Genomic DNA, 57138 nt, shown 5'->3' on the forward strand with positions numbered 1-57138 from the left:
GAGCAGGATCTCTGCGCGGTGGGCGTCGATGCCCGGGCCGGTGTGGGCCTTGAGCCAGGCCTGCACGCCTTCCTCGTCGGTGGGGAAGCCGCGGCCGCCGCCGATCGGCAGCTCCCCGGTGCCCACCGACCGGCCGTGTCCGAGCAGGGCCAGGACCTCGTCGGCCAGATGCTCGGACAGGGCCCGGAAGGTCGTCCACTTCCCGCCCACCAGGCTCAGCATCCCCTGGCCCGCCCCGCCCGGCAGCGCGGCCTTCTCGATCCGGTAGTCCCGCGAGACGAACCCCGGGGCGGTGTCGTCATGCCGCGGCAGCGGGCGCACCCCGGAGAAGGTGTAGACGATGCTCTCCCGGCCCACCCGGACCGACGGGAAGACGTGGCGGATGAGGTCGAAGAAGTACTCGATCTCCGCATCCGTGCACACCGGCTCGAGGTCCTCCCCGGCGTCGATGTCCGTCGTGCCCACCAGCACCCGGTCCCCGATCGGGTAGATCAGCACGATCCGCCCGTCGCTGTGCTCGAAGAAGATCTCCCGGCCCGCGCACGCCGCGAGGAGCTCCGGATGGTCCAGCACGATGTGCGAGCCCTTCGTCCCGCCCATGAACCGCGTCGGTGCCCCGAAGGCGCCGTTGGTGGCATCGACCCACGCCCCGGTGGTGTTCACCACCACGTCCGCGGCGAAGTCGAACTCCTCCCCGGTCAGCCCATCGCGCAGCCGCACCGCCGCGCCCTCGCCCGCCCCGGTGATGCCCACGGCCGAGACGTAGTTGCTCGCCCGGGCATGGGGACCCGCTTCGAGCCCGTCGCGCAGCACGTCCAGGGTCAGCCGCTCCGGATCGTGCACCGAGGCATCGAAGTACGTCGCGGTGTACTTCACATCCGGGCGCAGGGCCGGCAGCTCCGCCAGGGCCTTCCGCCGGCCCAGGAACCGGTGCCGGGGCACCGACCCGCCCTGACGGGAGAACAGGTCGTACAGGCTCAGGCCGATCTTGATCAGCACCGCCCCGCGCTCGCCCGGCCTGCCCGAGCGGTGGGTCAGGAACCGCAGCGGCGCGTTCAGGATGCCCGAGAACGTGGAGAACACCGGGATCGTGGTCTGCAGCGGCTTGACATAGTGCGGGGCGATCCGCAGCAGCCTGTTCCGCTCGACCACCGACTCGTGCACGAGCCGGAACTCCCCGTTCTCCAGATACCGGATCCCGCCATGGATCATGTGCGAGGACGCCCCCGAAGCACCCTGGCAGTAGTCACCGCGCTCCACGAGCACCACATCCACACCCTGCAGCGCCAGCTCCCGGAACGTCCCCACCCCATTGATCCCCCCACCGACCACCAGCACCTGCGCACGCGGAGCGGACTTGAGGGACGCGGCCTGCTCGCGGGGACCGGGGGCGGGGCGGGCGCCGCCGGGGCGCTGGATGTCAGGGTGGGCGGGCTTCGGTGCCACGGGGACCTCCTGTGGTTTCGGGTCTGCTGGGAAGCGCTGGGGTTTATTCTTCGAAGAAGTGCAAAAGAAGTTCAAGCCGTTTGCACGAACGTGCAGGAAGGACCGCCATGACCGCTGCCGCCGAAGGCCACAGGCGCTCTCCGGAGCCCCGGAGCGCACAGAATCCCGCGCCGCGGAAGCATCAGGACGCCCTCTTCGCGGCGCGCATGTACTACCTGCAGGACATGACGATGGACGGGATCGCCCGTCAGCTGGGGACCTCGCGGTCCACGGTGTCCCGCCTCCTCGCGTTCGCCCGGGACGAGGGGCTCGTGCAGATCCAGATCCACAGCCCCATGGACAGCGCCGCGGAGCTCGAGGGAGAGGCGGCCAGGCGCTTCGGCATCGCCGCGCCGTCCGTGCATGTGGTCCCCCAGGTCGAGAGCCTGAATGAGGCCGAGACGCTCGAGCGCGTCGCCATGTACGCCGCCCGGACCCTCACACCCCTGGTCGAGTCCAGGAGCGTCATCGGGATCGCGTGGGGGTCCACCCTGAGTGCGATGAGCCGGCACCTCTCCCGCAGGCCCACGCACGGGAGCACGGTCGTCCAGCTCAACGGCGCCGCGAACACCCAGACGATGGGCCTGGGGTACGCGAGCGAGATCATCCGTCGCTTCGGCCAGGCCTTCGATGCCGACGTCGAGGAGTTCCCCGTCCCGGCGTTCTTCGACCGCCCCGAGACGAAGGCCTGGATGTGGAAGGAGCGCAGCGTCCGCCGTGTGCTCGAGGTCCAGTCCCGCATGGGCCTCGCGGTCTTCGGCGTGGGCTCCGTGGACGCGGACGTGCCGAGCCACGTGTACTCAGGCGGCTACCTCGACGCCTCCGACCTGGCATCCCTCGAGGCGGAGGGCGTGGTGGGAGACGTTGCCACCGTGTTCTTCCGCGCGGACGGGAGCTCGGACGGAATCGAGCTCAACGCGCGCGGGACCGGCCCGGCACTCGCCGCACTCCGCCAGGTCCCGCGCCGGCTGTGCATCGTCTCGGGGGCCTCCAAGGCTCATGCCCTCCGGGGCGCACTGCACGCCGGCCTCGTCACCGACCTCATCCTCGACGAGGCCACGGCACGCGCGCTCCTGGCCGAGCAGGCGTGAGGCGGCAGCCGGTAGATTGAGAGCCATGGTGCCCTCCCCCACACTCACGCTGGCCGGCGGCGTCGCGATGCCACGGCTCGGCTACGGCCTGTACAAGGTTCCCCCCGCGGACGCCGAGCGGCTCGCCGCCGAGGCACTTGCCGCGGGCTATCGCAGCCTCGACACAGCGGCCATGTACGGGAACGAGGAGGGCGTGGGCCGGGCGGTCGCACGCGCCGTCGAAGCCGGGATGCACCGCGAAGAAGTCTTCGTCACCACGAAGGTGTGGAACACCGACCACGGCTACGACGCGGCACTGCGCGCGTTCGAGCGCAGCCGCGCCGCCCTGGGACTCGACGTCGTCGACCTCCTCCTCATCCATTGGCCGTGCCCGGCGCGCGGCCTGTACACCGAGACGTACCGAGCGCTCGAGACCCTCCTCGCCGAGGGCCGCGTGCGGGCGATCGGTGTGAGCAACTTCCAGCCAGAGCATGTCCGCCGCCTCGTCGACGAGTGCACGGTGGTGCCCGCCGTGAACCAGATCGAGCTGCACCCCTACCTCCAGCAGCACGGGCTCAGGGAACTGCACGCCGAACTCGGGATCTCCACCGAGGCCTGGTCCCCGCTCGCCCGGGGGCACGTGCTCGACGACCCGGTCCTCGCGGAGATCGCCCGGGCCCATGGCGTGACCACGGCGCAGGCGGTCATCCGCTGGCACCTCGAGGAGGGCCGTATCGTGATCCCCAAGGCCTCGGACCCGGAGCGCATCCGCTCCAATGCGGACGTCTTCGGCTTCGCGCTCACCGAGGAGGAGCGCTGGCGCATCGCCTCCCTAGACCGCGGCTTCCGGTCCGGCTCGCACCCGGACGCGGTGAACTGATGGAGTCCTCTATCGCCGCTCCCTTCCTCTCCTCGGGCCTCGCCGCACGGGAGCGCCGCAGACGTGTCAGCGTCCTGGGCTCGGAGACGACGGTCTTCACCTACGAGCCCGTCCCCGGCACGGCCGCACCGGCAGGCGGCGGGCGGCCCGACGGAACCGTCACGGTCCTTGCCGTGCACGGCTTCCGCGGGACCCACCACGGCCTCCTGAGGATCGTGGACGCGCTCCCCCAGGTGCGTTTTGTCATGCCGGACCTGCCGGGCTTCGGCGAGTCGACCGAGCTCGCAGGCGTCCCCCACGGCATCGAGGGGTACGGGGCCTGGCTCCGCGGGCTCGCGGAGGCCCTCGGGCTGGGCGGGGATACGGTGCTCCTGGGGCACTCGTTCGGCTCCATCGTGGCGGCGCACTTCGTCGCAGCGGACCCGGAGCGCTTCGCACGCCTCGTCCTGGTCAACCCGATCTCGGCTCCGGCCCTTGAGGGCCCTCAGGCGGTCATGAGCCGTCTGGCCGAGTTCTACTACTGGGCGGCGGCCCGCCTCCCCCACGCCGCCGGCTCGGCTCTCCTGCGCTCGTCCGCGGTCGTGCGGGTCATGAGCGAGACCATGGCCAAGACGCGGGACGCCGGCCTGAGGGAATTCGTGCATGCCCAGCACGCCGCGCACTTCAGCGAGTTCTCGTCACGGACCATGCTGCTCGAGGCGTTCAAGGCCTCCATCTCCCACCACGCCGCCGAGGTGGCAGGGCAGCTTGCCCTGCCGGTACTCCTCATCGCCGGAGACCGCGATGAAGTCGCCCACCTGCCCGACGTGCGACGGTTCCACGACGCCCTGCCGGACTCGCGCCTCACCGTGATCGACGGCGTCGGCCATCTCATCCACTACGAGACGCCGCAGCCGGCCGCCGCGGCAATCAGCGCCTTCCTCCAGGAGGAGACTGCATGAGGATCCTCATCGACGCCCGCTTCACCCGGATCGGCCAGCACGACGGCATCAGCCGCTTCGGCGCGAGCCTCATCGAGGCCGTCTCGCGCAAGGCGGAGGTGGCCATGCTCATCTGCGACGAGCGGCAGCTCGAGCTCCTCCCCGACGTCCCGCACGTCCGCGTCACGAGTCCGCTCTCCCCCGCCGAGCTCTTCATCGCCGCCCAGGTCAACGGCCTTGCGCCGGACGTGGTCTTCTGCCCCATGCAGACCATGGGGACGTGGGGCCGGAGGTACCCGCTCATCCTCACGCTCCACGACCTCATCTACTACGAGCACCCCGCGCCCCCGGGATTCCTCCCCGCGCCCGTCCGGCTCCTGTGGCGCCTGTACCACAGGGCGTACTGGCCGCAGCGGCTGCTGCTGAACAGGGCCGACGTCGTGGCGACGGTGAGCGCGACGACCCGCTCCCTCATGGCCGCCAAGCGGCTCACCACAAGGCCCGTGCGGATCATCGGCAACGCCCCGCAGCCGGGCGGCCTCCCGCGGCAGGCCGAGGTGCCGCCGGAGAAGTCGCTCGTGTACATGGGCTCATTCATGCCGTACAAGAACGTCGAGACAGTGCTGGCCGGGATGGCGCACCTCCCTGAGTACGAGCTGCACCTCCTGAGCCGGATCACGCCGGCCCGGCGCGCCGAGCTCGAGGCCGCGGCACCCCCAGGCACTCGCGTGGTGTTCCACGGCGGCGTCGACGAGGCCGAGTACAGCTCACTCCTGCACAGCGCCACAGCCCTTGTGAGCCTCTCGCGTTCCGAGGGCTACGGCCTGCCGCTCGTGGAGGCCATGAGCGTGGGCACTCCGGTCATCGCGAGCGACATCCCGATCTTCCGCGAGGTGGGTGGGGACGGCGCCTCCCTCGTCGACCCGGACTCCCCGGCCGCGTTCGCTGCCGCCGTGCGCGCGCTCGAAGCCCCCGGCGCATGGGAGGGCGCCTCTCGCGCCGCGCTCGCGCAGGCGGAGCACTTCAGCTGGGACCGCTCCGCGGACGCGCTCATCGCCGCCGCGGAGGAGGCGCGCACCGAGTTCCGCGCACGACGCCGCGCCCTCCTGCGGCTCCCCCGCCCGCCTCGCTGAGGCGGGCCCCGAGCGCGTGGCCACGCACCCGGTCATCACTGCGCCTTTCCGGTCATCACAGCGGGTCGGGCGGGGCATCACAGCACGTCCGGCGCATCCACCTTGATCTGTACGGGTCCCCCGATCCGCCTGGCAGCGAGGGAGGTGCGGACCGAGCGCAGGCCGCGGGTGACGGCGGCGCCCTCGGCGACGGGGAAGAAGACGAGCCACCGCCATCGCGGCTCGGCCTCCTGCCCGGATCCCGCCTCGGTGGCGGGCACGGGGCCGAGGCCGTGGACGCCGGGCCGGGCGAGCACCTCGAGGGCCGCGGACGCGAAGGCCTCGACGTCGGTGCGGGCCCCGCTGACCGACGCGACCCGCACGGCCGGCGGGAGGCCCAGCTCGCGGCGTTGGGCGAGCTCGCGTCCCGCGAAGCCGGCGGGGTCCCACCGCACGAGCGCGGAGACAGCCTCGCTCTCGCCCGCAGTGATGACCACCCGGCCGCCCTCGGCGGCCGGCCGCACGAGGGACGCAGCGTTGAGCCAGCGCCTGAGGGCCTCCTCCCCCGCCCGGAGCGATTCGCGGCGCAGCAGCGAGTCCCCGTCCAGCAGGAGCGCCGCACAGTAGCCCCCGGCGGCCACCGGCTCAGCCCCCACGGTCGCGACGACGAGCGCCGGCCGCTCCCCGACCTCGGCCTTGACGGCCTCGCCCGAGGACGTGACGACCGGGACTCCAGGGAAGGCGCGGCCGAGCTCCTCGGCCGTCCGGAGCGCGCCCACCGCGCTGCGGCGCAGGCCGCGCCCTCCACACGTGGCGCAGGCGAAGTCCAGTTCCGGCCGGCCGCACCACCGGCACGCGACGAGCCGCTCGCGGCCGGATGCCTGCTCCGCGAGGGGGCCGGCGCAGTGGCGGCAGCGCGCGGGCGCGCGGCAGGCCGTGCAGGCGAGGGACGGCGCGTACCCCGCGCGCGCCACCTGGACGAGGACGGGCCCGTGGACGAGCGCCTCGCGGGCGGCCTGCCATGCGGCATGCGGGAGGCGCGCGATCCGGGCCAGCGGGTCCCGCGCCGATTCCACGCTGTCCGCCGTGCTGGTCACGCGTGGGAGTGCCGCGCGCAGGACGGGCCGGTCGGCGGCGATGCGGGCGAGCCATCCCGCCTCGACGAGGCGCTGCGCCTCGGTCGTGACGGCGTGTCCGGCGAGCAGGAGCGCGCTGCCGGCCTGCTCGGCACGCAGGAGGAGGACCTCCCGGGCATGGAAGTACGGGGCACGGGGCTCCGAGTGCAGATCGTCGCCGTCGTCCCAGCAGACCATGAGGCCGAGCCGCTGGACGGGGGCGAACACGGCTGAGCGCGTGCCCACCGCGACGGAGGCCTGTCCGGTGAGGAGCGTGAGGAAGGCCCGCGCGCGGGCGCTCGGACCGTCCTCGGCGGCCAGACGGACCACTCGGTCGTCCGGCAGCGCGGCAGCGAGTGCCTCCTCGACGGCGGCGTGGACGCGGACCAGGTCGCGACGGTCGGGGACGACGACGAGCGCGCCGCGGCCCGAGAGCCGCGCTGCGACGACCGCCCGGGCGATGAGGTGCGGCCATCCCGTGGGCCCGTAGCCCGACGGCGCCTCGAGTGCGGCGCGGGGGCTGCCCCCCGCCGCGAGATGGCGGAGGAAGGCCGGTCCGCTGCGGAGGCGTGCCCAGCCCGCGTCGGCAGCGGGAAGACCAGACTCGGGAGTGCCAGACACGGGAGCGTCGGCCGCGGCTCCAGCAGGGGCAGCAGCGGCAGTGGCAGGGCCAGCAGGGGCAGGGGCAGCCGCCTCGGACGGTCCGGCTGCCGCGAACTCCGCCTCGACCTTGGCGGCCCGCGGCGGGACGGCGAAGCGCAGGACGTCCCCGAGGGCCCCCGACCACCGCTCGGCGACCGCCGCCGCGAGTGCCGCGACCTCGGGGGCGAGGACGGGAAGTGCCGAGAGGACGGCGCCGAGCGGCGCGAGGCGCACGCCCGCATCCGAGGTCTCACGACGTTCGAGGAGGAAGCCGGTGTGCTCCTGCCCGGCCACGCGCACCCTCACGCGCACGCCCGGGACGGCCGCGGAGTCGAGCTCCTCGGTGACGAGGTAGTCGAACAGCCGGTCCAGCTGCGGGAGGGGCGATTCGACGCACACGCGCGCCACCGGCGCCTCCGCCGCCGGCCGCGGGCCGGGCTCAGGCCGGGACGGCGCCGGGAATCCGGTCAGCAGCGAGGGCTGGACGGCATCTGCCCCTGAAGGGTGCGCGGGCACGTCAACTCCTTGGCTCACGAGGACAGTCCACCACGCGCCGCCGACAGTCCTGACAGCCGGCGTCCCTGGCCCCGACGTTCCTGCCTGGCGGCGGCCCTACGCGTCGAAGAAGTCCTTGAGATCCTGGACGCGGTCGGTGAGCTCCCACGTGAAGTCCGGCTCGTCACGGCCGAAGTGGCCGTGGGCTGCGGTCTTGGCGTAGATGGGCCGCTTGAGGTCGAGTGCCTCGATGATGGCCTTCGGCCGCAGGTCGAAGACCTCGTTGATCGCGGCGCTGATCCGCAGCGGGTCCACGCTCTCGGTCCCGAACGTCTCGACGTAGATGCCGACAGGGCGCGCCTGGCCGATCGCGTACGCGACCTGCACCTCGGCGCGGCGTGCGAGGCCGGCGGCGACGACATTCTTGGCAACCCAGCGCATCGCGTAGGCCGCCGAGCGGTCCACCTTCGACGGGTCCTTGCCGGAGAACGCCCCGCCGCCGTGACGCGCGAAGCCGCCGTACGTGTCCACGATGATCTTGCGCCCGGTGAGCCCGGCGTCGCCCACGGGACCGCCGATGATGAAGGCGCCCGCCGGGTTGAGGATGTTGCGCACATGGTCGGTCTCGAGCTCGCTGGCCTCGAGGACGGGGCGGATGACGTGCTCGGCGAGGTCGGCGCGCAGCGTCGCCAGATCCGTCCCCTGAGCGTGCTGGCTCGAGATCACGATCGTCTCGACGCTCACGGGGCGATCGCCGTCGTACCCCACCGTGACCTGGGTCTTGCCGTCCGGGCGCAGGTAGGCGAGCTCGCCGTTCTTGCGGACCTCGGTGAGCCGCTCGGAGAGGCGGTGCGCGAGCCAGATCGGAGTGGGCATGTACGAGGCCGTCTCGTCCGATGCGTACCCGAACATGAGGCCCTGGTCCCCGGCGCCCTGGAGGTCGTAGTCGTCCTCGTCGGTGCCCTCGCGGGCCTCGAGGGAGTTGAAGACGCCGTCGAAGATGTCCGAGGACTGCTGCCCGATCGACACGGACACGCCGCAGCGCGCGCCGTCGAAGCCGTTCGCCGACGAGTCGTAGCCGATCCCGAGGATCGTGTTGCGCACGATCTGGGGGATCTCGACGTACGCGTCCGTGGTGACCTCGCCGGCGACGTGGACGAGGCCGGTCGTCGCCATAGTCTCGACCGCGACCTTCGACTCCGGGTCCGCGGCCAGGAGCGCGTCGAGGATCGCATCGCTGATCTGGTCGCAGATCTTGTCCGGATGCCCTTCCGTCACCGACTCAGAGGTGAAGAGGCGGAGCGCAGACGGGGCATGCGCGGGGCGGGCGGGACGGGAGCCGCCGGGGACTGGGCCGGCGGTGTGCGGAGCGTGGGTCACTGGTCCACCTTACTGTCTGCGCTGGTTCTGTGCCTCGCTCGCGGCAAGCTCGTCCGTCATGCGGCGTACGACGGCGGCGGCGACCTCGTCCTTGCTCCCCGCCGCGTGCTGGGGCTCGCCGCCGGCCAAGGCGAGGATCATCACACTGTTCTCGTCGCGCCCGAACACGCGCTGGGCGCCCGAGGCGTCGGTGCCCACCTCGTTGAGGACGAGGAGGTCGCAGCCCTTGCGCGCCAGCTTCGCCCGGGCGTACTCGAGGGGTGTCCCGTCGTCGTCCCCGGTCTCGGCCGCGAAGCCGACAATGAGCTGGGGCTGCCCGGTGGCGCTGCGCCGCTGGACGAGCTCGGCGAGGATGTCCGGGTTCCGCACGAGCTCGACCACCGGGTCCGCAGCGTCGTCCCTCTTCTTGAGCTTGCTCGCGCGCTCGGTGCGGGGACGGAAGTCAGCCACGGCCGCGGCCATGACGATGGCGTCCGCGCGGGGGGCATGCTCGAGCATGGCCTCGCGCATCTCGAGCGCCGATCCGACCGGGACGGTCTCCGCGCCCTCGGGTGCGGCCACGTCCAGATGTGCGGCCACGAGGGTCACGCGGGCCCCGGCGGCGAGGGCAGCCCGGGCGATGGCGACGCCCTGCTTGCCCGAGGAGCGGTTCCCGAGGAAGCGGACCGGGTCGAGCGGCTCCCGCGTACCCCCGGCGGAGACGAGCACATGGCGTCCGGCGAGCCGGCCCGCGCCCCGGCCGCCAGCGGCGTGTGCGAGCAGCGTCGCGGCGTCGTCCGTGCCCCCCTCCGGCCCGGCACCGCCGGCCAGGGCGAGGGCGGCCGCGAAGATCTCCTCCGGCTCCGGGAGGCGGCCGGGCCCGCTGTCCGAACCGGTGAGGCGGCCCACCGCCGGGTCCAGCACAGCGGCGCCGCGTTCGCGCAGGAGGGCCACGTTCGCCCGGGTGGCTGGGTGGGCCCACATCTCGCTGTGCATGGCGGGCGCGAACAGGACAGGACAGCGGGCCATGAGGAGCGTGTTGGTCAGGAGGTCGTCGGCGTGGCCTCCCGCGGCCCTGGCGAGCAGGTCCGCGGTCGCCGGGGCGACGACCACGAGCTGGGCCTCGTGGCCGAGGCGGACGTGGTTGACCGTGTCGACGGCCTCGAACACGTCCGTGCGCACCGGCTTCCCGGAGAGCGCCTCCCACGTGGCGGCGCCGACGAACTCGAGCGCCGCGCGCGTGGGCACCACCGTCACCTCGTGGCCGGACTCGGTGAACAGGCGCAGGAGCGAGGCGGCCTTGTACGCGGCGATCCCGCCGCCCACTCCGAGGACGATGCGCACGCGCCCAGCGCTCCCGCTACGCCTGGGCGTCCTCGGCCTGGCCCTCGGCGCGCTTGGCGACGAGCAGGCCGTCATTGATCTCGCGCAGGGCGATCGAGAGCGGCTTCTCGTTGAGCTTCGTGTCGACGAGCGGGCCGACGTACTCGAAGAGGCCCTCGTGGAGCTGCGCGTAGTAGGCGTTGATCTGGCGGGCGCGGCGCGCGCCGAAGATCACGAGGCCGTACTTCGAGTCCGACTTCGTCAGGAGGTCGTCGATCGGCGGGTTGATGATGCCTTCGGAATGCGAGGACACGGGTTCTCCAATGCTCTTTGCGGGACAGGGCTCCGGCGCTCTAGTGCGCCGGCTGGCGTCCGTGCGGGGTCAGACCCATGAGGGACACAAGCTCATCGGCTGCGCGACGGACGTCGTCGTTGACGACGGTGAAATCGAACTCCGGCTCGGCAGCGAGTTCCATTTTAGCCGTTTCGAGGCGGCGCTGCTGCTCCTCGGGGCTCTCGGTGCCGCGCCCCACGAGCCGGCGGACCATCTCGTCCCAGCTTGGAGGGGCCAGGAACACGAAGCGTGCCTCGGGCATGACCTCCTTGACCTGGCGGGCGCCCTGGAGGTCGATCTCGAGAAGGACCCGCTTGCCCTCCGCGATGGCGTCCTCGACAGAGCTGCGCAGGGTGCCGTACCGGTTCTGCCCGTGGACCACGGCCCATTCCAGGAAGGCGCCCTCGGCCACGAGCCTGTCGAACTCATCGGCGGACTTGAAGAAGTAGTGCACGCCGTCCTGCTCGCCCGGGCGCGGCGCCCTGGTCGTGGCAGAGACGGAGAGCCAGACCTCCGGGTACGTGTCGCGGATGTAGGTCGAGACGGTTCCCTTGCCTACCGCCGTGGGCCCTGCGAGCACCGTGAGCCAGCTCTCCGCCCCATGGTTGCCGCGCCCCTCGTGCCGGTGTTCGTGCTCCACGCTGTCCTTCCGTGTCTGTCCCGCCGCTGCGGACCGCTCGTGCAGTCCGCTGCCGCGGCGTGTGCTGCCGCTCTACTGCGCTTCGAGAAAATCTACCAGCGCGCGCCGCTGGTGCACGCCCAGTCCGCGCAGCCGCCGGCTCGGCGCGATCCCGAGCGCGGCGAGGATCGACTGTGCCCGCACCGCGCCGATGCCGTGCAGCGACTCGAGCATCTCGGTGACCTTCAGGCGGGCCACCGCCTCGTCCTCCTGCGCCCGTGCGAGCAGCTCGCCCACTGTGACCACGCCTCGGCGGAGGGCGGACTTCGCCTCCGCCCTCGCCGTCCGCGCGGCCTTCGCCTTCTCGAGCGCTGCCGCCCGCTGCTCGTCTGTCAGGGGGACCAGGGCCATTGCGCCACCTCCGCCGCCGTGCCTTCCGGCGGCCCGCCTGGGACCGCTCGGCGCCAGGACTGCCTTCCGGGCAAGGACGAAACTAGCCCTCCCCCGGGCAGAAGGCAACGCCGCGGGTCGGCCAGTCGGGAGGCCCGCCCGGCAGCAGGCCTGCGGCGCCCTGCCGCAGTCGCCTCAGGCCGACAGCTCTGCGAGCGTCCGCTCGGCGCGCGCGCGGACGCCCCCGGCACCGGGTCCGCCCGAGAGGATGTCCCGGCTCGAGGTCCCGAGGACCTGTGCGTAGGCGGCGCCGAACGTCTCACGAAGCACCGCGGCGGTCGCACCCTGGGCGCCGAGGCCCGGGGCGAGCACCGGGCCGCCCATCGCTGCGAGGTCGAGGCCCAGCCGCGCCACGGCGTCGCCCACCGTTGCCCCGACCACGAGGCCGACCGATCCCAGATCGTCCGGGCTGCCGTCACCGCCAGTGCCCCTCGGAGAGCCTGCCCGGCGGGCGTTCTCGGAGGCGGCGGCCTCCGTGATGCGGCGCGCGACCGCACCGCCCTCCTCGCCCTGGCCCACGTGCTGGACGGAGGCACCCTCAGGGTTGGAGGTCAGCGCAAGGACGAACACGCCGCGGCCCGTCTGGGCGGCGAGGTCCAAGGCCGGGCGCAGCGACTCGAAGCCGAGGTACGGGCTCAGCGTCACGGCGTCCGCCGCGAGCGGAGAGCCGTCCCGCAGCCATGCGTCGGCGTAGGCCGCCATGGTCGAGCCGATGTCCCCCCTCTTCGCGTCCGCGATCGTGAGCACCCCGGCGTCGTGCGCGTCAGCGAGCAGCTCCTCGAGGGCGGCCATGCCCGCGGAGCCGTGCCTCTCGTACAGGGCCACCTGCGGCTTGACTGCAGCCGCCACACCGGCGACCGCCTCGAGGACTGTGGCCGAGAAGCGCCGCAGCCCGTCGGCGTCGTCCGCGAGCCCCCACGACGCGAGGAGCGAGGGGTGCGGGTCGATCCCCACGCACAGGGGGCCTCGGCGCGACATCGCCGCGCCGAGGCGCTCCCCGAAGGGCCGGACGGCGTCAGACACCCGCCGGCTCCTGGGCCGGCGCATCGGACGAGGGGCCGCGGACTGCCGCAGCGTGCTCCTGGAGGCTCGTGACGCCCCACTCGAAGCTGCGCATGGCCTCGATCGCGAGGACCGCGAAGTTGAACTCCGCGACGGTCGTGATGCAGGGCTTGCCGTTCGACGTCGCCGCAGCGCGGATCTCGTAGCCGTCGCCGCGCGCAGCCCCGCCGGACGGGGTGTTGAACACCATGTCCACGCGGCCGTCGTTGATGAGGTCGACGATCGTCCCCTCGCCCCCGTCCGCACCGGCCGGGCCGGGGCCCTCGCCGACCTTGCGGACCACGGTGGCGTGGATGCCGTTCCGCTGCAGCACCGCGGCCGTCCCGCCGGTCGAGAGGATCTCGAAGCCCAGGTCCGCGAGCTTCTTCACGCCGAGGATGACCGAGCGCTTGTCGCGGTCGGCCACCGAGACGAAGACCCGCCCGGAGGTCGGCAGCGCGTTGTTCGCCCCTGCCTGGCTCTTGGCGAAGGCCGTGTCGAAGTGCTTGTCGATGCCCATGACCTCGCCCGTGGAGCGCATCTCCGGGCCGAGCAGGCTGTCCACGACAGTGCCCTCGGGCGTGCGGAAGCGGCTGAACGGGAGCACGGCCTCCTTGACGGCCACGGGGGCGTGGGACGGCAGGTGGGCGCCGTCACCCGTCTCGGGCAGCATCCGGTACGCCGTGCGCAGCTGCTTGACCGTCACGCCCGTGCCGATGAGGGCGGCGGCCTTGGCCAGCTGCACGCCCGTGGCCTTCGAGACGAAGGGCACGGTGCGCGAGGCGCGCGGGTTCGCCTCGAGGACGTAGAGGACGTCCGAGGCGAGCGCGAACTGGATGTTGATCAGGCCGCGCACGCCCACCCCCGCGGCGATGGCCTCGGTGGCGGTCCGCACCCGCTCGACCACGTTCTCGCCGAGCGTGACCGGAGGCAGCACACAGGCGGAGTCGCCGGAGTGGATGCCGGCCTCCTCGATGTGCTCCATGATCCCGCCGAGGTAGAGGTCCGTCCCGTCGTAGAGCGCGTCGACGTCGATCTCCACCGCGTCCTCGAGGAAGCGGTCGATCAGGACCGGGTGCTCCGGCGTGATCTCCGTGGCGTTGGCGATGTAGCGGGACAGGTTGGCCTCGTCGTAGACGATCTCCATGCCGCGGCCGCCCAGCACGTAGGACGGGCGCACGAGGACGGGGTACCCGATCTCGTCCGCGATGCGCTTCGCCTCCTCGAAGGACACGGCGGTGCCGTTCTTCGGCGAGATGAGGCCGGCGTCGTCGAGCACCTTCGCGAAGGCGCCGCGGTGCTCGGCGAGGTCGATCGCCTCCGGCGAGGTCCCGAGGATCGGGACGCCCGCGTCCGCGAGCTGCTGGGCGAGCTTGAGCGGGGTCTGGCCTCCGAGCTGGACGAAGACGCCGAGCACGCCCCCCGTGCGCTCCTCGGCCGCGATGACCTCGAGGACGTCCTCGAGGGTCAGCGGCTCGAAGTACAAGCGGGTCGAGATGTCGTAGTCCGTCGAGACCGTCTCCGGGTTGCAGTTGACCATGACGGTCTCATAGCCGGCCTTGCGCAGGGCCATCGTGGCGTGGACGCACGAGTAGTCGAACTCGATGCCCTGGCCGATGCGGTTCGGTCCCGAGCCGAGGATCACGATCGAGGGCTTGGCGTGGAGCGCGACCTCGTCCTCCTCGTCGTAGGACGAGTAGTGGTACGGGGTATAGGCCGCGAACTCGGCCGCGCAAGTGTCCACCGTCTTGAACACGGGCCTCACGCCGAGCGCCTGCCGCACACCGCGGACCACGGCCTCGGACTGGTGGGACAGCGCGCCGATCTGCTCGTCGGAGAAGCCGTGGCGCTTCGCAAGGCGCAGGATCTCCTCCGTCAGCGCCGGCGCGGCCTTGATCTCTCCGGCCACCTCGTTGAGCAGCTGCAGCTGGTCGAGGAACCACGGGTCGATCCCGGTGGCCTCGTGGAGCTCCTGGACCGTCGCGCCGCCGAGGAGGGCGCGCTGGACCTGGGCGAGGCGGTCGGTCGTGGGGCGCTTGGCCTTCTCCACGAGCTCGGCGACCTCGTACTCGGGCACCGACGTGAAGTCGAGCTGCGCACCCTTCTGCTCGAGCGAGCGGAGGGCCTTCTGGAGGGCCTCGGTGAAGTTCCGGCCCAGGGCCATGGCCTCGCCGACGCTCTTCATCGTGGTGGTGAGGGTCGGGTCCGCGGCCGGGAACTTCTCGAAGGCGAAGCGGGGCACCTTGACGACCACGTAGTCCAGGGTCGGCTCGAAGCTGGCCGGCGTCTTCTGGGTGATGTCGTTCGGGATCTCGTCGAGGGTGTAGCCGAGCGAGAGCTTGGTGGCGATCTTGGCGATCGCGAAGCCGGTCGCCTTGGATGCGAGTGCCGAGGAGCGGGACACGCGCGGGTTCATCTCGATGACGACGACGCGGCCCGTCTTCGGGTCGACGGCGAACTGGATGTTGCACCCGCCCGTGTCCACGCCCACCTCGCGGATCACCGCGATCGCCACGTCGCGCAGCTTCTGGTACTCGCGGTCGGTCAGGGTGAGCGCGGGGGCAACGGTGATCGAGTCGCCCGTGTGGACGCCGACGGGATCGAAGTTCTCGATCGAGCACACGACCACGACGTTGTCGTTCTTGTCGCGCATCATCTCGAGCTCGTACTCCTTCCAGCCGAGGATGCTCTCCTCGAGGAGCACCTCGGTGGTCGGGCTGTACTGGAGGCCCTGGCCCACGATCCGGCGCAGGTCGTCCTCGTTGTAGGCGAGGCCGGAGCCCAGGCCGCCCATCGTGAAGGACGGGCGCACGACCATGGGGTAGCCGAGGTCTCCGGCGGCGGCGAGGGCCTCGTCCATGGTGTGGATGATGTGGCTCTTGGCGCTCTCGGCGCCGCAGCGCTCCACCACGCCCTTGAACTTCTCGCGGTCCTCCCCCAGCTCGATCGCGGCGATGTTCGCGCCGATGAGCTCGACGTCGTACTTCGCGAGCACACCGTTCTTGTCGAGCGCGATCGCGGTGTTGAGGGCGGTCTGGCCGCCGAGGGTCGGCAGGACGGCGTCGGGGCGCTCCTTGGCGATGATCTTCTCGACCACCTCAGGGGTGATCGGCTCGACGTAGGTCGCGTCCGCGAACTCCGGGTCGGTCATGATCGTCGCCGGGTTGGAGTTGACGAGGATGACCCGCAGGCCCTCCTCCTTGAGCACCCGCAGCGCCTGGGTGCCCGAGTAGTCGAACTCGGCGGCCTGCCCGATGACGATGGGGCCCGAGCCGATGACGAGGACGCTCTTGAGATCTGTACGCTTCGGCATTACTTGGCTTCCTCGCTGGCAGTGGGGGCGGTGGCGCTCCCGGCGGGCGCTGCCGCACGGGCGGAACGGTTCTCCTCCATGAGGTCGATGAACCGGTCGAAGAGATAGGCGGCGTCGTGCGGACCTGCCGCCGCCTCGGGGTGGTACTGGACCGAGAAGGCCGGGATGTCGAGGCACGCGAGGCCCTCGACGACCTCGTCGTTGAGGCTCACATGGCTCACCTCGACGCGGCCGTAGCGCTCCTCCGGCGCGACGGTGGACCCGTCGAGCGGAGCGTCCACGGCGAAGCCGTGGTTCTGGCTCGTGATCTCGACCTTGCCCGTGCGGCGGTCCATGACGGGCTGGTTGATGCCGCGGTGGCCGTAGCGGAGCTTGTAGGTCCCGAAGCCGAGGGCCCGGCCCAGGATCTGGTTGCCGAAGCAGATGCCGAAGTAGGGCAGCCGGCTGTCCAGGACCTCGCGGAGGAGGCCCACCTGGGCGTCCGCGGTCGCCGGGTCGCCGGGACCGTTGGACATGAAGAAGCCGTCCGGCCGGACCGCCTCGACGTCCGCGAGCGTCGCGGTGGCGGGCAGGACGTGGACGCGCACACCGCGCTCGGCGAAGCGGACCGGCGTCATCGCCTTGATGCCGAGGTCCACGGCGGCGATCGTGAAGCGCGGCTCGCCGTCCCAGCCGTGGTCGGCAGGCTCGACGACGTAGGCCTCGTCGATGCTGACCTCCTCGGCCAGGCGGGAGCCCTCCATGGGCTGGCTCGCACGGACCTGCTCGAGCAGCTCCGCGTCGGTGCGCCGGGCGTCTTCGCCGGAGAAGATCCCCGCGCGCATCGTCTTGTGCTCGCGGAGGTGGCGGGTGATCGCGCGGGTGTCGACGCCCTGGATGCCGACGATCCCCTGCTCGACGAGCTCGTCGTCGAGGCTGCGCTCGCTGCGCCAGTTGGAGGGCACGCGCGCGGGATCGCGGACCACGTAGCCGGCGACCCAGATGCGGCGCGACTCCGCGTCCTCGCCGTTGACACCGGTGTTGCCGATGTGCGGTGCCGTCTGGACCACGATCTGGTGGGCGTACGAGGGGTCGGTGATGGTCTCCTGGTAGCCGGTCATCCCGGTGGCGAAGACGGCCTCGCCGAGGCTCGTGCCGACGGCCCCGTAGCTCTGGCCGCGGAACACGCGCCCGTCCTCGAGGACGAGGACGGCCGGCTGCCGGTTGGTACCCTTCTCAGTCACTGCTCACTCTTTCCTGGCCGGCGCCGGTGCCCGGCGCGGTCTTGATCAAATCCTCGATGGCTGCCACAAGGGCATTCTTCTCTGCCGCGAACCGGGCGCGGAAGCCCGTGTCCACGTCGGTCCCCCCGAGGGACCAGGAGATGACGACGAGGCCGCCCTCCTCCACGAACTTCCCGGCCATGCCGGACTCGAGCCTTACGCCCTCGATGTCCTCGCGCGGGAGGAACAGGTCGCCCGCTCCAGCACGCTCGAACAGCACTCCGGTCCCGTGCACGGATGCCGTGGCCTCCGTGCGGATCCCGAGGCCGTGCACGGCGACGCGGTCGAGCCAGTCGCCCGCGGTCGTCGTGACGACGTACTGGCCCTCGCAGCGCATCCGCTCCTCGCCGAGCGCCGCCGGCGCTGCGGGCGGCGCCGGCACTCCAGACTGCCTCCGCAGCCTCCCGCGCCATCCCACGAGGACGAGCGCGATGAGCCCGGCGGCGAGGGCCAGGACGAGCAGGCCCGGACCGAGCCTCTCCATCAGCGCTCTCCGGCCGCGACGAGCGGCCTGGGGCTGTGGAGGGCGCCGTCGAGCACCGTGGGGTGCCCGCCGAAGAAGGTCGCGACGACGCGGCCGGGCAGCTCTCGGCCGGCGAACGGGGAGTTGCGTCCCTTGGTCGCCTGGGCGCCCGGGTCGACGGTCCAGCGGGCCGCGGGATCGACGAGGACGATGTTCGCCGGCTCGCCCGCCTCGAGCGGGCGCCCCTGGTCTGCCACCCGGCCGATGCGCGCGGGGATCTCGGACATGGCCCGGGCAACGCCGCGCCAGTCCATGAGGCCGGTCTCGACCATGGTCTTCTGGACCACGGAGAGGGCGGTCTCGAGGCCGGTCATGCCCATCGCGGCCTGGGCCCACTCGCATTCCTTGTGCTCGCTGGGATGCGGGGCGTGGTCGGTGCCGACGACGTCGATGGTGCCGTCGGCGAGGGCCGCGCGGAGGGCCGCGACGTCAGACTCGGTCCGCAGCGGCGGGTTGACCTTGTAGACCGGATCGTACGTCCGCACGAGCTCGTCCGTGAGCCACAGGTGGTGCGGTGTCACCTCGGCCGTGACGTCGATCCCCCGGGCCTTGGCCCAGCGGACGATCTCGACGGAGCCGGCCGTGGAGACGTGGCACACATGAAGGCGCGAGCCGACGTGCTGGGCGAGGAGCACGTCGCGGGCGATGATGCTCTCCTCGGCGACGGCGGGCCAGCCGGGCAGTCCGAGCACCGCCGAGACGGCGCCCTCGTTCATCTGTGCCCCGGCGGTGAGGCGAGGCTCCTGCGCGTGCTGGGCCACGACGCCGTCGAACGCCTTGACGTACTCGAGGGCGCGGCGCATGAGCACCGGGTCGTGGACGCATATGCCGTCGTCCGAGAACATGCGCACTTGGGCCGCCGAGTCGGCCATCGCGCCAAGCTCGGCGAGCTGCTCGCCCGCGAGCCCGACCGTGACGGCACCGACCGGCCGGACCTCGGCCCAGCCCGCGCGCCGGCCGAGGGTCTGGACCTGCTCGACGACGCCGGCGGTGTCCGCGACGGGGTTGCTGTTGGCCATCGCGTGCACGGCGGTGTAGCCGCCGAGGGCAGCGGCACGAGTGCCGGTCTCGACCGTCTCGGCATCCTCGCGGCCCGGCTCGCGCAGGTGGGTGTGGACGTCGACGAGCCCCGGGAGGGCAATGAGGCCCTCGGCGTCGACAATGGTCGCGCCGGCGGCATCGAGGCCTGACCCGATGGAGGCGATGCGGCCGTCCTCGATGCGGATGTCTGCCGGCCGCCCTCCGTACAGCGAGGCACCGCGCAGGAGGAATCGTGTCGGCTCGGTCATGATGCGGTCTCCTTGGCGTGTGCGTCGGTGGGGTCCAGGCCCGACAGGCCCGAGGACATGAGCAGGTACATGACGGCCATGCGCACGGACACGCCGTTCGCCACCTGGCGCAGCACCTGCGAGCGGGCCGAGTCTGCTGCCGCGGAGGAGATCTCCAGGCCCCTCACCATCGGCCCGGGGTGGAGGATCACGGTGTCCTTCAGGCCGAGTTCGTCGAGCCGCGCGAACCGCTCATCCCCGAGGCCCCAGCGCCGAGCGTACTCCCCCGTCGAGGGGAAGTAGGAGGCGTTCATGCGCTCTGCCTGGACGCGGAGCATCATGATGGCGTCGGGGCGCTGGGCGATCACGGCGTCGAGGTCGTAGGAGACCGCGCAGGGCCAGTGCTCCACACCGATGGGCAGGAGCGTCGGGGGCGCGACGAGGGTCACGTGGGCCCCGAGCGTCGTGAGGAGCCACACATTCGAGCGTGCGACCCGGGAGTGCAGGACATCGCCCACGATCGCGACCCTGACGCCCGCCAGATCCACCCCGCCCGGCCCCGTGCCGTGGAGGCGGGACCAGTGGCGCCGGAGCGTGAAGGCGTCCAGGAGGGCCTGGGTGGGGTGCTCGTGCGTGCCGTCGCCGGCATTGATGACTGCCGCGCTGATCCAGTCCGTCGTCGCGAGCCGCTGCGCCGCGCCGGAGGCGGGATGGCGCACGACGACCGCATCAGCGCCTATGGCCTCGAGGGTCTGCGCGGTGTCCTTGAGCGATTCGCCCTTCGAGACGGACGACCCCTTGGCCGCGAAGTTGATGACGTCCGCCGAGAGCCGCTTCGCGGCCGCCTCGAAGGAGATGCGGGTGCGGGTCGAGTCCTCGAAGAAGAGGTTCACGACCGTCCGTCCGCGCAGGGCGGGCAGCTTCCTGACCTCCCGCTCGTTGACAGCGCTCATCTCCTCCGCGGTGTCGAGGATGCGGATGGCGTCCGACGACGAGAGGTCCTTCGTCGAGAGCAGGTGCCTCATCGGGTCCCCTCCTCGGCGGTCTCGGCGGTCGAGGACTCGATCGCGACGAGGTCCTCGTCGTAGCCGTCCGCGCCGTCGACCTCGGTCAGGCGGACCCGCACCTTCTCGGAGCGCGAGGTGGGAAGGTTCTTGCCGACATGGTCCGCGCGGATCGGGAGCTCGCGGTGGCCCCTGTCGACGAGGACGGCGAGCCGGACGCTGCACGGGCGGCCGAGGTCGACAATCGCGTCGAGCGCTGCCCGGATGGTGCGGCCGGAGAACAGTACGTCGTCCACGAGGACCACGGTCTTCTCGTCGATCCCGCCCGCGGGCAGGATCGTGCGGGCCGGAGGCCGGGTGGGCTGGCGGGAGAGGTCGTCCCGGAACATGGTGATGTCGAGCTGCCCGACGATGGAGTCGGGATCCACACCGGAGTCCGCGGCGGCGAGCTTCGCTGCGAGGCGGACGGCGAGCGGGTAGCCGCGGCGAGGAATGCCGAGGAGGACGAGACCCTCAGGCCCCTTGTTGGCCTCGAGAATCTCGTGCGCGATGCGCGTCAGGGCCCGGTCGATGTCGCCGGAGCTCAGGACGACCCGGGATGGTCCGGGATCGGTGCCGACGCCCGTGTCAGGGCGGGCGCCGCGGGCAGCGCTGCTGCGCTGTTCTTCTGCAGGGGCAGGTGCCACAGCAGACCCCTTTCCCCGCCTCACAGGACGGAATTAAAAAGGACAGGCTGATGGGCCAACGCTATCACAGCGCGGCGCTTGCGCCCCGACGCCGTGGCGACCCTCACACGCCCTCGCGCGCGTCCGGCATCCCTCTGCGGCCGGCGGCGGGGGACTCCCCGGGGACGCGCGGCGGAGACGACGGCACTAGCCTTGGAGCATGAGCAGCCATGAGCCGTGGCCTCCGCGGCAGTCCCCCCGCATCGCGCCCCCGGGGACGCAGCCTGCGCCGGGCCGGGCCGGGATGTCCGCCGGCCTGGTGGCACTCCTGGCCGGCGGAGCCGTCCTTTTGGTGGCGAGCCTCGTGCTCGTGGTGCCGTTCCTCGTCGGGGCGACCGGAAGCGCTGGATTCGCCGTCGGGTTCGTGCTCTCGCTCTTCCCGCTCGGCCTCGTGCTGTTGGCAGTCTTCGCCGTCGACCGGTGGGAGCCCGAGCCGCGCCGACTCCTCGCCTTCGCCCTGGTCTGGGGCGCAACCATCGCGGTCGCGGCGACCACGCTCGTCCAGCCCGTCTTCATGGCGGCCTTCGCCCCGCCTGGCGTCGGCGCGGCACGCACCATGGAATTCCTCGCGACCGTCCAGGCGCCCATCGTCGAAGAGGTGGCCAAGGGAATCGGCCTCCTCATCCTCATGTTCGCCGCCCGCAGACACTTCGACGGCCCAGTCGACGGGATCGTGTACGGGATGACGGTCGCCGCCGGCTTCGCCTTCACCGAGAACATCCTCTACTTCGGGAGGCTCTTCACGGACACCTCCGGCTCTCCCGCCCCGCTCGCAGTGGTCTTCATCCTCCGCGGGGTCCTCTCGCCGTTCGCGCACGCCATGTTCACCGCCGCGACCGGACTCGTGCTGGGCCTGGCCGCCCGCCGCTGGAGCCCAGGGCTCGCGGTCGCCGCCTTCGGCGTGGGGCTCGTGCCGGCGATGCTGCTGCACAACGTGTGGAACAGTGCGGGCGAGGACTTCTTCATGCTCTACGCGGTCGTGCAGATCCCGCTCTTCGGCGCGGCCGTGGCCGGGGTCTACCTCTTGCGCCGCGCGGACGCGAGGCTCACGCACGCGCGCCTCGTGGACTACGCCCGTGCCGGCTGGTTCACGCCCCTCGAGGTGGACATGCTCGCCACCCCGCGCGGACGCTCCGCAGGTCTGCGATGGGCCGCATCCCTCGGCCGGCGTCCTGCCATGGCCTCGTTCATCCGCACGGCCACGGACCTCGCCTCAGCCCGCCAGCGCGCACTGAGCGGCCGCGATGTGGCCGGGTACGCCTCCACGGAGCGGGAGCTCTTGGCGCGCATCGTGGCCCTCCGGGCCACAGTGACAGGAATCCCCGCGGACCGCCCGATGCTCTGATCAGACGGTCCGCGGGGATCCACTGTGCGTTCTCGCGTCGCCCGCCATACACACCGGGCGACACACGCCGGCGAGCGGCCCCGCAGGAGGAGGCCGCGCCGCTCAGGCCAGCAGGGTCGGCTTGAGCTGCTGGAGCCGGCCGAGGAGGCCGTTGACGAAGGCGGGCGAGTCGTCCGTCGAGAGCGTGCGCGCCAGGGCCACCGCCTCGCTCACGGCCACACCGTCCGGGACCTCGTCGTTGAACAGGAGTTCCCAGGCGCCGATCCGCAGGATGACCCGGTCCACAGAAGGCATGCGCTCGAGCGTCCAGCCCTGCGCGTAGGTGCGCAGGAACTCGTCGATCTGCTCCTGCTTGGCCGTGACGCCGTCGATGATCTGCACCGTGTACGGGTTGATCACCTGCTCGGTGTTCTCGCGCCGCCGGCGGAGCACGTCGGAAGCGCTGACGGAGCGCTGCTCCGCCTCGAAGAGGATCTCAAGGGCCCTCGAGCGGGCCTTGCCACGGGCGCTCACTAGTCGTTGACACGTCCCAGGTAGCTGCCGTCGCGGGTGTCGACCTTGACCTTCGTGCCGGTCTCGAGGAAGAGCGGCACCTGGATCTCGTAGCCGGTCTCGACCGTTGCGGGCTTGGTGCCGGCGGAGGAGCGGTCGCCCTGGAGGCCCGGCTCGGTGTAGGTGATCTCGAGGACCACGCTCGGGGGGAGCTCGACGTAGAGCGGGTTGCCGTCGTGCAGCGCGATGAGGATCGTCTGGTTCTCGAGCATGAAGTTGGCGGCGTTGCCCACAGTCTCAGCCGAGACGTGGATCTGGTCGTACGTGTCGGTGTCCATGAACACGTAGTCGGCGCCGTCCTTGTACAGGTACTGGTAGTCGCGGCGGTCGACCGTGGCCGTGTCGATCTTCGTGCCGGCGTTGAACGTCTTGTCGACGACCTTGCCCGAGAGGACGTTGCGCAGCTTGGTGCGCACGAACGCGCCGCCCTTGCCCGGCTTGACGTGCTGGAACTCGATGACGTTCCACAGCTGGCCGTCCAGGTTCAGGACGGTGCCGTTCTTGATGTCGTTGGTCGTTGCCACGTCAGCCTCTCTGGTCTGCGGTCTGGAGGAAATCCGCAGACCATTCTACAAGCGAAATGTGCCCGCCCCGGTCAGGCCTCGGTGCCGAGCAGCTCCCGGACCCGTCCGAGTGCCACGGTCGAGGAGTAGATGAGGCTCGCGTCCGCCGCCTGGGCCACCCGCAGGTCGAGCGCCCTGGCGAATGCCGACTCCGCGGCGGCGTACTGACGGCGGGAGAACTGGATCTTGCCGAGGTACTGGTAGACCACCGCCTCGCGAGGGGTTCCCTTCACCTCGACGAGCAGCTGCTGGGCGCGCTCGACGGCGCGGTCGTTGCGGTTCCCGGCCCGCAGGACGTCGAGCTCGAGGACCTTGAGCGCAAACGACTCGGGGTCCTCGTACCGGGCCTCGACGATGATCTCCGCAGCGTGGTTGACGCGGCCGCGCGCGAGCTCCACCAGGGCGAGGTCCGCTGGGTCCTTCGTTCCGACCAGGGCCGCTTCGCAGCGCTCCTCGTCGATGATCTCGGTGCTGAGCGTCTCGGGGTTGACGGCGACCCCGGGGAATCCCGCGTCCGGCCACTCTCGGCGCTCGAGGATCATGCGGAGGCCTCCTCGGCGATCTCGCGGTAGGCCGCGAAGAGCAGGGAGGGATCGGGCACCTCGAGGATGCCTGGCTTGGCGATGCCGTCGAGCACCACGAAGCGGAGGAGGTCTCCCCGTGACTTCTTGTCGCGGCGCATCCCGTCGAGGAGGGCCTGCCAGCGGTCGCCCCGGTAGGAGACCGGCAGGCCGAGCGAGGTCAGGATGGCGCGGTGGCGGTCCGCGGCCGCGTCGTCGAGGCGCCCCACGCTGCGCGCGAGCTCGGCGGCGAAGACCATGCCGACGCTCACGGCCGCGCCGTGCCGCCACGAGTACCGCTCCGCGAGCTCGATCGCGTGGCCGAGCGTGTGGCCGTAGTTGAGGATCTCGCGCAGTCCGGCCTCCTTGAGGTCGGAGGACACGACCTGGGCCTTCACCCGGATGGCGCGTTCGATCAGCTCCCGCACGGTGGCCGACCCAGGATCGGAGACAGCTTGGGGATCCTCCTCGATGAGCTCGAGGATCTCCGGGTCGGCGATGAAGCCGCACTTGACCACCTCGGCCATGCCCGAGATGAGCTCGTTGCGCGGCAGGGTCGCGAGGGCGTCCAGATCGGCGAGGACGGCCGCGGGCGGGTGGAAGGCACCCACGAGGTTCTTGCCCTCGGCCGTGTTGATGCCGGTCTTCCCGCCCACCGCTGCGTCCACCATGCCCAGGAGGCTCGTGGGCATGTGGACCACCCGCACGCCGCGCAGCCACGTCGCCGCGACGAATCCCGCGAGGTCCGTCACCGCCCCGCCGCCCACGGAGACGATGGCGTCCGAACGGGTGAAGTCGTTCTGCCCCAGGACCTGCCAGCAGAAGGCGGCGACCTGGATGTGCTTGCCCTCTTCGGCGTCGGGGATCTCCGCCGTGAGGGCGGTGAACCCGTCCGCGGCGAGGGACTCGCGCACCGCATCGCCCGTGGCACGGAGGGCGCGCGGGTGGATCACGAGGACGCGCCGCACACGCTCCCCGAGGATGGGGCCGAGGCGGCCGAGCAGGCCGTGCCCCACGACGACCTCGTAGTTCTCCGAGGGAGCGCTGCCGGTGACGTCGATGACTGCAGCCTCGCTGCTCATGCCTGGACTCCCTGGTCGATGCGGCACGGGGCCGCGATGGCTTCGGCGATGCTCGCGGCGACCGCCGCCGCCGTGGGCCCCCCGGTGGGGACCCTGAGGGTCGCCAGCGACTCGAACACCGGCCCGCGCGTCTCCATGAGCGCCTTCCAGCGGGCCTCGGCGTCGCCTTGGAGGAGAGGACGGTCCGAACAGCCCGCGAGGCGCGGCGCGACATCCTCCCACGACGCCGTGAGGTACACCCGGTGCGCCCCGCTGAGCCGGACGCGGGTCTCCTCCCTCAGGACTGCTCCGCCGCCGAGGGCGAGCACGAGGCCTGCAGGTCCTGCGTCCTCGAGTGCCCGGGCGACTGCAGCTGCCTCGAAGTCGCGGAACGCCTGCTCGCCGAGGGATGCGAAGATCTCCGGGATGGGCCCGTGCTCGGCCACGACCAGTGCGTCCGTGTCGAGGAACGGCGCGCCCGTGATCTCGGAGAGGGCGCGCCCGACCGAGGTCTTGCCGGCGGCCATCGGGCCGAACAGCACGACGGGGCGGTCGAGGCGGCAGTGGGCCGACGTCATCCCGCCACCGAATCGAGGCTCGCCGGGATCGCGGCCAGGTAGGACTCGAGGTTGCGGCGGGTCTCGGCCAGCGAGTCCCCGCCGAACTTCTCGAGCACGGCCTGGGCGAGCACGAGGGCGACCATGGCCTCGGCGACGACGCCCGCGGCCGGAACGGCGCACACATCGGAACGCTGGTGGTGCGCCTTGGCCGGCTCGCCGGTGGCGACATCGATCGTGCGCAGTGCGCGCGGGACGGTCGCGATCGGCTTCATGGCCGCGCGGACGCGCAGGACGTCGCCGATGCTCATGCCGCCCTCGATCCCGCCCGCGCGGTTGGTCGAGCGGATGATCTTGCCCGCCCCGTCGCGCACGATCTCGTCGTGCGCGGCCGATCCGCGGCGCGCCGCGGTGCGGAAGCCGTCCCCGACCTCGACGCCCTTGATGGCCTGTATGCCCATGAGCGCGCCCGCGAGGCGGGCGTCGAGGCGGCGGTCCCAGTGGACGTAGCTGCCCAGTCCCGGCGGGAGGCCGTAGGCGAGGACCTCGACCACGCCGCCGAGGGTCTCGCCCTCCTTGTGCGCGGCATCCACCTCGGCGACCATCGCCTCCGAGGTGGCGGCGTGGAAGCACCGGAGCGGGTCGGCGTCGAGCGCCTCGACGTCCGACGGCAGGGGAAGCGGCGCGTCCTCGGGGACCGCCACGGCGGCGATCTGGGTCGTGTGGCTCACGAGCTCGATCCCGAGTCCGCGCAGGAAGGCGGCGGCAGCCGTGCCGAGGGCCACGCGCGCGGCGGTCTCGCGGGCGGAGGCGCGCTCGAGCACGGGGCGGGCCTCGTCGAAGCCGTACTTCTGCATGCCCGTGAAGTCCGCGTGGCCGGGCCGCGGGCGTGTGAGCGGCGCATTGCGGGCCTGCCCCTCGAGCACCTCGGCGTCGACCGGGTCCGCTGACATGATCTGCTCCCACTTGGGCCACTCGGTGTTGCCCACCTGGATCGCCACGGGGCCGCCCTGGGTCAGCCCGTGCCGCACGCCGCCGACGATGGTGACCTCGTCCTGCTCGAACTTCATGCGCGCACCGCGCCCATAGCCGAGCCGGCGACGGGCCAGCGCCTGGCGGACGTCCTCAGCGGTGAGGCCGACGCCGGACGGGAGCCCTTCGACGATTCCAACGAGTGCCGGGCCATGGGATTCCCCGGCGGTCAACCAACGCAACATGTCTTCCATCCTGCCACGCGGCCCCGCTACGCCACGCGCCGCGGGACTCCGACTGAGTCGCACATCACATCTGTGACGTGCTGGGAACGGGCCTCGGTGCGGCCCGTGAAGAGGACGACCTGCTCGACCGCCTGATGGACGAGCATCTCGAGGCCGTGCAGCACGACCCCGCCGCGCCCCTTCCACGCCTCCGCAAGGCGGCTGGGCCACGGGTCGTAGGCGACGTCGAGCAGGACCCGCGCGCCACCGTCGTGCTCCATCTGCGCGCCCACCGGCAGGGCGGCGACGGCGTCCGCGAAGCCGTCCGCCGCGCGGGGCGGCAGCGTGCTCACGACGACGTCGGCCCCAACCGCTGCCGGTGCCGCCTCGGCGAGGGCTTCCACGGTGACACGGAGGCCGACCCGCTGCGCGAGGCCCACCGCCTCCCCTGTGCGCGATGGATCGCGGACGAGGAACGCGACCTGGCGGGCGCCGAGCTCGGCCACCGCCGCCACCGCAGCGAGTGCTGTGTTCCCCGCACCGAGGATGGCCGCAGACTCGGCCCGCGCGCACCCGGCGTGCCGGAAGGCCTCGACGATCCCCGTGACGTCGGTGTTGTACCCCACGAGCACGGGCCCGGCGGGCCCGTGCTCGACGACGACTGTGTTGAGGACGCCCAGCTCCGCTGCCCGGCCCTCGAGCCTGTCGACGAGCGGGACGATGGCGGACTTGAGCGGCATCGTGACCGAGAGGCCCCTCCAGCCGGGCTCCGAGCGCACCCGCCCGATGAACGCCGGGAGCTGCTCCTCGGTCAGGTCCACGCGCCCGTACTCGAGCTCGATCCCGAGCGCTGCGTAGGCCGCGCCGTGGAGGGCCGGTGACTTCGAGTGGCCGATGGGGTGGCCGAGGACCGCAGCACGTGCAGGCGCGTGCCCGCGCTCGCCCGCCGCGGTCCCGCCGGAGGGGCCTCCGCTCACGGGCCCCTGCTCCCCCGGCAGCCGGCCTGCCGGCAGCCCGCTCAGTGGCACTTGCCCTCGTTCGCGAGGCACCACTGCTCGTACTCGTGGGCGTAGCCCTGGTGCTCGGCGTAGGTGCGGGAGAACTTCGTCTCCCCGGTGTCCAGGTTCACGGTCACCCAGTACAGGTAGTCATTCTTGGTCGGGTTGGCCGCAGCCTTGACCGCGGTGGCACCCGGCGAACCGATCGGCCCTGCAGGCAGGCCTGTGTGGGCGTACGTGTTGTACGGGTTGGAGGCGTCCTGCTTCTCCTCCTCCGTGATGTGGTAGCTCTTGCGGCCCAGGCCGTAGGTGACGGTTGCGTCGGACTGGATGAGCCCGTTCGTCTCCGGGTTGGGCTTGAGGCGGTTGTACACGGCGCCGGCGACGTTGCCGTAGTCGGCGCGGCCGCCCTCGGCCTGGACGATGCTCGCCACCGTGAGCACGTCGTACTGCTTGACGGGGTCCGTGACGCCGGCCGACTTGAGGGTCTCGAGCGTGGTCCCGACGAGCTTGGCGACGATCTCCTTCGCACTCGTGCCGATCGGGAACCGGTACTCCCCCGGCGCAAGGTAGCCCTCGAGGCTCTTGGCCTTGGAGGGCAGCCCGAACTGGGCTGGGGACGCATTGAGCTTGTCCAGGTCCTTGCGCTCGATCCCGGCAGCCTTGGAGATCGCGTCGAGGGACTCGCCCACCCGGAGCCCGGCGTTGAGCGCCAGGTAGATGACCTTCTCTCCCGCACTGCCCGCGAGCACCTGCGCGGCGTCCTCGGCCCGCATCTCGCGGCGGAACGTGAAGTCCCCCGGCTGGAGGGCGGCACCCGTGGACGAGAAGGCCTGGAGGAACGTGCTCGCGTCCGCGACCACGCCCTCCTGCTCGAGCGTGCTCGCGACGGCCGCGGGACCGGAGCCGGGCTGGACCGTCACCACGACCTCGCCCGTGCCCGGGCCGGGATAGTCGCTGACCTTGTCGAGCCCGAGGATCGGCGTCAGGAACTGGACGCCCACCATGACGGCGCCGACGAAGAGCGCGATGGCCAGTGTGAGGCCGATCAGCACCCTGAACCCCCGTCCGCGTCGCCGCGGCGCCGGGGCCGCGACGTCCTCGAAGACCGGGTGGTAGGACTCGCCATGGTCGTCATGGAACTCGTCCGGCTCATGCACCCCGAGCGGGCCGTGGGGGTCGTGCGGATGGGAGTCCATCCCATCGTGGCCATGCGCGCCGAGCTGGTCGTGTGCGTCGTGCTGGTCGTGTGCGTCGTGCTGGTCCTGCGGACCGTGCCCGTCATGCGCGTGCGGGTCCGGTGCACTGTGCAGGTCGTGCGCGGCTGCCTGCGTGGTCCGGCCTCCGCTCGCGAAGGCGTGCGCCGCTGCGGGGAAGACGTTCCTGGCGGTGCGGGGACGGGCGGAGTCGCCCTCAGCGACGGGGAACACCGAGGTGGCCGGCTGCGCCGCAGGGGCGGGAGCGTGGCCCTCGCCGGTGGCCGGGGCATCAGCATCCCCGGGGAGGTCCGCAGCGGGGACCGGTGCGGGGAAGGCCGAGGTCGCCGCAGGCTCGTACGACGGCGTCTCCCGCACGGTCGCGGCGGGCGGCGCCGCGGGTGTCTGGGGCTCGTACGACGGCGTCTCCCGCACGGTCGCGGCGGGCGGCGCCACGGACGCCGCCGGCTCGTACGACGGCGTCTCCCGGACAGTCGTCGCCGGGGTCGGCGCTGGCACGGGAGTCGGCGCCGGCGGTGGGGTCCACTCAGGCGGTGTCTCCGCCGGGCGGTTGAGGGCGGAGGGCCTCGGGACCGCCGGGCGCCTCTGGGGGGCGAGCATGCGCTGCTGCGCCTCCTGCTGGGCGCGCTCTCGCTCGCGCACCTCGCGGCGCGTCAAGGGACGTTCGGGCACGGCAGGTGTCGTGTTCTCCTTCGGGTCCATCCTCGCTAGCCTCTCGTGTCTGGATCGTCGGCACGGACGCCACCCGTCGTCGGACGGGGCACAGCGACCGCTACCCCCGCCGTGCCGCGGCCCCTGAGCAGGTCCAGGGCATGCTGGAGGATGCCGACCGCGGCTGCTTGGTCCACCACCTTACGGTGTTCGCGCGAGGAGAGGCCAGCCGAGTGCAGGCTCCGGTGCGCCTCGACGGTCGTGAAACGCTCGTCGACGAGCCTAACGGTGCAGTCCGTGCCCGCGGCCGCGAGGGCGGCCGCAAGGCGCTCGGCGAAGGCCCTCGCCATCTCGGCCGAGGGGCCCTCCTTGCCCGAGAGCAGGCGCGGGAGCCCCACATAGACCTCCACCGCCGAGCGCTCGAGGGCCTCGCGGGCCACGACCGTGACGTCGCTGTCGCGCTTGGTGTCCCGCGAGAGCGTCCTGAGCGGGGTCGGGAGGATGCCGTCCGCATCGCAGACGGCCATGCCCACCCGTACCATGCCCACGTCCACGGCGAGCCTCACGCCGCGGGGGAAGGCACTGTCCGCCCGGCGTTCCGAGGTGTCAGCAGCATCCATGGGCAGCTCAGCGGCGGGCGATGGCATCGGCGATCGCGCCGAGTGCCTCGACGATCCGGGACGGGTCGGTTCCGCCGCCCTGTGCGACATCGTCCTTGCCGCCTCCTCCGCCGCCGAGGATGCCCGCAGCGGTGCGCACGAGGGCACCCGCCTTGGCCCCCGCCGTCCGGGCTGCCTCGTTCGTCGCGACGAGGACCGCGGGGCGGCCCTTGGCGACACCGGCCACCGCGACCACGGCCGCGGGATCGCCTGCACCGGCACCGAGCCGCGCGCGCAGGTCGAGCGCGAGGGCGCGCAGTTCGTCAGCGGAACCCAGCTCGCCGGCGTCGTGCGTGATGAGCGCGATCCCCGAGACCTTCCGCGCCGAGCCGATGAGGGCCGCAGCCGAGGCCGCGAGCTTCTCCTTGCGCAGGCGCTCGAGCTCCCTCTCCGCGCTCTTGAGCTTCTCGAGCGTCGAGCCGATCCGCTCGACCAGCTGGCCGGAGGGAACCTTGAAGATCTCCGTCAGCTCCGACACGAGCGCACGCTCGGCGGCCTGGTGCCGGAACGCGTCGAGGCCCACGAAAGCCTCGACACGGCGGTTGCCTGAGCCCACCGACTGCTCGCCGAGCAGCGTGAGGGACCCGATGAGGGCAGTCGTGTCCACGTGGGTGCCGCCGCACAGCTCCATGGACCAGGGGCCGTTGATCTCCACGACCCGCACGCGGTTGCCGTAGTTCTCGCCGAACAGCGCCATGGCGCCCGCGGCCTTGGCCTCGGCGAGCGGCATCTCGGCGGTGTTGACGGCGAAGTTGTCGCGGATCGCGAGGTTCGCAACCTCCTCGATCTCGCCCCTGGACGCGCCGGAGAGCTGCTCGCCCCACGCGAAGTCGAAGCGGAGGTAGCCGGCCTTGTTGTACGAGCCGCGCTGCACAGCCTCGGGCCCGAGGATCTGGCGCAGGGCCGCGTGCACGAGGTGGGTCGCGGTGTGCGCCTGCTCGGCGCCGTGGCGGCGTTCGCGGTCGACGGCGGTGCTCACGAGTGCTGTCGAGTCGAGTTCGCCCTCGCGCACCACGGCCTTGTGCACGCTGAGTCCCTTGACCGGCCGCTGCACGTCGAGGACCTCGACCACGAAGCCGTCGCCGGTCATGAGGCCCGTGTCCGCCGCCTGTCCGCCGGCCTCGGCGTAGAAGGGGGTCTCCTCGAGGATGATTTCGACCTCCTCGCCCGCGCGGGCCCGGTCCACGAGCCTCCCGCCCGCGACGAGGCCGCGGACGCGGGACTCGCCGACGAGCTCGCGGTACCCCGTGAAGACGGTCTCGCCATGGGTCAGGAGCTCCTGGAAGAGCGTCACGTCGACGTGCCCGCTCTTCTTCTCCTTGGCGTCCTTGCGGGCGCGCTGGCGCTGGTCCTCCATGAGGGCGCGGAACCCGGCCTCGTCCACCTTCACCCCGGCTTCCTCGGCCATCTCGAGGGTGAGGTCGATCGGGAAGCCGTAGGTGTCATGCAGCGTGAACGCCTCCTCGCCCGACAGCGGCGAGCCGGCCGCCTTCGAGACGGAGACCGCCTCGTCGAGGCGCGCGGTGCCCGCGGCGATCGTGCGCAGGAACGCCTTCTCCTCGCCGTAGGCGATGCGGCTGATGCGGTCGAAGTCCTTCTCGACCTGCGGGTAGACGCCCTTCATCGCGTCCCGCGACGCAGGGAGCAGCTCGGGCAGGACGGGCCGGTCCACCCCGAGCAGCCGCATGGCGCGCACGGCGCGGCGGATGAGGCGGCGCAGCACGTAGCCGCGGCCCTCGTTCGAGGGCGTGACGCCGTCGGCGATGAGCATGAGGGCGCTGCGGACGTGGTCGGCCACGACCCGCATCCGCACGTCGTCCGCGTGGTGCGGGTCGTCGTCCGACTCGGCCGAGGTGTACTCCTTGCCGGAGAGCTCCGCGGCCCTGTCGATGACCGGGCGGACCTGATCGGTCTCGTACATGTTCTCGACGCCCTGGAGGATCATCGCGAGGCGCTCCATGCCGAGGCCCGTGTCGATGTTCTTCTTGGGCAGCTCGCCAAGGATGTCGAACTCCGTCTTCGAGCGCACGTTGTCGATCTGGTACTGCATGAAGACGAGGTTCCAGATCTCGATGTACCGCGTGTCGTCCACGGCCGGGCCGCCCTCGGGGCCGTAGGCCACGCCGCGGTCGTAGTAGATCTCCGAGCAGGGGCCGGCAGGGCCGGGCTGGCCCGTGGACCAGTAGTTGTCGCTCTTGCCCATGCGCTGGATGCGCTCCGCGGGGATCGCGGTGTTCGCGAGCCAGAGCGCGGCCGCCTCATCGTCGTCCTCGTAGACCGTGACCCACAGCTTCTCGGCCGGGAGGCCGTAGCCGCCGTCGTCCACGCCCTTGGTCAGGAGATCGAACGCGAACCGGATCGCGTCCTCCTTGAAGTAGTCGCCGAAGGAGAAGTTGCCGCACATCTGGAAGAAGGTGCCGTGGCGCGCGGTCTTGCCGACCTCTTCGATGTCCCCGGTGCGGATGCACTTCTGCACGCTCGTGGCGCGGTTGTAGGGAGGCTCCTCGCGGGCCGTGAGGTACGGGATGAACGGGACCATGCCCGCAACAGTGAAGAGCAGGGAGGGGTCGCTCGAGACGAGCGACGCCGAGGGCACCGCCGTGTGCCCCTTGCTGACGAAGTAGTCGATCCAGCGTCGAGTGATCTCGTGCGACTTCATGTGCGTGTGCTTCAACCTTCCGCGATTCCTGCGCGCCGGTGCGCGCGGAGCCGTGCCCGGGCCAGCCGGCCCGGTCACGAGAGTCAATTCTAAGTGCCGGGCCTAGGAATCGAGTCCGAGCCCGCGGCGGAGCTCGGCCTCGCGCTCCCCCATGCCTTCGCGGACCTGGTCCGCGAAGTGGGAGATGCTGTCGGCGAGCTGCCCGATGGCGCGGTTGACCCCGCCGGGCGAGGCCATCGAGCGTGCCTCGGTGATCTTCTGGTAGGCGATCACGCCGATCGCCACGCCGACGCCGAGCCAGACAATGCGCTTCATGCCAGTGCTCCTCCTCCGGACGGTGTTCAGCGGCTCCGCCGGCCCGAGCGGCGGTTCCGGGGCTTGGACAGCGCCGAGCGGACGCCGTAGGAGAACGCTGCGACCTTGACGAGCGGCGAGCCGACCGTGGCCGCGACGAGGGACGAGAGGGCGGAGACGTTCGCCGTCGTGTCCGAGACGTTCGCGGCGATGCCGTCCACCTTCTTCAGCTGGCCGTGCGTCGTGGAGACGGTGGCCGTCACCTCGTCCATGAGCGGCGTGGCGCCGTCCGCGAGCGTGCGGATCGAATCGCGCAGCTCGTCGAAGACCTTCCCGAGCTTGAGGATCGGCACCGCCAGCAGCGCCACCAGGACGGCGAACACGCCTGCCGCGATGAGCCCTGCGATATCTCCTCCGGACACGGTTCCTCCTGCTCTCATGGGGGCGGCGCCGGTGCCGTGGTGGCAAAGGTCGACCAACCTCACGCTACCTTACACACGCGAGGAGCCCGCGGCGTGCGCCGCGGGCTCCTCGGTGCTGGCCCGTCCGCCCGTTCGGGCGGGTGGGGATCAGCGGGCGTAGTACTCGACCACGAGCTGCTCTTCGCAGGTCACGGGGACCTCGGAGCGCTTCGGGCGGCGCACGAGGCGGGCCTGGAGGGCCTCGAGCTTGACGTCCAGGTAGCCCGGGACGGCCGGCAGCACGTCGCGGTGCGCGCCGGCGGCAGCGACCTGGAACGGCGCCATGGTCTCGGAGCGCTCGTGGACGCTGATGAGCTGGCCCTCGGCGACGCGGAACGACGGGCGGTCGACGCGCTTGCCGTCCACAGTGATGTGGCGGTGCACGACGAGCTGGCGGGCCTGGGCGATCGTGCGGGCAAAGCCGGCACGGAGCACGAGGGCGTCGAGGCGCATCTCGAGGAGCTCGATGAGGTTCTCACCGGTGAGGCCCTTGGTGCGCTTGGCCTCTTCGAAGGCGCGGGTCATCTGCGCCTCGCGGATGCCGTACTGGGCGCGGAGGCGCTGCTTCTCGCGGAGGCGGACCGCGTAGTCCGAGTCCTGCTTCTTGCGGGCGCGGCCGTGCTCACCGGGGCCGTACGGACGGCGCTCCATGTACTTGGCGGCCTTGGGGGTCAGGGCGAGGCCGAGGGCGCGCGAGAGGCGCGTCTGACGGCGGGCACGAGTGCTAGACACGTGTGTCCTTTCATACTGCCGCGGATTCTCTGATCACTGGCCTCCGGAGGTGGAGAGCATTGGCCCGCGACTGCCTTCTGCTGCCGTCGGGTGCATTCGCGCATGCGTGATGACCCGGACGTGCCAGACGGTTGTCCAGCCTACCACGCACCGGGGCGGGGCTAGGACTGGCGGCTCCCGGCAGCCGCCGGGCTACGTGCCCCTGATGATCCCCCTGAGCTTCGCGACCCTCGCGGCGATCTCGCGCTCAGCCCCGTTCGCGGTGGGCGTGTAGTAGTCCTTGCCCACGAGGTCGTCGGGCGGGTACTGCTGCGGGGCCACCGAGTGCGGGGCGTCGTGGGAGTATGTGTACCCCTTGCCGTGGCCGAGCCGCTCGGCCCCCGCGTAGTGCGCGTCCCGCAGGTGGGGCGGGATCCCGGTCCCGCGCCCCGCACGCACATCCGCGATCGCGGCGTTGATGCCCTTGTAGGCGGCGTTGGACTTTGGCGCGGTGGCCAGGTGGACGACCGCCTCGGCCAGGACGATCCGCCCCTCCGGCATGCCGATGAGCTGGACCGCCTGCGCCGCCGCGACGGCGGTCTGCAGCGCCGTCGGGTCTGCCATGCCGATGTCCTCGGAGGCGGAGATGATAAGCCGGCGCGCAATGAACCTGGGGTCCTCCCCCGCCTCGACCATGCGTGCGAGGTAGTGCAGCGCCGCGTCGACATCGGAGCCCCGGATCGACTTGATGAATGCGCTGATCACGTCGTAGTGCATGTCGCCCGCACGGTCGTACCGCACGGCGTGGGCGTCCACCGCCTTCTCGGTGTGGCGCAGCTCCACGGTGACGGGCCCGCGCTCGGCCGCCGCGCCGTCGTCCGCCGTCGGTGCGCCATCCCCGCCGGGACCCTCTCCCGGCTCGCCGAGCGCCACGGCGGCCGCCGCCTCGAGCGCCGTGAGCGCGCGGCGTGCGTCTCCCCCGGCAAGCCGTACGAGGTGCTCGGCGGCGTCGTCTGCGAGCACGACGGCGCCGCCCAGCCCGCGCGGGTCCGTCACGGCGCGCTCGACCAGGCCGCGGATGTCCCCGTCGGTGAGCGGCTTGAGCGTGAGCAGCAGCGAGCGCGAGAGCAGCGGGGAGACGACCGAGAACGAGGGATTCTCGGTCGTCGCGGCGACGAGGACCACCCAGCGGTTCTCGACGCCGGGCAGGAGCGCGTCCTGCTGGGCCTTGGTGAAGCGGTGGATCTCGTCGAGGAACAGGACCGTGGTGGTGCGGTGCAGGTCGCGGGCCGTGAGCGCCTCGTCCATGACGCGGCGCACGTCCTTGACGCCCGCCGTGATGGCCGAGAGCTCGACGAACTTCCGGCCCTGCCCTCTCGCGATGACGTGCGCGAGCGTCGTCTTGCCCGTGCCCGGCGGCCCCCAGAGGATCACGGAGCTCGGGCCCGTCACCGACGTGCCGCCCGCCGCCCCCGCGGCGAGCTGGCGCAGGGGCGAGCCCGGGCCCAGGAGGTGCTGCTGCCCCACAATCTCGTCGAGGCTCCGGGGGCGCATGCGCACGGCGAGGGGGCCGCGCCGGGACGCGCGGGAGGACGACGGCGGTCCATCCGAGCCGTCGTCGTCCTCACCCAGTCCGAACAGGTCTTCCATTGCCCCTACGCTACCCCGCGCCTCCGGCGTTCCCGGGCCCGGGCGGCCGGGCGGGAGACGTGCGCCTCATCGCGGGCCTGGGCCTCGCCGTCGCCCTCGCCGCCGCCGGATGCGCGCCCGGAGGCCCGGGACCCGGCCGTCGTCGCCCTCGCCGCCGCCGGCACCTCGAGGCTCATGCTCGCTGCCGACGTGGGCACGCCCACTGGACGGCGGCCCGTCGCGGTCGAGATCGGGCTGCCTGCCTTCCAGTAGCCGGGCACACGGAAGGGCGGCACCCGCGGGTGCCGCCCCTTCTCGCCCGCCTCGCGCGGGAAGCGGTGTCAGGCGCTCTTCGCGCCTTCCCCGCCCTGGTCCTGTGCCTTCTTCGGCTCCGGCTTCGCGTCGACGCCGGCCTCCTTGCGCTGCTGGGGCGTGATCGGCGCAGGCGCGGCCGTGAGCGGATCGAAGCCGCCGCCCGTCTTCGGGAACGCGATCACCTCGCGGATCGACTCGACACCGGCGAGGAGGGCGACCACGCGGTCCCAGCCGAACGCGATGCCGCCGTGCGGCGGGGCGCCGAACTTGAATCCCTCGAGGAGGAACCCGAACTTCTCCTGCGCCTCGTCACGGTCGATGCCCATGACCTTGAACACGCGCTCCTGCACGTCCCGACGGTGGATACGGATCGAGCCGCCGCCGATTTCGTTGCCGTTGCACACGATGTCGTAGGCGTAGGCGAGGGCGTTCTCGGGGTCCTCGTCGAACGTGTCCATGAACTCGGGCTTGGGCGAGGTGAAGGCGTGGTGCACGGCCGTCCAGGCCGAGTAGCCGAGCGCGACGTCTCCCGAGGCGGTCGCGTTGGCAGCAGGCTCGAACAGCGGCGCGTCCACGACCCACACGAACGCCCAGTCATCGGGGTCGATGAGGCCCGTGCGGTGGCCGATCTCGACGCGCGCCGCGCCGAGCAGCGCCCGGGCATCGTCCTTCGCGCCCGCGGCGAAGAAGATGCAGTCCCCGGGCTTCGCGCCGACAGCCTCGGCCAGGCCCTCGCGCTCTGAGTCCGTGAGGTTCTTCGCGACCGGCCCGGCGAGCTCGCCGTCCTCCTTGAACAGGACGTACGCGAGGCCCTTCGCGCCGCGCTGCTTGGCCCACTCCTGCCACGCATCGAGCGTGCGACGCGGCTGGGAGGCGCCGCCGGGCATGACGACGGCGCCGATGTAGCCCGCAGCGTAGCCGGCCTTGAACACACCGAAGGTCGTGTCCTTGAAGTACTCGGTGAGGTCGGTCAGCTCGAGCCCGAAGCGCAGGTCCGGCTTGTCCGAGCCGTACTTCGCCATGGCCTCCGCGTACGTCATGCGCCGGATCGGCGTGGGGATCTCGACGTCGATGAGCTTCCACAGGGCCGAGACGACGCGCTCGCCGAGGGCGATGATGTCGTCCTGCTCGACGAAGCTCGCCTCGATGTCGAGCTGCGTGAACTCGGGCTGGCGGTCGGCGCGGAAGTCCTCGTCGCGGTAGCAGCGGGCGATCTGGAAGTACTTCTCGATGCCGCCGACCTGGAGGAGCTGCTTGAACAGCTGCGGGGACTGCGGGAGCGCGTACCACGAGCCGGGCGCGAGACGTGCCGGGACGAGGAAGTCGCGGGCGCCCTCCGGGGTCGAACGCGTCAGGGTGGGGGTCTCGACTTCGAGGAAGTCCTCAGCGTGGAGCAGCTCGCGCGCCACGCGGTTCGCCTCGGAGCGCAGCCGCATCGCACGGGCGGGGCCTGGCCGGCGCAGGTCGAGGTAGCGGTGGCGCAGGCGCGCCTCCTCGCCCACCTCGACGTGCTCGTCGACCTGGAAGGGCAGCGGGTCGGCGGTGTTGAGCACCTCGACCTTCTGGGCGATGACCTCGATCTCGCCCGAGGCGAGGTGCGGGTTCTCGTTGCCCTCGGGGCGGCGCTCCACGGTGCCCACCACCTGGAGGACGAACTCGTTGCGCAGGCCGTGGAAGACCTCCTCCTCGCGGACCACGATCTGCGAGACGCCCGAGGCGTCCCTCAGGTCCACGAAGGCGACCCCGCCATGGTCGCGGCGGCGGGCAACCCAGCCGGCCAGGGTGACGGTCTGCCCGATGTGCTCGGGACGGAGCGTCCCGAGGCCGTGTGTGCGCAGCACAGCTCTTCCTCACTACGATCGGAGATGATTCCAGTCGAGTTTACCCGGAGGTCCCGTGCCGTCCGTCCCGCGCCTGAAGCGCCGTCTCGGCGCGCTCGACGCCACCGCGATCGGCCTCGGCTCGATGCTGGGCGCGGGCGTCTTCGCCGTCTTCGGGCCCGCAGCGGCCCTCGCCGGCCCGTGGCTCTTCGCCGCGCTGGTCCTCGCCGGCGCGGTCGCCTACGCGAACGCCGTGGCCTCGGCGGCCCTCGCGGCCAGGTACCCGAGCAGCGGCGGGACCTATCTGTACGGACGGGAGCGCCTCGGGCCGTGGGCGGGCTTCATCGCAGGCTGGGGATTCGTGACGGGCAAGAGCGCCTCGTGCGCCGCGATGGCGCTCACCTTCGGCTACTACGCCGCACCCCAGCATGCGGTGCCCGTCGCGGTCGCCGCCGTCGTCGCGCTCACCGCCGTGAACCTCGCCGGCATCACCCGGACGGCCCTCGTCACCAAGGTGCTGCTCGCCGTCGTGCTCGCGGTGCTCGGCTTCGCCGCCGCGGCGGGGCTGGCGCAGCCTGGGCAGGCGGGCGACCCAGCGACGGCGTACGACGCCGGCTGGCCCCGTGCGCTGGGGGTCTTCCCCGCCGCCGGGGTGCTGTTCTTCGCATTCGCCGGCTACGCGCGCATCGCGACCCTCGGGGAGGAGGTCCGCGACCCCGTCCGGACGATCCCGCGGGCCATCCTGGGCGCGCTGGCCGGCGCCTTCGCGGTGTACGCGGGCCTGGCCGTCATCCTCGTGGCGCGCCTCGGGCCCGGCCTGGCGGGCTCGGGGGCGCCGCTCGCGGACCTCGTCGCGCCCCTGGGGCCGTGGGCGACGGGGATCGTCCAGACGGGGGCCGCTGCCGCGAGCCTCGGTGCGCTCCTCGCGCTGATCACGGGGGTGGGCCGCACCTCGCTCGCGATGGCGCGCGAGGGCGACCTGCCGCGTCCGCTCGCCGGGATCGGCGGACCGCACAGCGTGCCGTGGACCGCCGAGCTCGCCGTGGGCGCAGTCGTCGTGCTCCTTGTCCTCACGGGCAGCGTCCTGACCGTCATCGGATTCTCGAGCTTCGGGGTGCTCGTCTACTACACAGTGGCCAACGCGTCCGCGTTCACCCTCACGCCCTCGGAGCGGCCGCGCTATGCGCCCCGCTGGCTCAGCGCGGCCGGAGCGGCAGGCTGCATTTTGCTGGCCGTGACGCTCCCGTGGCGGTCCGCCGTGACGATGGCCGCCGTGCTCGCCGCGGGGGTCGCCGGCCGCGCCCTCGTGCTCGCTGTCCGGAGCCGCCGCAGGGGCTGATGCACGACGGCGCCCCTCGCCAAGGTGGGGAGGGGCGCCGTCGGAGACGGTTCCGTGTCAGGCCTGCTGGGCCGCGATGATCTGCGGCGTGACGTCCGCGGCCGGCGGGGTCCACGAGGCGGGATCCGCCTCGACCTGCTCGCCGGAACGGATGTCCTTCACCTCGTGCCGGCCGTCCGCGTGGGTGAACCAGACGAACGGGATGCCGCGACGGTCCGCGTACTTGATCTGCTTGCCGAACTTCTCAGCCTTGGCAGCGACCTCGACGGGGATCCCCCGTGAGCGCAGCTGGGCGGCGACGCCCTGTGCCGCAGTCCACGAGTCGTCGTCGGTGAGCGTCACGAGCACCGCGGTGGGGACCGAGCGGCTGGCCGTGGCGAGCTCCTGGCTGAGGATGCGGGAGACGAGGCGCGTCACGCCGATCGAGAGGCCCACGCCCGGGAACTTGCGGCTGCCCTTCGTCGCGAGCGCGTCGTAGCGCCCGCCGGAGCAGATCGAGCCGAGCTGCTCGTGCCCCACGAGGACAGTCTCGTAGACCGTGCCGGTGTAGTAGTCGAGGCCGCGGGCGATGCTCAGGTCCGCGACCACCTTGCCGGGCGCAGCGGCGGACGCCGCCGCGATCACCTGCTCGAGCTCGCCGAGCCCTTCCTCGAGGAGCTCGTCCTGGACCCCGAGCGCCCGGACCCGCGCCACGAAGGACGTGTCCTCGGTGCGGATGGAGGCGAGCTCGAGGGCGGCCTTGGCCTGCTCGGGCGTTGCGCCGAGCTCCTCCTGCAGGAGCTCCGCAACCCGGGAAGGGCCGACCTTCTCGAGCTTGTCGATGCTGCGCAGCACCCCGGCGGTGTCGGTGAGGCCGATTCCCCGGTAGAAGCCCTCGGCGAGCTTGCGGTTGTTGACGCGGAGCCGGAACTCGGGGATGGGCAGCGCGGAGAGCGCCTCGGCGATGACGAGCGCGAGCTCCACGTCGTAGCGGAAGGGCAGTTCGCCGTCGCCCACGACGTCGATGTCCGCCTGGGTGAACTCGCGCGCGCGGCCCTCCTGCGGCCGCTCGCCCCGCCACACCTTCTGGATCTGGTAGCGCCGGAACGGGAAGGCCAGGTGGCCCGCGTTCTCGACCACGTACCGCGCGAACGGGACCGTGAGGTCGAAGTGCAGGGCGAGCGAGTTCGCGTCCGCGCGGCTCGCGGAGTCGTCCTCGTCCGCGAGGCGGGAGAGGCCGTAGACCTCCTTGTCGATCTCGCCCTTGCGCAGGAGCTGCCCTACCGTCTCCACCGCGCGGGTCTCGATCGAGGCGAAGCCGTGCAGCTCGAAGGTGCGCCGCAGGGTGTCGAGCACATGGAGCTCCACGAGCCTCTCCTGCGGAAGCCACTCGGGGAATCCGGACAGCGAGGCGGTACGTGCCATGGGTGAAGAACTCCTTGTGCGTAGACTGACTGCTGCACAAGTTTATGCGGTGACGGCAGGGAGGACGGTCGCGTGGCCAGGCTGAGCGCGCAGGAGGAACGGCGTCGGGTGCAGCTCATGAAGGCCAAGGCCGAGCTGCGCGACCGGCAGGCGCAGCGGCGCCGGCGCGACAACGTCATCGCATCCGCGGTCACCACTGGGGCGATCGTCGTCGCCGCGGTGCTCCAGGGCACCGCCTTCGCCTCGAACCCGACCGCCGCCGAGTACGCCGCCGCGGCCGCAGGGCTCGAGACCCCCTCCCCCGCGCCGAGCGCGACGAATGCCCCGGGAGTCCCCGCCGCGGAGACAGCTGCCGGGAAGAAGTTCACCGGCACCCTCGTGCTCAACGGGAAGAAGGTCGGCGTGGCCCTGGACGGCGCGAAGGCGCCGCAGGCGGCCGCCGTCTTCTCGTCTCTCGCGCGCGAGGGCACGCTCGAGGGCCGGACGTGCCACCGCCTGACCACCGCGGCGGCCATGGGGATCCTCCAGTGCGGCGCCCAGGACGCCTCCGGCGCCTCCGACCCGTCCTACACGTGGGGCCCCCTCGAGAACACGCCGGCCGACGGCGTGTACCCGGCGGGGGCGATCGCGGTCGCCCGCACCGGCAACAACGCCTATGGGAACGGCCAGCAGTTCTTCATCGTGTACCGGAAGTCGACCATCCCGACGGACGAGGCCGGCGGCTACACCGTGGTCGGCTCCGTGACCTCTGGCCTCCAGACGGTCAAGGAGATCGCGGACAGGGGCGTGGCGTCCGGCGAGGACGGGGCCCCCGTGACACCTGTCACGATAGACTCGTTCACGGTGGAATAGACCTGGCGCTGCGACCTCCCGGTCCGCGCCGCGCCTCCCACCGGGGCGAATGCCCACGTGAAAACCCAAGCGAAAGAGTTCTAGCGGTGACCGAAAGTCAGAAACCCGACGACACCACGGCCGAGGCGGCCGCATCCACGCCGTCCTCCGCGGGCGCTCCCTCGCCCGCCTCGATCCCCTCGCCCGCAGCGATGGCCGCGAAGCCCAAGCCGAAGCCGGCCACGCCCGCGGCCCCCGCCGCGCCGGCGGCTCCGGCGCCGGTCTCCCTCGCCGAGGCGTCCAAGTGGGGCCGTGTCGAAGGCGACGGCCATGTGTTCGTGACGATCGACGGCGAAGAGCACCCCGTGGGCCAGTACCCGGACGTCACGGCTGACGAGGCCCTCGCGTACTTCGCGCGCAAGTACGAGGACGCCGTGGCCCAGATCGCCCTGCACGAGCAGCGCGTGAGCACGCACGCTCCCGTCGCGGACGTCCGCAAAGCGGTCGAGCATCTCAGGGCGCAGCTCTCCGAGCGCGCGATGGTGGGCGACATCCGGGCCGCCGAGGCCCGTCTCGAAGCTCTCGAGGCGTCCCTGGCGCAGGCCGAAGAGCACGAGAAGGCGGCCCACGAGAAGGCCCGCGCGGAGGAGCTGGCGCGCCGCGAGGCCATCGTCGCCGAGGCAGAGCAGATCAGCGGGCAGGATCCCGAGCGCACGCAGTGGAAGACCTCGGGCGCCCGCATGAACGAGCTGTTCGAGGACTGGAAGGCCGCCCAGAAGTCCGGCCTGCGCCTCAGCCGCTCGATCGAGGACGCGCTCTGGAAGCGTTTCCGCGCTGCCCGCACGCAGTTCGACCGCCACCGCCGCGCGTACTTCTCGCAGCTGGACAGCATGAATGCGCAGGCGAAGACGGCCAAGGAGCGCCTCATCGCCGAGGCCGAGTCGATCCAGACCTCCACCGACTGGGGCTGGGCCGCGGGCGAGTACCGCCGGCTCATGGAGGAGTGGAAGGCCGCGCCGCGCGCCAGCCGCAAGGAGGACGATGCCCTGTGGGCGCGCTTCCGCGCCGCCCAGAACGTCTTCTTCGAGGCCCGTCAGGCTGCCAACGCCGCCGTGGACCGGGAGTATGCCGCGAACCTCAAGGTCAAGGAAGCGCTCCTCGCCGAGGCGCAGGAGCTCCTTCCTGTCAGGGACCTGGGGGCGGCCAAGAAGGCACTCCAGTCCATCCGCGATCGCTGGGAGGACGCCGGGCGCGTCCCGCGCGGGGATATGGCCCGTGTCGAGGCTGGCCTCCGCAAGGTCGAGGACGCGGTCGCTCAGGCCGACAACGAGAACTGGCGCCGCACCGATCCCGAGACGAAGGCCCGTACCGACTCGGCCCTGACCCAGCTCGAGGCATCGATCGCCGCCCTCGAGGCCGAGGCCGAGGAGGCGGACGCCAAGGGCGATTCCCGCGCTGCGTCCAAGGCGCGCGAGGCGCTCGAGGCCCGCAAGTCCTGGCTCGAGCAGCTGCAGAAGTCGGCGAGCGAGCTCAGCTGACGCCAGAAGTGCCCCGACGGGCCCCGCAGGAAGCTCGCTGAGCATCCGGCGGGGCCCGTGTTGTCCACAGCCCTGACCCGTCAGTCTGCGCCGCCGTGCCGCTGCAGTGCATGATGTCCCCATGCCGTCCGTACCGCCGCCGCACCTGATCGCACCGAGAGAACCGCCCGTGCTCCTCGCGGGCGCGCCGTTCACAGCGGTCGAGCTGCAGGCGATGGCGGCCGATGGCGTGGTGCGGCGCCTCATCGGCCAGGCGTACGTCCCCGCTCTCGCGCCGGAGGGGCCGTCGCTGCGCGCGCGCTCGCTCGCGGCCCTCCTTCCGGCGCGGGTCCGGGTGCGGGCAGTGGCCGGGCGCATGACGGCGGCGTGGATCTTCGGGTGCGCCCCCGCACCTGAGCTCCCGGTCATGCTCGTCGCCAGCACCCACCGGATTTCGAGCCTGCGCTCCCCCGAGAGGCTCCTCGTGCACGAGGTGGGGTTCGGCCCCTACGACGTCCTCGACATCGCCGGCCTCCAGGTGACCTCACCCCTGCGCACGGCATTGGACGTCGCGCTCCACTGCGAGGGCACCCGGGCCATGCCGGTCCTGCGGCGCCTGCTCGCCCAGCCGGGGCTCGGCCTCACCCCGCGGCTCGTGGCCCGCGCGCTCGAGTCGCTTCCCCGCCAGCCGCACAAGGAGAGGGCGCGGCGACTGCTCGAGCGGGTCGCGCGCTGAAGGGGCCGGCAGGCCGGAGCCGAGAGCCCTCCACTCAGCTGCGGCGGTGGTTGCCCGTGGTGCGGTAGACGTCGAAGACCCCGTCGATCCGGCGGACGGCGCTCAGCACGTGCGAGAGGTACTTGGGGTCGCCCATCTCGAAGGCGAAGCGGGAGACTGCCAGACGGTCGGTGGACGTGTGGACGTGCGCCGAGAGGATGTTGACGTGGTTGTCCGAGAGGACACGCGTCACGTCGGAGAGGAGGCTCTTGCGGTCCAGCGCCTCGACCTGGATCTCCACGAGGAACACGCTGGACTGGGTCGGGGCCCATTCGACCTCGACGATGCGGTCCGGCTCGGAACGGAGCCCGCCCACGTTGGTGCAGTCGCTGCGGTGGACCGAGACACCCGAGCCCCGAGTGACGAACCCGACGATGGGATCCGGCGGCACGGGAGTGCAGCAGCGTGCGAGCTTGACCCAGACGTCGCCCACGCCGCGCACGATCACGCCGGACGTGGAGTACCGCGGCGGGATGCTGCCCTTGGTCGGCGCGATCGTCTCCGCGATGTCCTCTGCCGCACCGGCGGCCCCGCCCAGGCTGTCGACGAGCTTCTCGACGACGGACTGCGCCGAGGCGTGCCCGTCCCCGATCCCCGCGTACAGCCCCGCGATGTCCTGGTACCGGAACTCCTGCGCGACCGCGAGGAGCGCATCGTGGCTCAGGAGCCGTTGGAGCGGAAGGTTCTGCTTGCGCATGGCCCGCGTGAGCAGGTCCTTGCCCTTGTCGATCGCCTCTTCGCGGCGTTCCTTCGTGAACCACTGGCGGATCTTGTTGCGCGCGCGGGCGCTCTTGACGAAGTGCTGCCAGTCCTGGCTCGGCCCAGCGCCCTCGGCCTTGGACGTGAAGATCTCCACCCAGTCGCCGTGGTTGAGCTCGCTGTTGAGGGGCACGAGCTTGCCGTTGACGCGGGCGCCGATCGTGCGGTGGCCCACCTCCGTGTGGACCGCGTAGGCGAAGTCCACAGGGGTCGACCCGGCAGGCAGGGCCATGACCTCGCCCTTGGGGGTGAAGACGAAGACCTCGCGGGCGTTGATCTCGAACCGCAGCGAGTCGAGGAACTCCCCCGGGTCCGAGGTCTCCTGCTGCCAGTCCACGAGCGAGCGGAGCCAGCCCATCTCGCCCGCCTTGCCGCTCGGGGTATGGCTCTGACCGTTCGGCTCGTCCTTGTACTTCCAGTGCGCCGCGACGCCGTACTCGGCACGGCGGTGCATCTCGTGGGTCCGGATCTGGATCTCCACCGGCCTGCCGCTGGGCCCGATCACCGTGGTGTGCAGCGACTGGTACATGTTGAACTTCGGCATGGCGATGTAGTCCTTGAACCGGCCCGGGAGCGGGTTCCACCGCGCATGCAGCGTGCCCAGGACGGCGTAGCAGTCGCGGACACTGTCCACGAGGACACGCACGCCCATGAGGTCGTTGATGTCGTCGAATTCCTTCTGGCGGACGATCATCTTCTGGTAGATCGAGTAGTAGTGCTTGGGCCGGCCGGTGATCTCGGCCTTGATCCGGGCCGCGCGGAGGTCGTCGGCGATCTGGGCCCGGACGACCGAGAGCTGCTTCTCGCGCTCGGGGGTGCGCGCGCCGACCATGCGCACGATCTCCTCGTACACCTTCGGGTACAACGCGGCGAACGAGAGGTCCTCGAGCTCCCACTTGATCGTGTTCATGCCGAGCCGGTGGGCGAGCGGCGCGAAGATCTCGAGGGTCTCACGCGCCTTGCGCGCCGAGGACTCGGGCGAGACGAACCGCCACGTGCGGGCGTTGTGCAGGCGGTCGGCGAGCTTGATCACGAGGACCCGGATGTCCTTGGCCATCGCGACGACCATCTTGCGGACCGTCTCCGACTGCGCCGCGTCGCCGAACTGGACCTTGTCGAGCTTCGTGACGCCGTCCACGAGCATCGCGACCTCGGGGCCGAAGTCGCGCCGGAGGTCGTCGAGCGTGTACGGGGTGTCCTCCACGGTGTCGTGCAGGAGCGCCGCCGCGAGGGTCGTCCCCGTCATGCCCAGCTCGGCGAGGATCGTCGCTACCGCCACCGGGTGCGTGATGTACGGGTCGCCGCTCTTGCGCTTCTGGCCCTGATGGCTGCGCTCGGCCACCTCGTAGGCCCGCCGGATGAGCTCGAAGTCCTCGCGCGGGTTGTTGGCCCGCACCGTGCGCAGGAGCGGTTCGAGGATGGGCGAGTGCGCGGCCGGCCCCCGCCCCGTGAGCCGCGCGAGGCGCGCAAGCGACCAGTCGCGGCGTCCGAGCGTGGGCCGCTCCACAAGGCTGTTGCCGCCGGGCGGCCCGGCCGGCGCCGGTCCAGGATGAGCCGGCGTGGGAGAGGGCGCGGGCGCGGACGACGCCGGCATCCGGCTGCCGCTGTCAGCGGCGCCGGGTGCCCCGGGCTGTGCCGGGGACTGCGTCGGACGCTCGGCCACGCCAGGCACCTCCACTCTCCTCGATGGATTTTTTCAGTGTATGCCCGACTCGGGGCTCACGCGCCCGCGTTCGCCCGCCGCGCACGGACCCGCTCGGCCTGCTTGACCAGGGCGGGCTCGCGCTCGCGCAGCCACGCGTACATCGGAGCGGCAATGAAGACGGTCGCGACCGTGCCGATGAGGATGCCGACGAACAGTGCCAGGGACAGGTCGCGGAGCGTCCCCGCCCCGAGGAGTCCCGCACCGATGAAGAGGATCGCCGCGACAGGCAGGACTGCGACCATCATCGTGTTGATCGAGCGCACGAGCGTCTGGTTCACGGCGAGGTTCACCTCCTCGGCGAAGGTCCGGCGCGTGGACGTGCCGATCTCGGCGGTGTTCTCGCGGATCTTGTCGAACACCACGACCGTGTCGTACAGCGAGTAGCTCAGGATCGTGAGGAAGCCGATGATCGCGGAGGGAGTGACCTCGAATCCGCTCGCGGCATAGACCCCACCGGTGACCACCATCGTGACGACCATGCCGGTCAGCGCCGAGAGGGACATCTTCCACGTACGGAAGTACAGGGACATGAGGACGGCGGCAAGGACCACGAACACGACGAACCCGATGAGGGCCTGCTGGGTCACGTCGGCGCCCCACGTGGGACCGACGAACGAGGAGGTCACTTTGTCCTCGGCCACGCCATACGCCTTGGCGAGGTCTGCCTTGACCCTCAGCGTCTCATCGTCCGAGAGCTGGTCGGTCTGGACGCGCATGGTCCCCGGGGCGATGTTGGCCACGCGCGGCTCCGCATCCGGGACGACCGCGTGGACGGCACGCTCGCCGAGCGCCGAGTCGGTCTCCGCCACCTGGGAGACGCGGAACTCGCTGCCGCCGCGGAACTCGATCCCGAGGTTGAACCCGCCCATGAGGACAGGGATGAGGACCGACACGGCCATGAGGGCGCCCGCGATCGCGAACCAGAGGCGTTTGTGGGGCCCGACGAAATCGTAGGAGCGCTGGCCCGTGTAGAGCTCGTTGCCGAAGCGTGCGAAGACGGTGGACATCAGTTCTCCTCCTCGGCCCGCGCCGACTCGCGGCCGGCACCGGCCGGGACCCCGCTCTGGTTCTTGGCTTCCGCGGCCCGCCGCTCGGCGATCGTCATGCGCCGCCCCGCCTCGCGGACCGCGGCCGCGTTCTTGGGCCTGACGCTGCCCTTGGCCGCCTCGGATGCCTCGCGCAGACGGCCCGCACCGCGGTACAGCGGGACCGCGCCGAGACGCTCGGGGTCGAGCCCGGAGAACCGGTGGCCCTCGCCGAAGAAGCGCGTGCGTGCGAGCACCTGGAGGGTCGGGTGCGTGAACATGAACACGACGATGAGGTCTGCGATCGCAGTGAGGCCGAGCGTGAAGGCGAAGCCCCGGACGTTGCCGACCGCCACGAAGTACAGGACGACCGCCGCGAGGAGGTTCACCGCCTTGGAGGCCAGGACGGTCCGCTTGGCACGCTTCCAGCCGTTCTCGACGGCCGAGACGAGCCCCCGGCCCTCCCGCAGCTCGTCGCGGATGCGCTCGAAGTAGACGATGAACGAGTCCGCCGTCTGGCCGATGGCGACGATGAGGCCCGCCACACCGGCCAGGGACAGGCGGTAGTTCTCGGTCCAGCCGAGGATGGCGATCGCGAGGTACGTGAGCACGCCGGCGACGACGAGCGAGGCGATCGTGACGAAGCCGAGGGCCCGGTACTGGAAGAGCGAGTAGACCACCACGAGCAGAAGGCCGATGGCGCCGGCGAGCAGGCCCATGCGCAGCTGCTCCGAGCCGAGCGTCGCGGAGATCTGCTCCTCGCTCTGGATGTCGAAGCTGATCGGCAGTGCGCCGTAGCGCAGCTGGTCGGACAGGGTCTTCGCGGTGGCCTCCGTGAAGCCGCCCGTGATCTGCGGCCGGCCGTCCGTGATCACGGCCAGCGACCGCGGCGCCGAGATGACCTTGTCGTCGAGGACGATCGCGAACTGTGCCCGGGGGTCGTTCGCGTTCGCCAGGTAGAACCCGTTGAGCCGCTCGGTGACCGCCTTGAACTTCTGCGTGCCGTCGCCGTTGAACTGGATGTTGACGGCCCACTCATTGGTCACCGCGCCCTGGCGGCCCTGCTGGAGCTGGAAGGACGAGCCGGCGATGTCCGTCCCCACGACCTCGACCGGGCCGAGGATGTACTTGATGGGCCCGCTCAGGTCGCTTGCCGCCTCGCAGGTCACGAGCGGCTTGGCCGGATCGGACCGCTTCGTCGTCTCGGGCAGCTGCCCCGTGCAGTCCAGAGCCTCGAACTGGCGGTAGACGTCCGCCGTGATCCAGTTCTGGTCGCTCGCGTTGGCCGGCTTCGCCGTGGGCTTGGGCAGCTGGGCCGCCGGCGTGCGCTGGTCCTTGGGGACCGCGGCCGGCTCGCCCGCCGCGAGCACGGGCCGGAAGTTCATGTCCGCCGAGGCCTGGATGAGCTGCCGGGTCTCCGCGGACGGCGTCCCCGGGAGGCTCACGATGACGTTGCGCCCGGACTGCGTGCTGATCTCCGCTTCCGCCACCCCGGAGCCGTCGACACGCTGGCGGATGATCTCCACCGCCTGGTCGAGCTGCTCCTGGCTGATCTGCGAACCGCCCGCCGCCTGGGGGGCGAGGATCATCTGGGTGCCGCCCTCGAGGTCGAGTGCGAGCTTGGGCGCCCAGGACGCCTGCCCGGCGAGGGTGCCGCCGGCCAGGACGCCGGTCAGCGCCAGGAGGACGACGCCGAGCCAGACAAGGGTTCGGACGCCCGGCTTCGTGCGGGATCGTGGCATGGTTGTCCTTCGTTCGACAGCGCGCGGCGCCCTCAGGGGGTGGGAGGACGCCGCACAGCCGCCGGCGCTGCGCCCGGCGGCTCGGGGATGCTACTTCTCGGTCTTCTCCGGGCCGTTCTCGCCGTTGAGGCGCTTGAGCGTCTCCTCGGGGGTCTCGGACAGCTGCTGCTCCGGGGCGCCGGCGGACGACGGCTTCTCGAGGTCGAGCGGAGCAGGGGCGGCTTCAGGGGCCTCAGCGGGAGCGGCCGGCGAGTCGGCAAGCGGCGCGGGTTCGACCGTCCCAGCCTCGGCCACGGCAGCCGGCTCGACGATCTTGGTCACGGCCTGACGGTGCACCGTCGCGTTGTTGCCCGGGCTCAGCTCGAGGACGACCTTGTTCTCGGCGTCGTCGATCGCCACGATGCGGCCGAACAGCCCGAAGCTCGTCATGACCTCGACACCCGGGGCGAACTTCGCCTGCATCTCCGCCTGCTGCTGCTGGGTCTTCTTGTTCCGCCGGAACATCGAGAAGATGAAGAAGGCGAAGACGGCCAGCAGGAGGATGGTCATGAAGTCCATGAAGGGGTCCAATCTGTTACGGGAGCAGGGCGGATGCCGCAGCCAGGGCACGGCCTAGCGGACCCACCGCGGCGGGAAGCTTGTACACAGTCTATGCGCACCCGCTGGGGCCCGGCTCCAGCCGTCCGCCCGGGGCGCGTCCCACGGCACTCAGCCCACGTCGTCGTCCGCGTCGGCCAGAGGCGCGTCCGTGCCCTCCGAGCCCGGGCCGAACAGCGCGGCCTCGGCGAAGGGCGCGCCCGCGGGGACCGCGAGGCCCAGATGGGCGTAGGCGGCAGGCGTCGCGATGCGGCCGCGCGGCGTCCTCCCCATGAGGCCTTCGCGCACGAGGTACGGCTCGGCCACCGTCTCCACGGTCTCCGGCTCCTCCCCCACTGCGATCGCCAGGGTCGAGAGCCCCACGGGGCCGCCCCCGAACTTGCTCGCGAGGGCCGTCAGGACCGACCTGTCGAGCCGGTCGAGGCCCTTCGCGTCCACCTCGTACATGTCCAGTGCCGCCGCCGCGGCGCGGGCATCGATCTGCTCGATCCCGTGCACGAGCGCCCAGTCCCGCACGCGCCGCAGCAGGCGGTTCGCGATGCGCGGGGTGCCCCGGGACCGCCCCGCCACCTCCGAGAAGCCCGCAGACGTGACCTTGAGGTCGAGCAGGCCCGCCGACCGCCGCAGCACGAGCTCGAGCTCGGCCACCGAATAGAACTCGAGGTGGCCCGTGAAGCCGAACCTGTCCCGCAGCGGGCCCGGCAGGAGCCCTGCGCGGGTCGTCGCGCCCACGAGCGTGAACGGGGGGAGCTCGAGCGGGATCGCGGTCGCGCCAGCGCCCTTGCCCACCACGATGTCCACCCGGAAGTCCTCCATCGCCATGTACAGCATCTCCTCCGCCGGCCGCGACATGCGGTGGATCTCGTCGAGGAAGAGCACCTCGCCCTCCGAGAGCGAGGACAGGATCGCCGCGAGGTCCCCGGCGTGCTGGATCGCCGGGCCCGAGGAGATGCGCAGCGGCGCGTTCATCTCCGAGGCGATGATCATGGACAGCGTGGTCTTCCCGAGGCCCGGGGGCCCGGACAGCAGGACATGGTCCGCCGTGCGGCCCCTCAGCCGGGAGGCCTCGAGCACGAGCGAGAGCTGCCGGCGCACACGCGCCTGGCCCACGAACTCGTCCAGGAACTTCGGCCTGAGCGCCGCCTCGATGGCGCGCTCCTCGGGCTCCTCGCTGCTCGAGACCACCGACGCCTCAGCCACGCGCACCCGCCTTCACAGCGGGCCGCGAGCCCTGGCCGAGCCACCGCAGGGTAGCCCGGAGGATCTCCGGGACGCTCCCGCCCACCGCGATGTCCGGCGCGTCCGCGAGGGCCTTCTCGATGCTGGCCGCGGCATCCTTCTCGCTCCAGCCCAGCGACGCCATCGCCTCCACAACCTGCGCCTTCCACGGCTCCTCTGCCGGCCCGGAGACGGGGGCCGCCGCACCCGTCCCGTGCGGGACGAGCTTCCCCTTGAGCTCGAGTACGAGCCGTGCCGCGACTTTCGGCCCGATCCCGGGGACCCTGGTGAACGCCTTCGAGTCCTCCGAATGCGCCGCCACGCGAACCGCCTCCGGGCTGTGCACGGCCAGCACCGCGAGGGCGAGCCGCGGCCCCACGCCCGAGACACCGAGGAGCACCTCGAAGACCTCCCGCGCCTCCGGGTCCTCGAAGCCGAACAGCGTCAGCGAGTCCTCCCGGACCACGAGGTACGTGTGGACCGTGGCCTCCTCGCCCACCCTCAGGCCCGCGAGCGTCTGCGGCGCCGCCCAGAAGGCCATCCCGACCCCGTTGACATCGACCACGGCGGTCGACAGTCCGACATGGGCCACAGGACCGCGAACGAAGCTGATCACCAGAACTCCTTGCATCCGAACATATCTACGAGAACTCTAGCGTCCGACCGTGCCCGGCCAGCTCATCGGCCGCGGCGCGCCTTCGCCTCCGCCCGCACCTCCCGCGGCCCTGATACGCCCGCCTCATCGGCCGCGGCGCGCCTTCGCCTCCGCCCGCACCTCCCGCGGCCCTGATACGCCCGCCTCATCGGCCGCGGCGCGCCTTCGCCTCCGCCTCCTGCCAGGCCCTCTGCGCCGGCGTCAGCGCCGAGGCGCTCATCGCCGTCGTGCGCCCGACGGCGGACGCCGAGCCCGGCGCGCTCCCCCGCCACGCGTGGGCCAGGGCGAGCGCGAGGGCGTCCGCGGCGTCGGCCGGCCGGGGCGGCGCGTCCAGGCCGAGGATCTTCGCCACGAGCCGTCCGACGGCGGCCTTGTCGGCGCGCCCGCTGCCCGTCACCGCTGCCTTGACCTCGCTCGGCGTATGCAGGGCGACCGGAATGCTGCGGCGCGCTGCGGCTGCAATGACGACCCCGGAGGCCTGCGCCACCCCCATGACGGTGCTCACGTTCAGCTGCGAGAAGACGCGCTCCACGGCCACCACGTCGGGCGAGTACTTCTCGAGCCACAGGTCGATCTCGTCCGCGATCCGCAGCAGGCGCGCGTCGAGCGGCTGGTCGGCCGAGGTTCCCACGACCCCCACGCCCACGAAGGTCGCGCGGCGGTCCCGGGCCACGTCCACCACCCCGAGGCCGCAACGGGTGAGGCCCGGGTCCACGCCCAGCACGCGCAGGGCAGCGGACCCGGGCCCCTTCCCGGCACCGGACGCGGCAGCGTCTGCTCCCGCAGCGCGGACCACGGCTCAGTCGTCCTCGAGGGCCGCCAAGACCTCGTCGCTCATGTCCGCGTTCGTGTACACGTTCTGCACATCGTCGAGGTCCTCGAGCGCGTCCACGAGCCGGATGAACTTCCGGGCACCGTCGGCGTCGAGCCCCACCTCCATGGACGGGACGAACTCGACCTCATCGGTCTCGTACTCGATCCCTGCCTCCGTCAGCGCGTCGCGGATCGCCTGGAGGTCGCTCGGATCGGAGTACACCGTCCAGTTCTCCCCGCCGTCCTTGACCTCCTCCGCACCCGCGTCGAGCACGGCCATGAGGACGTCGTCCTCGGACAGGCCGTCCTTCGGCAGGCTCACAACGCCCTTGCGGGCGAAGAGGTAGTTGACCGAGCCCTGGTCCGCCATCGTCCCGCCGTTGCGGGTCACGGCCAGGCGCACGTCCGCGGCGGCGCGGTTGCGGTTCTCGGTGAGGCACTCGATCAGGAGGGCCGAGCCCTGCGGGCCGCGGGCCTCGTACATGATCTCGGTGTACTCGATGGCCTCGCCGGTCAGGCCGGCGCCGCGCTTGATCGCGCGGTCGATGTTGTCGTTCGGGACGGAGTTCTTCTTGGCCTTGCTGACGGCGAGGTCGAGGGCCGGGTTGCCCGAGATGTCGGGGCCGCCGAGGCGTGCCGCAACCTCGATGGTCTTGATGTACTTCGCGAACGCCTTGGCACGCTTGGCGTCGATCGCCGCCTTCTTGTGCTTCGTCGTAGCCCATTTGGAGTGGCCGGACATGCCTACGCTTCTCCTCTGATCATGCGGATGAAAAGTTCATGGATCCGTGTCTCACCGGTCACCTCGGGGTGGAACGATGTGGCGAGCAGCCGCCCAGAACGCACTGCGACGATTCTAGCCCTGCCCCCGAGCGTGGCGGTGTGCGACGCGTGCGCCGGGTCCACCTCGGCCAGGATCTCGACGCCGGGACCCACCCTCTCGACCCACGGGCCGCGGATGAACACGGCGTGCACCGGGCCGCCGGCCTGGTCGACCTGCTTGAAGTCCAGATCCGTCTCGAACGACTCCCGCTGGCGGCCGAAGGCGTTCCGGCGCACTGTGATGTCGAGGCCGCCGAAGGTCTCCTGGGGCCTGCCCGCGAGGTCCTGCGTCGGGTCAGCGATCTCGTCCGCGAGGAGGATCATCCCGGCACACGAGCCGTAGACCGGGAACCCGGCGCGGATCTTCTCCCGGAGCGGGTCCGCCAGGCCGAACGCGCGCGCGAGCTTGTCGATCGTCGTCGACTCGCCGCCGGGGATCACGAGCCCGTCGAGGGACTCGAGCTCCTCGGGGCGGCGCACCTTCACGGCGCTCGCGCCGACGTGCTCGAGGGCTGCGACATGCTCGCGCACATCGCCTTGCAGGGCCAGCACGCCGACGAGGGGCTCGGAGGCGGCTGATGGAGGGGACACTGCAGAAGTCACCGTGACAGTCTAGTCGGGCCCGGCGGTGGGGCCCGTGGCCGCCCGGCTCCAGACCATCCGGCCGGGATCCTCCAGACGGGCACCACCAGCGGCGCCGGTAGCATGGAGCGCGGCACCCCCTGTTGAGAGAAGAGGAGCGCACTATGTGCGGAATCGCCGGTTACTTCGGCGCCGGGCTCGAGGAATCACTCCTGCAGCGCATGAACAGCTGCATCGAGCACCGGGGGCCAGACGGCGAAGGCTACTTCTCCGAGGGCAGGGTCGGGCTCGCCCACCGCCGGCTCGCGATCGTCGACATCGCTCACGGCCAGGAGCCGATGGTCAGCGGCGACGGCGCGACCGTCCTCGTCTACAACGGCGAGGTCTACAACTACCGCGAGCTGCGCACCGAGCTCGAGGCCCTCGGGCGGTCCTTCCGCACGGAGTCGGACACCGAGGTGGTCCTGCAGGCCTACGAGCAGTGGGGCACGGACGCGTTCGACCGCTTCAACGGCATGTTCGGCCTCGCGGTGTTCGACCGCCACCGGGACCAGCTCGTGCTCGCGCGCGACCACTTCGGGATCAAGCCGCTCTACTGGGCCAACGCCGGCACGGAGGCCGAGCCCCAGCTCCTCTTCGCCTCCGAGATCAAGCCGATCCTCGCGACAGGCCTGGTGGAGGCAGCCCCGAACGAGCGCATCCTCTACCGCTACCTCCAGTTCCGCATCCACGACGACTCGGAGGAGACCTTCTTCGAGGGCGTCCGCAAGCTCCTCCCCGGCGAGATGATGACGGTGGACCTGGGCACGGGGACGTTCCGCATCTCCGCGTACACCCGCCTGCGCGAGGAGCTCGCCGAGCTCGCGGAGGTCGGCACGCCCTACTCGCCCGAGGTGGTCGAGGAGTACCGCCGCCGCTTCACCGAGGCCATCCGGATCCGCCTCAACTCCGAGGTGCCCGTGGGCAGCGCCCTCTCCGGCGGCCTCGATTCCTCCGCGGTGGTCGTCACGATCAACCGGCTCATGCGCGAGAATGCCGCCGGCCTCGAGGCGGTCGGCGCGAAGCAGAACACGTTCAGCGCCGTGTTCCCCAATGCCATCAACGACGAGGAGAAGTACGCCGACGCGGCGATCGCCGTGTGCCAGGGGAACATCGAGGCGCACAAGATCAAGCCGACGCCCGAGGCCTTCGATGCGGACCTGCACGACTTCGTGCGCACCATGGAGGAGCCGATCATCTCCTCCGGCCCCTACGCGCAGTACTGCGTCATGAAGGAGGCGGCCAACCACGTGACCGTCCTCCTCGACGGCCAGGGGGCGGACGAGATGATGGCCGGGTACATCCCGTACTACTTCGCCTACCTCCGCCAGCTCAAGGCCTCCGGCGACTATGCCACCCTCGCGAGGGAGGCGGCGTCGAGCCTCGACGTCTTCTACCGCCTGGGGCGCTTCAGGCTCCGCAGCATGCTCAGCGGCAAGAAGACGGTCACGATGGGCTCGCTCCTCAAGAAGGACTGGACCTCGAAGTTCCGTGGCGAGTCGTTCGGCAACGTCCCGGACAACCTCAAGATGCGCCTCATCGACGACCTCTTCGAGAAGTCCCTGCCCTCGCTCCTGCGCTACGAGGACAAGAACACGATGCGCTTCTCCCTCGAGGGTCGCGTGCCGTTCCTCGACAAGGAGGTCGTGAAGTACCTCTTCAGCCTCTCGGACGAGGCGATCATCAAGGAGGGCTGGAACAAGCGCATCCTCAGGGACGCGACCAGAGGCCAGCTGCCGGAGATGATCAGCAGCCGGCGCAACAAGATCGGGTTCACGACCCCCGAGGCCGAGTGGTTCACGCTCATGAAGGAGCGCATCTACAAGGTCTTCATGTCCAACTCGTTCTACAGCCGCCCCTACTGGGACCGCGAGGCCGTGCTCACCGCCTTCGAGGAGTACCTCACGGGCAGGAACGGCGCAGACACCATGGTGTTCTGGCGCCTGCTGAACGTGGAGCTGTGGTTCCGCGAGTTCATCGACAGGCACGAGGCGCCGGCAGACGTCATCGAGGACAAGAGCGACTACGAGGCCAACCCGGGCAAGGACCTGGACATCGTCTCGGAGGGCCGGACCTTCCGCCGCTACCCGCTGCAGACTGCGGTCTTCGCCCGCGAGACGGAGCTCGCGCCGGAGGTGGCCTCCTACGTCAAGCGGTTCTTCGACGGCCTGCCCGGGGCGCCCGAGGAGGCGCAGAAGGCGGCCGACGGCCGCAAGTGGTACCTGCTCGTGAGCGAGAAGATCGTGGCCATCACGCAGGGCCGGTCCTTCCCGGTGTGGGAGATCGAGGTCTCCCCAGCCGCGCGCATCCTCTCCAAGTTCGTCACCCGCACACCGGCCGGAATCGGCCTGGGGAGCCCATGGTCCATGCAGATCGCGATCAACGAGGTGGGCCTGCCCCTGATCGTCAAGGCCGCCGCTGCCTCGGTGGTGGGCAAGCTGCGCGGCCGCAGCGGCGTGTTCTACGACGTGGTGGGGCACAGCATCAATGCGATCGACGGCGCGACCCCGTACAGCCTGGGCGCCGCGAGCAACTCGGTGAAGCTCGCGCCGAAGGATCCCGACGGCGTCGCGCGCGCCCTCAGCGCCGCAGTCCGCGCGGCCCTTCCCGACGGCGCGGCGGCCTCGTTCGGCGGCACGGCCGTCATGGACGCCAACGACCTCGGGGTCGTGGTCATGGGCCACGACACGGACCTGCCCACCGACGTGATCGCGGGCATCTTCAAGGACAACCCGCAGGGCCAGGGGTCCCAGGCCACGCCGATGTCGCTCGTCTTCGAGCAGGACTGAGCAGGACCGTCCCCGTCGGGGGCCGCGGCGCTTGCCGCGGCCCCCGAGCCGTGAAAGGCTCCTTTCATGGTGAATCCGCTCCGGTCCCCCAGCACGCTGCCCTACGGGCTCCCGCCATTCGGCGAACTCGCCGATGAGCACTACGCCGAGGCCGTGCGCGAAGGGCTCGCGCAGCACCTCGCCGAGATCGAGGCGATCGCCGCAGACCCGGCTCCGGCCGACTTCGAGAACACGGCCGCGGCCGTGGAACGTTCCGGCCAGCTCCTGGCCAGGGCAGTCCCGGCGTTCATGACGCTCGTCTCCTCCCACGCCACCGAGGGCATCAGGGCGCTCGAGAC

Annotated in this window: 51 protein-coding genes (1 of these 51 only partly in view); 11 read left to right on the top strand and 40 right to left on the bottom strand. The window is 71.6% G+C overall.

From position 1 onward, the window contains the following. The coding region (locus ABCQ75_RS08455; RefSeq protein ID WP_427916078.1) for a glycerol-3-phosphate dehydrogenase/oxidase at positions 1 to 1419 on the bottom strand (1419 nt) is incomplete at its 3' end. A gap of 134 nt (positions 1420 to 1553) precedes the next feature. Here ABCQ75_RS08455 and ABCQ75_RS08460 point away from each other — a divergent pair. From ABCQ75_RS08460 to ABCQ75_RS08475, 4 genes are read left to right on the top strand one after another with little or no spacing between them, the layout of a single operon-like run. After that, positions 1554 to 2576: a sugar-binding transcriptional regulator gene (locus ABCQ75_RS08460; RefSeq protein ID WP_427916070.1), complete on the top strand. Its 1023-nt coding sequence runs from the start codon at positions 1554 to 1556 to the stop codon at positions 2574 to 2576. Between the two features lie 25 nt (positions 2577 to 2601). Continuing rightward, positions 2602 to 3435 carry an aldo/keto reductase gene (locus ABCQ75_RS08465; protein ID WP_345884697.1) on the top strand — a complete coding sequence of 278 codons (834 nt, stop codon included), beginning with the start codon at positions 2602 to 2604 and terminating at the stop codon, positions 3433 to 3435. Further along, on the top strand, positions 3435 to 4376 hold the full coding sequence (locus ABCQ75_RS08470) for an alpha/beta fold hydrolase (RefSeq protein ID WP_345884698.1): 942 nt from the start codon (positions 3435 to 3437) through the stop codon (positions 4374 to 4376). Before ABCQ75_RS08465 ends, ABCQ75_RS08470 begins: the two co-directional genes overlap by 1 nt. Further along, positions 4373 to 5488 (top strand): glycosyltransferase family 4 protein, encoded by a 1116-nt coding sequence (locus ABCQ75_RS08475; protein ID WP_345884700.1) that lies wholly within the window; start codon positions 4373 to 4375, stop codon positions 5486 to 5488. The genes ABCQ75_RS08470 and ABCQ75_RS08475 overlap by 4 nt, the downstream gene beginning before the upstream one ends. Before the next feature lie 77 nt (positions 5489 to 5565). On the opposite strand, the gene ABCQ75_RS08480 is transcribed toward ABCQ75_RS08475, so the two are convergent. From ABCQ75_RS08480 to pyrR, 13 genes are all read right to left on the bottom strand, one after another. After that, positions 5566 to 7740, bottom strand: a complete 2175-nt coding sequence (locus ABCQ75_RS08480) for a primosomal protein N' family DNA-binding protein (RefSeq protein WP_345884701.1) — start codon at positions 7738 to 7740, stop codon at positions 5566 to 5568. Between the two features lie 96 nt (positions 7741 to 7836). Continuing rightward, positions 7837 to 9099 (bottom strand): methionine adenosyltransferase, encoded by a 1263-nt coding sequence (gene metK, locus ABCQ75_RS08485; protein ID WP_345884703.1) that lies wholly within the window; start codon positions 9097 to 9099, stop codon positions 7837 to 7839. A gap of 9 nt (positions 9100 to 9108) precedes the next feature. Further along, complete coding sequence (gene coaBC, locus ABCQ75_RS08490) at positions 9109 to 10422, bottom strand: bifunctional phosphopantothenoylcysteine decarboxylase/phosphopantothenate--cysteine ligase CoaBC (protein WP_345884705.1); 1314 nt, start codon at positions 10420 to 10422, stop codon at positions 9109 to 9111. Positions 10423 to 10438: 16 nt separating this feature from the next. Continuing rightward, complete coding sequence (gene rpoZ, locus ABCQ75_RS08495) at positions 10439 to 10714, bottom strand: DNA-directed RNA polymerase subunit omega (protein ID WP_345884707.1); 276 nt, start codon at positions 10712 to 10714, stop codon at positions 10439 to 10441. A gap of 40 nt (positions 10715 to 10754) precedes the next feature. Next, complete coding sequence (gene gmk / locus ABCQ75_RS08500) at positions 10755 to 11375, bottom strand: guanylate kinase (RefSeq protein WP_345884709.1); 621 nt, start codon at positions 11373 to 11375, stop codon at positions 10755 to 10757. A 72-nt stretch (positions 11376 to 11447) separates the two neighbouring features. Then, the gene (gene mihF / locus ABCQ75_RS08505; protein ID WP_345884711.1) at positions 11448 to 11765 is read right to left on the bottom strand and encodes an integration host factor, actinobacterial type; all 318 of its coding nucleotides are present in this window, start codon (positions 11763 to 11765) and stop codon (positions 11448 to 11450) included. A gap of 174 nt (positions 11766 to 11939) precedes the next feature. Further along, positions 11940 to 12851, bottom strand: coding sequence for an orotidine-5'-phosphate decarboxylase (gene pyrF, locus ABCQ75_RS08510; protein ID WP_345884712.1), 912 nt, complete (start codon positions 12849 to 12851; stop codon positions 11940 to 11942). Beyond that, on the bottom strand, positions 12820 to 16158 hold the full coding sequence (gene carB / locus ABCQ75_RS08515; protein ID WP_345884715.1) for a carbamoyl-phosphate synthase large subunit: 3339 nt from the start codon (positions 16156 to 16158) through the stop codon (positions 12820 to 12822). Before carB ends, pyrF begins: the two co-directional genes overlap by 32 nt. After that, entirely contained in the window at positions 16158 to 17381 is a 1224-nt protein-coding gene (gene carA, locus ABCQ75_RS08520; protein WP_345884716.1) for a glutamine-hydrolyzing carbamoyl-phosphate synthase small subunit, read from the bottom strand. Before carA ends, carB begins: the two co-directional genes overlap by 1 nt. Next, entirely contained in the window at positions 17374 to 17904 is a 531-nt protein-coding gene (locus ABCQ75_RS08525; protein WP_345884717.1) for a PH-like domain-containing protein, read from the bottom strand. Before ABCQ75_RS08525 ends, carA begins: the two co-directional genes overlap by 8 nt. Further along, positions 17904 to 19232 carry a dihydroorotase gene (locus ABCQ75_RS08530; RefSeq protein ID WP_345884720.1) on the bottom strand — a complete coding sequence of 443 codons (1329 nt, stop codon included), beginning with the start codon at positions 19230 to 19232 and terminating at the stop codon, positions 17904 to 17906. Before ABCQ75_RS08530 ends, ABCQ75_RS08525 begins: the two co-directional genes overlap by 1 nt. Then, positions 19229 to 20236, bottom strand: coding sequence for an aspartate carbamoyltransferase catalytic subunit (locus tag ABCQ75_RS08535; protein ID WP_345884722.1), 1008 nt, complete (start codon positions 20234 to 20236; stop codon positions 19229 to 19231). The genes ABCQ75_RS08530 and ABCQ75_RS08535 overlap by 4 nt, the downstream gene beginning before the upstream one ends. Next, the gene (gene pyrR, locus ABCQ75_RS08540) at positions 20233 to 20802 is read right to left on the bottom strand and encodes a bifunctional pyr operon transcriptional regulator/uracil phosphoribosyltransferase PyrR (RefSeq protein ID WP_427916079.1); all 570 of its coding nucleotides are present in this window, start codon (positions 20800 to 20802) and stop codon (positions 20233 to 20235) included. The genes ABCQ75_RS08535 and pyrR overlap by 4 nt, the downstream gene beginning before the upstream one ends. A gap of 298 nt (positions 20803 to 21100) precedes the next feature. Here pyrR and ABCQ75_RS08545 point away from each other — a divergent pair, with 298 nt between their 5' ends. Further along, positions 21101 to 22285 carry a PrsW family intramembrane metalloprotease gene (locus tag ABCQ75_RS08545; protein ID WP_345884725.1) on the top strand — a complete coding sequence of 395 codons (1185 nt, stop codon included), beginning with the start codon at positions 21101 to 21103 and terminating at the stop codon, positions 22283 to 22285. Between the two features lie 102 nt (positions 22286 to 22387). Here the strand turns inward: ABCQ75_RS08545 and nusB are convergent, their stop codons facing one another. The 16 genes from nusB to aspS form a co-directional block, all read right to left on the bottom strand. Next, positions 22388 to 22798 carry a transcription antitermination factor NusB gene (gene nusB / locus ABCQ75_RS08550; RefSeq protein ID WP_345884726.1) on the bottom strand — a complete coding sequence of 137 codons (411 nt, stop codon included), beginning with the start codon at positions 22796 to 22798 and terminating at the stop codon, positions 22388 to 22390. Beyond that, positions 22798 to 23361, bottom strand: a complete 564-nt coding sequence (efp, locus tag ABCQ75_RS08555) for an elongation factor P (RefSeq protein WP_345884728.1) — start codon at positions 23359 to 23361, stop codon at positions 22798 to 22800. Before efp ends, nusB begins: the two co-directional genes overlap by 1 nt. Positions 23362 to 23432: 71 nt before the next feature. Then, positions 23433 to 23942, bottom strand: a complete 510-nt coding sequence (locus ABCQ75_RS08560) for a tetratricopeptide repeat protein (protein ID WP_345884730.1) — start codon at positions 23940 to 23942, stop codon at positions 23433 to 23435. After that, positions 23939 to 25042 carry a 3-dehydroquinate synthase gene (gene aroB / locus ABCQ75_RS08565; protein ID WP_345884731.1) on the bottom strand — a complete coding sequence of 368 codons (1104 nt, stop codon included), beginning with the start codon at positions 25040 to 25042 and terminating at the stop codon, positions 23939 to 23941. Before aroB ends, ABCQ75_RS08560 begins: the two co-directional genes overlap by 4 nt. After that, on the bottom strand, positions 25039 to 25599 hold the full coding sequence (locus ABCQ75_RS08570; protein WP_345884733.1) for a shikimate kinase: 561 nt from the start codon (positions 25597 to 25599) through the stop codon (positions 25039 to 25041). Before ABCQ75_RS08570 ends, aroB begins: the two co-directional genes overlap by 4 nt. Next, on the bottom strand, positions 25596 to 26795 hold the full coding sequence (aroC, locus tag ABCQ75_RS08575) for a chorismate synthase (RefSeq protein ID WP_345884735.1): 1200 nt from the start codon (positions 26793 to 26795) through the stop codon (positions 25596 to 25598). The genes ABCQ75_RS08570 and aroC overlap by 4 nt, the downstream gene beginning before the upstream one ends. 26 nt (positions 26796 to 26821) lie before the next feature. Then, positions 26822 to 27751: a shikimate dehydrogenase gene (locus ABCQ75_RS08580; RefSeq protein ID WP_345884738.1), complete on the bottom strand. Its 930-nt coding sequence runs from the start codon at positions 27749 to 27751 to the stop codon at positions 26822 to 26824. A gap of 41 nt (positions 27752 to 27792) precedes the next feature. Beyond that, on the bottom strand, positions 27793 to 29691 hold the full coding sequence (gene mltG, locus ABCQ75_RS08585; protein WP_345884739.1) for an endolytic transglycosylase MltG: 1899 nt from the start codon (positions 29689 to 29691) through the stop codon (positions 27793 to 27795). Between the two features lie 5 nt (positions 29692 to 29696). Continuing rightward, positions 29697 to 30260: a Holliday junction resolvase RuvX gene (gene ruvX / locus ABCQ75_RS08590; RefSeq protein ID WP_345884740.1), complete on the bottom strand. Its 564-nt coding sequence runs from the start codon at positions 30258 to 30260 to the stop codon at positions 29697 to 29699. A gap of 7 nt (positions 30261 to 30267) precedes the next feature. Next, on the bottom strand, positions 30268 to 32958 hold the full coding sequence (gene alaS / locus ABCQ75_RS08595) for an alanine--tRNA ligase (RefSeq protein ID WP_345884742.1): 2691 nt from the start codon (positions 32956 to 32958) through the stop codon (positions 30268 to 30270). 102 nt (positions 32959 to 33060) lie between these two features. After that, complete coding sequence (locus ABCQ75_RS08600) at positions 33061 to 33273, bottom strand: hypothetical protein (RefSeq protein ID WP_345884744.1); 213 nt, start codon at positions 33271 to 33273, stop codon at positions 33061 to 33063. 26 nt (positions 33274 to 33299) lie between these two features. After that, entirely contained in the window at positions 33300 to 33674 is a 375-nt protein-coding gene (locus ABCQ75_RS08605) for a DUF948 domain-containing protein (protein WP_345884746.1), read from the bottom strand. Between the two features lie 147 nt (positions 33675 to 33821). Beyond that, complete coding sequence (gene rpsD, locus ABCQ75_RS08610; RefSeq protein WP_345884747.1) at positions 33822 to 34445, bottom strand: 30S ribosomal protein S4; 624 nt, start codon at positions 34443 to 34445, stop codon at positions 33822 to 33824. Between the two features lie 192 nt (positions 34446 to 34637). Then, the gene (locus ABCQ75_RS08615; RefSeq protein ID WP_345884749.1) at positions 34638 to 36074 is read right to left on the bottom strand and encodes a replication-associated recombination protein A; all 1437 of its coding nucleotides are present in this window, start codon (positions 36072 to 36074) and stop codon (positions 34638 to 34640) included. 5 nt (positions 36075 to 36079) lie between these two features. After that, the gene (locus tag ABCQ75_RS08620) at positions 36080 to 36349 is read right to left on the bottom strand and encodes a hypothetical protein (protein ID WP_345884752.1); all 270 of its coding nucleotides are present in this window, start codon (positions 36347 to 36349) and stop codon (positions 36080 to 36082) included. A 45-nt stretch (positions 36350 to 36394) separates the two neighbouring features. Continuing rightward, entirely contained in the window at positions 36395 to 38209 is a 1815-nt protein-coding gene (aspS, locus tag ABCQ75_RS08625; protein ID WP_345884754.1) for an aspartate--tRNA ligase, read from the bottom strand. Between the two features lie 55 nt (positions 38210 to 38264). Between aspS and ABCQ75_RS08630 the strand changes: the two genes are divergently transcribed. After that, positions 38265 to 39527, top strand: a complete 1263-nt coding sequence (locus ABCQ75_RS08630; protein WP_345884756.1) for an APC family permease — start codon at positions 38265 to 38267, stop codon at positions 39525 to 39527. A 57-nt stretch (positions 39528 to 39584) separates the two neighbouring features. Here the strand turns inward: ABCQ75_RS08630 and hisS are convergent, their stop codons facing one another. Further along, positions 39585 to 40931 (bottom strand): histidine--tRNA ligase, encoded by a 1347-nt coding sequence (hisS, locus tag ABCQ75_RS08635; protein WP_345884758.1) that lies wholly within the window; start codon positions 40929 to 40931, stop codon positions 39585 to 39587. A gap of 117 nt (positions 40932 to 41048) precedes the next feature. Here hisS and ABCQ75_RS08640 point away from each other — a divergent pair, with 117 nt between their 5' ends. The 3 genes from ABCQ75_RS08640 to ABCQ75_RS08650 all read left to right on the top strand — a co-directional run bounded on the left by ABCQ75_RS08640 (position 41049) and on the right by ABCQ75_RS08650 (position 44015). Further along, on the top strand, positions 41049 to 41783 hold the full coding sequence (locus ABCQ75_RS08640) for a peptidylprolyl isomerase (RefSeq protein ID WP_345885015.1): 735 nt from the start codon (positions 41049 to 41051) through the stop codon (positions 41781 to 41783). 8 nt (positions 41784 to 41791) lie between these two features. Then, the gene (locus ABCQ75_RS08645) at positions 41792 to 43300 is read left to right on the top strand and encodes a DUF349 domain-containing protein (protein WP_427916080.1); all 1509 of its coding nucleotides are present in this window, start codon (positions 41792 to 41794) and stop codon (positions 43298 to 43300) included. Between the two features lie 121 nt (positions 43301 to 43421). Beyond that, positions 43422 to 44015: a hypothetical protein gene (locus ABCQ75_RS08650; RefSeq protein ID WP_345884762.1), complete on the top strand. Its 594-nt coding sequence runs from the start codon at positions 43422 to 43424 to the stop codon at positions 44013 to 44015. Positions 44016 to 44049: 34 nt separating this feature from the next. Here the strand turns inward: ABCQ75_RS08650 and ABCQ75_RS08655 are convergent, their stop codons facing one another. The 9 genes from ABCQ75_RS08655 to pdxT all read right to left on the bottom strand — a co-directional run bounded on the left by ABCQ75_RS08655 (position 44050) and on the right by pdxT (position 53993). After that, positions 44050 to 46407, bottom strand: coding sequence for a RelA/SpoT family protein (locus tag ABCQ75_RS08655; RefSeq protein WP_345885017.1), 2358 nt, complete (start codon positions 46405 to 46407; stop codon positions 44050 to 44052). Positions 46408 to 46532: 125 nt separating this feature from the next. After that, a complete protein-coding gene (gene secF / locus ABCQ75_RS08660; RefSeq protein WP_345884765.1) occupies positions 46533 to 47525 on the bottom strand; it encodes a protein translocase subunit SecF in 993 nt (330 codons plus the stop codon). Beyond that, positions 47525 to 49285, bottom strand: a complete 1761-nt coding sequence (gene secD, locus ABCQ75_RS08665) for a protein translocase subunit SecD (RefSeq protein WP_345884766.1) — start codon at positions 49283 to 49285, stop codon at positions 47525 to 47527. The genes secF and secD overlap by 1 nt, the downstream gene beginning before the upstream one ends. 90 nt (positions 49286 to 49375) lie before the next feature. Next, a complete protein-coding gene (gene yajC / locus ABCQ75_RS08670; protein ID WP_345885018.1) occupies positions 49376 to 49834 on the bottom strand; it encodes a preprotein translocase subunit YajC in 459 nt (152 codons plus the stop codon). Between the two features lie 159 nt (positions 49835 to 49993). Continuing rightward, the gene (gene ruvB, locus ABCQ75_RS08675) at positions 49994 to 51082 is read right to left on the bottom strand and encodes a Holliday junction branch migration DNA helicase RuvB (protein WP_345884768.1); all 1089 of its coding nucleotides are present in this window, start codon (positions 51080 to 51082) and stop codon (positions 49994 to 49996) included. Continuing rightward, the gene (ruvA, locus tag ABCQ75_RS08680; RefSeq protein WP_345884770.1) at positions 51075 to 51716 is read right to left on the bottom strand and encodes a Holliday junction branch migration protein RuvA; all 642 of its coding nucleotides are present in this window, start codon (positions 51714 to 51716) and stop codon (positions 51075 to 51077) included. The genes ruvB and ruvA overlap by 8 nt, the downstream gene beginning before the upstream one ends. Before the next feature lie 184 nt (positions 51717 to 51900). Further along, positions 51901 to 52485 carry a crossover junction endodeoxyribonuclease RuvC gene (ruvC, locus tag ABCQ75_RS08685; protein WP_345885020.1) on the bottom strand — a complete coding sequence of 195 codons (585 nt, stop codon included), beginning with the start codon at positions 52483 to 52485 and terminating at the stop codon, positions 51901 to 51903. A gap of 69 nt (positions 52486 to 52554) precedes the next feature. Then, on the bottom strand, positions 52555 to 53310 hold the full coding sequence (locus ABCQ75_RS08690; RefSeq protein WP_345884772.1) for a YebC/PmpR family DNA-binding transcriptional regulator: 756 nt from the start codon (positions 53308 to 53310) through the stop codon (positions 52555 to 52557). Between the two features lie 2 nt (positions 53311 to 53312). Continuing rightward, positions 53313 to 53993: a pyridoxal 5'-phosphate synthase glutaminase subunit PdxT gene (gene pdxT / locus ABCQ75_RS08695; RefSeq protein WP_345884774.1), complete on the bottom strand. Its 681-nt coding sequence runs from the start codon at positions 53991 to 53993 to the stop codon at positions 53313 to 53315. A gap of 143 nt (positions 53994 to 54136) precedes the next feature. Between pdxT and asnB the strand changes: the two genes are divergently transcribed. Together asnB and ABCQ75_RS08705 are read left to right on the top strand one after the other, a co-directional pair. Next, a complete protein-coding gene (gene asnB / locus ABCQ75_RS08700) occupies positions 54137 to 56800 on the top strand; it encodes an asparagine synthase (glutamine-hydrolyzing) (RefSeq protein ID WP_345884775.1) in 2664 nt (887 codons plus the stop codon). A gap of 66 nt (positions 56801 to 56866) precedes the next feature. Beyond that, a protein-coding gene (locus ABCQ75_RS08705; RefSeq protein WP_345884777.1) for a M3 family metallopeptidase crosses the window boundary here: on the top strand, positions 56867 to 57138 show its start. 1810 nt of this gene lie beyond the right edge of the window; the window shows 272 of its 2082 coding nt (coding positions 1-272); the start codon lies at positions 56867 to 56869; its stop codon lies beyond the right edge, outside the window.

It is taken from the genome of Sinomonas halotolerans (genome assembly GCF_039615075.1).
In the GTDB taxonomy this organism is placed as follows: Bacteria; Actinomycetota; Actinomycetes; order Actinomycetales; family Micrococcaceae; genus Sinomonas; species Sinomonas halotolerans.

Excerpts from the sequence above, each read along its gene's own strand:
- ABCQ75_RS08460 (WP_427916070.1), top strand. The coding sequence starts at position 1,554 with ATGACCGCTGCCGCCGAAGGCCACAGGCGCTCTCCGGAGCCCCGGAGC.
- ABCQ75_RS08465 (WP_345884697.1), top strand. The coding sequence starts at position 2,602 with ATGGTGCCCTCCCCCACACTCACGCTGGCCGGCGGCGTCGCGATGCCA.
- ABCQ75_RS08470 (WP_345884698.1), top strand. The coding sequence starts at position 3,435 with ATGGAGTCCTCTATCGCCGCTCCCTTCCTCTCCTCGGGCCTCGCCGCA.
- ABCQ75_RS08475 (WP_345884700.1), top strand. The coding sequence starts at position 4,373 with ATGAGGATCCTCATCGACGCCCGCTTCACCCGGATCGGCCAGCACGAC.
- mihF (WP_345884711.1), bottom strand. The coding sequence starts at position 11,765 with ATGGCCCTGGTCCCCCTGACAGACGAGCAGCGGGCGGCAGCGCTCGAG.
- pyrF (WP_345884712.1), bottom strand. The coding sequence starts at position 12,851 with ATGCGCCGGCCCAGGAGCCGGCGGGTGTCTGACGCCGTCCGGCCCTTC.
- carB (WP_345884715.1), bottom strand. The coding sequence starts at position 16,158 with ATGCCGAAGCGTACAGATCTCAAGAGCGTCCTCGTCATCGGCTCGGGC.
- ABCQ75_RS08525 (WP_345884717.1), bottom strand. The coding sequence starts at position 17,904 with ATGGAGAGGCTCGGTCCGGGCCTGCTCGTCCTGGCCCTCGCCGCCGGG.
- ABCQ75_RS08530 (WP_345884720.1), bottom strand. The coding sequence starts at position 19,232 with ATGACCGAGCCGACACGATTCCTCCTGCGCGGTGCCTCGCTGTACGGA.
- ABCQ75_RS08535 (WP_345884722.1), bottom strand. The coding sequence starts at position 20,236 with ATGAGGCACCTGCTCTCGACGAAGGACCTCTCGTCGTCGGACGCCATC.
- ABCQ75_RS08545 (WP_345884725.1), top strand. The coding sequence starts at position 21,101 with ATGAGCAGCCATGAGCCGTGGCCTCCGCGGCAGTCCCCCCGCATCGCG.
- ABCQ75_RS08560 (WP_345884730.1), bottom strand. The coding sequence starts at position 23,942 with ATGATCCTCGAGCGCCGAGAGTGGCCGGACGCGGGATTCCCCGGGGTC.
- aroB (WP_345884731.1), bottom strand. The coding sequence starts at position 25,042 with ATGAGCAGCGAGGCTGCAGTCATCGACGTCACCGGCAGCGCTCCCTCG.
- ABCQ75_RS08570 (WP_345884733.1), bottom strand. The coding sequence starts at position 25,599 with ATGACGTCGGCCCACTGCCGCCTCGACCGCCCCGTCGTGCTGTTCGGC.
- aroC (WP_345884735.1), bottom strand. The coding sequence starts at position 26,795 with ATGTTGCGTTGGTTGACCGCCGGGGAATCCCATGGCCCGGCACTCGTT.
- mltG (WP_345884739.1), bottom strand. The coding sequence starts at position 29,691 with ATGGACCCGAAGGAGAACACGACACCTGCCGTGCCCGAACGTCCCTTG.
- ruvX (WP_345884740.1), bottom strand. The coding sequence starts at position 30,260 with ATGGATGCTGCTGACACCTCGGAACGCCGGGCGGACAGTGCCTTCCCC.
- alaS (WP_345884742.1), bottom strand. The coding sequence starts at position 32,958 with ATGAAGTCGCACGAGATCACTCGACGCTGGATCGACTACTTCGTCAGC.
- ABCQ75_RS08600 (WP_345884744.1), bottom strand. The coding sequence starts at position 33,273 with ATGAAGCGCATTGTCTGGCTCGGCGTCGGCGTGGCGATCGGCGTGATC.
- ABCQ75_RS08615 (WP_345884749.1), bottom strand. The coding sequence starts at position 36,074 with ATGGAAGACCTGTTCGGACTGGGTGAGGACGACGACGGCTCGGATGGA.
- hisS (WP_345884758.1), bottom strand. The coding sequence starts at position 40,931 with ATGGCACGTACCGCCTCGCTGTCCGGATTCCCCGAGTGGCTTCCGCAG.
- ABCQ75_RS08640 (WP_345885015.1), top strand. The coding sequence starts at position 41,049 with ATGAAGGCCAAGGCCGAGCTGCGCGACCGGCAGGCGCAGCGGCGCCGG.
- ABCQ75_RS08650 (WP_345884762.1), top strand. The coding sequence starts at position 43,422 with ATGCCGTCCGTACCGCCGCCGCACCTGATCGCACCGAGAGAACCGCCC.
- ABCQ75_RS08655 (WP_345885017.1), bottom strand. The coding sequence starts at position 46,407 with ATGCCGGCGTCGTCCGCGCCCGCGCCCTCTCCCACGCCGGCTCATCCT.
- secF (WP_345884765.1), bottom strand. The coding sequence starts at position 47,525 with ATGTCCACCGTCTTCGCACGCTTCGGCAACGAGCTCTACACGGGCCAG.
- secD (WP_345884766.1), bottom strand. The coding sequence starts at position 49,285 with ATGCCACGATCCCGCACGAAGCCGGGCGTCCGAACCCTTGTCTGGCTC.
- yajC (WP_345885018.1), bottom strand. The coding sequence starts at position 49,834 with ATGACCATCCTCCTGCTGGCCGTCTTCGCCTTCTTCATCTTCTCGATG.
- ABCQ75_RS08690 (WP_345884772.1), bottom strand. The coding sequence starts at position 53,310 with ATGTCCGGCCACTCCAAATGGGCTACGACGAAGCACAAGAAGGCGGCG.
- asnB (WP_345884775.1), top strand. The coding sequence starts at position 54,137 with ATGTGCGGAATCGCCGGTTACTTCGGCGCCGGGCTCGAGGAATCACTC.